Below are 57,671 nucleotides of genomic sequence, written 5' to 3'. Positions count from 1 at the left end.
TAGGGAACACGCCAGCAGGGGTTACCGAAGCTTCCGGTAAGATAACCGTAATCTTGTCTCCTACTCTGGCGCGCATATAGCTAGCCAAAATGTCGCCAAGAACAATACCAAACTCTCCAGGTTTCAAATCATCCAGACTGCCTGAGATGATGTGATTCTGAACGATGGAAACACCTTTCTCCACCTCTGGATCAATACCGTTGATCATGATTCCATGCACGTTCCCCGCCGCTGTGGCCATGCCTTGCGCATAAACGAATGGCGCAACGCCCTCCACCTGGGGATGTTGCAGGGCAAACTCTTTGACCTCCTCCCAACTACTCATAGGGTTATGGCTCTTAATCACCGCGTGCGGAACCATACCCAATATCCGTTGACGCAACTCCCGGTCAAAGCCATTCATAACGGACATGACGGTAATCAGCACCAGCACTCCAAGAATCAACCCAATCATGGACGTCAGGGAGATAAAAGAAATAAAGTGGTTATCCCGCTTCGCCGAGGTATAGCGCAAGCCTATAAATAGAGATAAGGGTTTATACATCCACAGAGCACCTGGTATTAATGGTTGGCTTGTTGGCGGGCTTAAATCGCCGCCTGAAAGTGTGATCGGATGGGAGCGTCCGACTGGCCGCTTAAGTTGATAAGTTAATTAGCCCAAATTAAGCGGCGTAAAACTATAATCTATTAATAAGTGTTTCACTACTACGGTTTATTAATATGTCCGATTCAGACGCAACATCAGATAACCGGAGGGATTATTATCGAATTCATGACCAGGCTTTGGTTGAGTATCAGGAACGTACTGCAAGCAATCACGCAATGGCGGAATTCTATCGACACCCTGTCTATTTCGAGATGCTGAGCGAGCTGCAAAGCCTGGATCTGGAGACCTCCAAGCTGATGGGACATGTCGCGGAAAAGGACCGTTCCCTTGCTGCACTGCTGAAAGCACTCAATAAAAAAGTCGATTTGATCGCCCGCACACTCGCCCTGGTGGAGACGGACATCAATGAGGATAGACTGCAGTTCATCGACCTGAGCGAAGGCGGCATGGCCTTTGTCAGCCCCCGCCAGGAGCGTGCGGGACAGCAGCTGATTCTTAAGGCGACGCTGGCGCCCAGCTATATATCCATTCTGACCGAAGCGGAAGTCGTCAGCTCCGAGTCCGTCAAAGAGCATCCAGAGCACGTTCTAAGCCATGAACAAGAAAACGGCGACGGATTTATCACGCGAGTCAATTTCATTAATTTCAGCGAATCACAGCGACAAATCGTTGCAAGACACATTCTGAGAACCCAGCAACAGCAACGCAGGCGCCAACTGGAATAAGATGTCGCCATGACGCAAATCCAAGAGCATTACTCAATTAATGACAAAGACTTGCGTATGAAATTTTAAGTGTCTAACCAGCTAAATACAGCTAGACTAGTATGTTAAAGAAACGAATTTAGGAATAAGTCGATGCTAAATTCTTGGAATAAGTTATTCGCTGTCGCTTTAATCAGTCTGGCGCCATTGGCCAACGCCGATGAGCTAGTCACTCCCATCATGCAACAAGGCTCATCAAACGCCAGCATGGAAACGCCACGCACAGGCCAAACCATGAGCGCGGTGGAAAAACGCTACGGCAGCCCTTCTCATGTTAAAGGCCCGGTAGGCGACCCGCCTATCACCATATGGGAGTACGGAAACTATTCCGTATATTTTGAGGGCGATCGTGTAATTCATACTGTACTTAAGCCTGTCAAACCGTAAACTACTCGCCCCTTAAACTGTTTACGATGGATTAACCAGTGAGCACTATTGTCCTGCCTCCTGAATGGGCGCCGCAGTGCGCCGTTCTGCTGACTTGGCCTCATGAGCAAACCGACTGGGCTGACCGCCTGGAAGAGGTTGACAGAACTTTTTTGGATATCGCTATTGCGGTATGCAAATACCAGAATCTGGTCATTAATTGTCAGTCATTTCCACGCCTGGAGGCGATCGCCGACGCATTGCACGAAAACGGCGTGCCTCCTGAAAAAGTGGCGCTGTTCTGCGCCCCGTCGAACGACACCTGGAGCCGGGACCACGGGCCTATCACTATTTATGACAATGACGAGCCGGTGCTGCTGGATTTCCACTTTAACGCCTGGGGCGGCAAGTTTGACTCCGAAAAAGACGACCAGATAACCGCTACGCTTTATGAGCTGGGCGCGTTTGACGGCGCCGCCTTACGCCATATTCCTTACATTTTGGAAGGCGGTTCCATCGAAACAGATGGTCGCGGCACATTGCTAACCACCTCTGCGTGCCTGTTGACCCCGACGCGCAACCCTGACGCCTCCAAAGAAAAAGTGGAAGCCGTCATGGCGGAGCATCTGGGCATCCAACGTACTTTGTGGCTGGATCACGGCTACTTGGCCGGGGACGACACCGACAGCCACATTGATACGCTCGCCCGCTTCTGCGACGAACGCACCATCTGCTACGTACAGTGCCTGGATACAGAAGATGAGCACTATGCGGAATTATCAGCGATGGAAAAGCAACTGCAGTCATTCGTCGATGCGGACGGGGCGCCTTATAAGCTGGTTCCACTTCCCATGGCGCGCGCCTGCTATGACGAAGACGGACATCGTCTACCAGCGACATACGCCAACTTCCTGATTATTAATGAGGCGGTCCTGGTCCCAGTCTACGATCTCCCTGAGGACGAGGCGGCGTTGAGCGCCATTCAATCATGCTTCCCTGACCGCACTATTGAAGCCATTGACTGTCGCAGTCTGATTGAACAGCATGGAAGTCTCCACTGCGTCACCATGCAATTACCGGATGGAGTGATCTGATGAAAAAAACCACCTTGCAGGTGGCGGCCCTTCAGCAGCAAAGCTTCCCTGAGAAAGAAAAAAGTCTGGCGCTGACGGCGGAGCTGATTGCTCAAGCTGCAGCGCAAGGCGCTGAGTTGATTGTGTTGCAGGAACTGCACGCCACCCTGTACTTCTGTCAGACAGAAGATGTGGACGTATTCAACTTGGCGGAGCCGATTCCCGGACCGACCACAGAGTTTCTGTCCGAATGCGCACGTAAACACAACGTGGTGATTGTCGGTTCCCTGTTTGAGAAACGTGCGCCTGGCCTATATCACAACACGGCTGTCGTGCTGGAGAAAGACGGCTCGCTGGTCGGCAAATACCGCAAAATGCACATTCCTGACGACCCCGGCTTTTATGAGAAGTTTTACTTCACGCCTGGTGATGCCGGCGCTGAGGCGGGCTTCAAACCAATCCAGACCTCTGTCGGCAAACTGGGCGTACTGGTGTGCTGGGATCAGTGGTATCCAGAAGCAGCACGCTTAATGGCCCTGGCTGGCGCGGATATGCTGATCTACCCAACCGCTATTGGCTGGGACGTGCGTGACGATCAAGCCGAACACAAACGTCAACTGGACGCCTGGATCACCATTCAGCGCGCTCACGCAGTGGCCAACGGATTGCCGGTAATCGTCGCCAACCGAGTTGGCCAGGAGGCTGATCCTTCACAACAGTCTCCCGGCAGCCTGTTTTGGGGCAATAGCTTTATCGCTGGCCAACAGGGCGAAATCCTGCGTCAGGCCGATGATTCCAGCGTGCAGATTATTGCTGCTGAGCTTGATCTGCAGCGCACAGATGATGTCCGCCGCATCTGGCCTTATCTGCGCGACCGCAGAGTAGACGCCTATCAAGACCTGACACGTCGCTACATCGACTAGTTAGAGCCAGAAGCGGACTATACGTCCGCTTCTCTATTTAGCGCCCAAATTATCCTGGCGCGACTATAATTCTCAAACAGTCAGCACGGCGCGCAGCCGACTGATGATCGTTAATCACTGATTGGACGCACCATGACAGAAACCGTCAGACAGGCCGTCGCACAGATTGGCAAAGTCGTTTTAGGTAAAGAACACCAGATCCGACTCGCACTCACCTCCCTCCTTTGCCAGGGGCACCTGCTGATAGAAGACCTGCCCGGCATGGGCAAAACCACGCTTTCCCACGCCATGGCGCAAACGCTGGGTCTGAGTTACAACCGGGTACAGTTCACCAGCGACCTGCTGCCTTCGGACCTGATTGGGATCAACCTGTTCGACAAAAACAAAAGTGAATTCACTTTTCACAAAGGCCCATTGTTCGCGCAACTAGTACTGGCCGACGAAATCAACCGCGCCACGCCAAAAGCACAGAGCGCCTTGCTGGAAGCTATGGAAGAACGCCAGATCAGCGTTGAAGGAACCACCTATACGCTTCCTAAGCCGTTCTTCGTTATTGCGACCCAGAATCCATCCGACCAGTCAGGCACCTTTTTGCTGCCGGAGTCGCAAATGGACCGTTTCTTCATGCGCATTCATCTCGGCTACCCACCTCCGGAAGCAGAACGTGAGCTACTGAAAGGCAGTGACCGCCGCTCACTGCTAAGCAAGCTACAGCCAGTCATGCCGCCGGACGTGTTAGCGGATCTGCAGGCAAAAGTATTAGAAGTGCGAGCCACTGATCCACTCATAGACTATATTCAGCGCATCATCGCCTATACACGCAGCCACAGCGGCTTTAAAGACGGCATATCACCCCGTGGAGCCATCGCCCTCCTGCGCGCCGCCAAAGGCTGGGCATTGCTGGAGGGGCGCCAGCACGTGCTTCCTGACGATGTTCAGACCGTCCTGCCAGCCGTCGTCGAGCACCGGCTCGGTGGCTCAAGCCGTGCCGAGCACTATCCATTGTCGACGCAAATTCTGAGAGAAGTGACAGTGGTCTAAAAACCGCTTCACCCATAATTACGTGGCTCTATATGCCCCATAACCAAATATAATCAATCCAGTTAAACAAATATGGTACTTTAGGCGCATTATTTTTGATGCCTTCCAGCCACAGGGATCATTGGATACAGCGGCAAGGGGTCCGTACCAGGCATTGTTTTATTTCAGCATTAAGGAACGTCAATGAGTAAAGAAACCAGGCACATCAAACTACTTATTCTCGGCTCCGGCCCCGCCGGCTACACCGCTGCGGTTTACGCAGCCCGCGCAAACCTGAATCCGGTCATTATCACCGGCATGCAAATGGGCGGACAATTGACCACCACCACCGATGTAGATAACTGGCCCGGCGACGATGCTGGCGTACAAGGCCCCGAGCTGATGCAGCGCATGCAGAAGCACGCAGAGCGTTTCGACACCGAAATCATTTTTGATCACATCAACGAAACAGACCTGAGCCAACGCCCATTCCGCCTGAAAGGCGATAACGGCGAATACACCTGTGACGCACTGATCATCGCCACCGGCGCCTCCGCGCAATACCTGGGCCTGGATTCAGAAGAAGCATTCAAAGGCAAAGGCGTCAGCGCCTGCGCCACCTGCGATGGATTCTTTTACCGCAAGCAGAAAGTCGCTGTTATCGGCGGCGGCAACACTGCCGTCGAGGAAGCGCTTTATTTATCCAACATTGCAGCGGAAGTCACCCTGGTGCACCGCCGCGACAAGTTGCGGGCGGAAAAAATCCTGCAGGACAAACTGTTCGAAAAAGAGCAAAACGGCAATATCAAAATTGTCTGGGATCACACACTGGACGAAGTCCTGGGCGACGACTCCGGCGTAACCGGTCTGCGCCTGCGTAGCACCAAAGACGACAGCACTCAGGAACTGGAAGTGACTGGCGCATTTATCGCTATTGGCCACAAGCCCAATACCGATATTTTCGCTGGCCAACTGGACATGAAAGACGGCTACATCAAAATTCGCTCCGGCTCTGAAGGCAATGCGACCCAAACCAGCGTGCCCGGCGTATTCGCCGCAGGCGACGTTGCCGACCATATCTACCGCCAGGCGGTAACTTCGGCGGGCTTTGGCTGCATGGCCGCTCTTGACGCCGAGAAGTTCCTGGACCAATAATCCCACCAGGAATGCGCCTGAACGCCCATTAATCCTAATGGGCGTTTTTGTTTTCGCTTCCTGCGATATTGTGTATTAAAACAAGCCCAGCAAGACTCATCTCTATGCCCGCCCTACCCTGGTTAGATGAAAACCTATGGTTTCCTCATCCTGACAGCGCCTTGAAGGACCCAAATGGCCTGCTCTGCGTCGGCGGCGACCTCCATCCCGCGCGCTTACGTCTGGCGTATGAAAACGGCATTTTTCCCTGGTTCAGCGACGACCAGCCGATACTTTGGTGGTCTCCCGATCCACGCTGCATCATTCGATACGAAGACCTGCACATATCCCGCAGCATGCGCCGCTTTCTGCGCAACAGCGGACTTACTTACAGCTTCGACCAGAATTTCAGCCAGGTAGTGCGATCCTGCGCCGCGCCGCGGTCCTACTCAAACGAAACCTGGATTACCCCGGACATGCTTCAGGCGTATAGCTATCTCCATCAGATTGGCGTCGCTCACAGTATTGAAGTATGGCGGGAGTCTGAACTGGTTGGCGGATTGTATGGCCTCGCCATCGGACGCTGCTTTTTTGGCGAGTCCATGTTCTCCAGAGAAACCAACGCCTCCAAAGCTGCATTCATCACTCTGGTTCGCCAATTACACGCCTGGGGCTATCGATTGATTGACTGCCAGGTACCCAATCCACACCTTCTCTCTTTGGGGGCTTGCCAGATTTCAAGAAAAGAGTTTTTATCTATACTAGAAATAGAGGTGCGAGCTGATTTCTCTCACCCCTGGAAGATGACGATAGACCCCACAGGCTGCTGACGATGTCGAACTTAAGGACTCTGGTTTTTTACGCCACGCCGGAACACCCGTGCAGTTACCTTGACGATCGCCTGGCCACCACCATGTTCGTGGACCCTAAAGCGGACATCAACCTGGACCTGTACACTCGGTTGTCGCAACTGGGTTTCCGTCGCAGCGGCAACCACTACTACAAGCCTCGCTGCAATGGTTGCAACGCCTGCATCGCCGTACGCATCCCCACGGAGGAATTCAACCGTACACGCAGCCAGGAACGCACCTGGAAGCGCAACTCAGACCTGACGGTACGTCTGCGTTCCGCCCAGTTCGAACAAGAGCACTTTGCACTCTACCAACGCTACATCAGCGCCCGACACCAGGACGGGGATATGTATCCCCCTACGCTGGATCAGTATGAGTCGTTCTTGCTGGAGGCGCGGTCAGAAACCCTGTTTATCGAGTTCCGTCTGGATAACAAACTACTCGCCATCGCTGTGACAGACAGAACTACCGACGGTCTCTCCGCAATCTATACGTTCTTTGACCCGAACGAAGATAAACGCGCCCTTGGCGTCTACGCCATCTTGTGGCAACTCCAGTTCGCTCGCGAACAACGCCTCCCCTATTTATATCTGGGATACTGGATACGAGGCTGTCGGAAAATGTCCTACAAAACAAATTACCGCCCCATTCAAGTGTTAGTCAGAGATTCCTGGATTACTATTTAACGCGCAACTTTCATACACCTCTTGACTACATAACACCCTTATCCCCGCGTCAACCCGAAAATTTTGCGAAATACGGGCTGATTATCCAGATAATAAAGAATTGGCTTTTGCACTTTGGTTATAATTAAGGCAAAATTCGGTCTCTTAAAAAAGCGCTTACTATTTTTTAACTTTTTGCGCTTAACACGAATTTCATGAGGACAAAGCTGAATGGCGAAAGAAGGTAATATTGAAATGGAAGGGACCATCGTTGACACCCTTCCCAATACAATGTTCAGGGTTCAACTCGAAAATGGTCATATCGTTATTGCCCATATCTCCGGAAAAATGCGTAAAAACTACATCCGTATTCTGACTGGAGACAAAGTCAAAGTAGAAATGACCCCCTACGACCTGAGCAAAGGTCGCATCGTATACCGCGCCCGCTAATACCTCGCATTAATTTCCCAAATCGCCTCCTGAACTGTTTAACACGTTCTGTAGTTGGGAAGATTCGTAAATCACCGGCAACTATCCGGCGATTTAAGCAGGCGAAATAAAAAAGGGGCTTACCGCCCCTTTTTTAGTTTCCAACACCCTTTCGATTAAGGCGTAGACTCATCCAATAGCTCACGCTCCGGTACATATTTGAAGTCCAACTTGTCGTCCTTCACACTGATAAATACAGTGCCGCCGCATTCCGCCAAATCTCCGAACAGGATCTGTTCAGCGAGAGGCTTCTTGATGCTCTCCTGAATAAGACGAGCCATAGGTCTCGCCCCCATCTTCTCGTCATATCCATGCACCGCCAGCCATGCTTTGGCTTCGGTATCGAACTCAAGAAGGATACGCTTGTCATCCAGTTGCGCCTGCATCTCGGTCAGGAACTTGTCCACCACATGAGTGATCGTCGTGGCGTCCAATGGGCCAAACTGAATGATTCCATCCAGACGGTTTCTGAACTCAGGCGTGAAGGTCTTGGTAATGATCTCCATGCCGTCAGTACTGTGATCCTGAGAGCGGAAGCCAATGGAGCGACGACTCATTTCCTCAGCGCCAGCGTTGGTAGTCATTACCAGTATCACATGACGGAAATCCGCCTTGCGGCCGTTGTTGTCAGTCAAGGTACCGTGGTCCATCACCTGCAGAAGCAGGTTAAAGACTTCAGGATGCGCCTTTTCTATCTCGTCCAGCAGCAATACGCAATGAGGATTCTTATTAACCGCTTCGGTCAACAGACCACCCTGATCAAAACCAACATAGCCGGGAGGCGCGCCAATCAAGCGGGAAACCGTATGCCTTTCCATGTACTCAGACATGTCAAATCGCACCAGCTCCACACCCAGAATTTTGGCCAACTGACGAGTCACCTCGGTCTTACCAACCCCTGTAGGGCCGGCAAACAGGAATGAGCCCTCAGGCTTACCGTCTGACTTCAACCCCGCCCTGGAGAGCTTGATAGCAGTCACCAAGGCTTCAATTGCAGGGTCTTGACCAAACACCACCATCTTCAAGTTACGCTGCAGGTTGCGCAACTTGTCTTTGTCGGAAGAAGAAACCGTTTTTGGAGGAATCCTGGCGATAGACGCCACGACACTCTCAACGATGTGAATATCAATAATCTTGGCGCGATCAGCCTCGGGCTTCAGCCTCTGACTGGCGCCGGCCTCATCAATGACGTCAATCGCCTTATCCGGCATATGACGATCGTTGATATAACGATCCGCCAAGTCCGCCGCGGAACGAAGCGCCGCGTCGGTGTATTCAACCTCATGATGCTTCTCGAACTGTCTTTTGAGCCCCTTCAGAATCAGATAGGTATCATTAACAGAGGGCTCTACCACGTCAATCTTCTGGAAACGACGCGCCAAGGCGCTGTCTTTCTCAAATATGCCGCGGAATTCAGTGAAGGTGGTTGAACCAATACAGCGAATCTCACCCGAACTCAACAACGGCTTCAATAGATTTGATGCATCCATAACGCCACCGGAAGCTGAGCCAGCGCCAATGATGGTATGAATCTCATCAATAAATAAAATGGACTTGGTTTGACGCTTCAATTCTTTCAATAACGCTTTGAAGCGTTTTTCGAAGTCGCCACGGTACTTAGTGCCCGCCAGCAGCGCCCCCAGATCCAGAGAATAGACCACTGCGTCTTTGATGATGTCCGGCACGTTGCCTTCAACGATCTGTTTCGCCAGTCCTTCAGCAATGGCGGTTTTACCAACGCCAGCCTCACCCACCAACAGCGGGTTGTTTTTGCGACGGCGTGAAAGAATCTGCATGACTCTTTCCAGCTCTTTGTCACGACCGATTAAAGGATCAATCCGCCCCAGTCTGGCCTGCTCATTCAGATTGGTTGCGTACGATTCCAAAGGTTTTGAACCGCCGCCCTCTTCCAAGCCTTCCTCCTGGTGTTCGTGTTCCTCATCCTGTTCACGGTCGCCGGAAACTTTGGAAATGCCATGACTGATATAGTTAACCACGTCAATACGAGCGACGTTCTGTTTCTTCAGGACGTACACCGCCTGACTTTCCTGCTCACTAAAAATAGCAACCAGAACATTAGCGCCAGTCACTTCTTTCTTGCCTGAGGACTGGACATGAAATACGGCTCTTTGAAGCACCCGTTGAAACCCAAGAGTTGGCTGAGTTTCCCGCTCCGGATCATTGTTCGGAATCAACGGCGTAGTCGAATCAACAAACTCCGAAAGCTCGTTACGCAGCTGACCCAGATCCGCACCGCATGCTGTTAACACTTTCAGCGCAGAATCATTGTCGAGCAGGGCAAGCAAAAGGTGCTCGACCGTCATGAACTCATGACGTTTCTCGCGCGCGCTTTTGAAAGCTGCATTAAGAGTTAATTCGAGGTCTTTACTTAGCATTTGGCACCTCAGGAATGACTAATCCGCTCTTTCTATCTCACATAGCAGAGGGTGTTCACACTCGGATGAGTACTGGTTTACCTGAGCCGCCTTCGACTCAGCGATATCCCTGGTGAACACTCCACATACTGCACGCCCTTGGGTATGCACCGCCAGCATAACTTGCGTAGCCTTAGGTTCCGACATGTTGAAAAACCTTATCAACACCTCAACAACGAAGTCCATCGGTGTATAGTCGTCATTCAACATAACAACCTGATACATCGAAGGCCGCTTCAGCGCCGGTTTCTCAGGCGCTAGCGCTAGACTCCCGGGGTGGTCCCCATCTTGGTTCCCTTCATCCTCCAGGCCATCGTTGTCCTGATTTAATATTAGTAGACTATTTTCAACTTTACCCATAGCCGGATTGAATAATTTAGTTAAATTTTTACAGTAGTTCGTAACTTTCCGGCAACCAGCTCTGAGCTCTTTTTTGCAACACAATAACTGCCCGCCAACTACACTATACGCCAATTATAAAAGTGGAGTCGCCCCATCCAAACTTCAATGGGCCCAGCCTTTTGGCCGGTTACTTTCAATATGCGCTGCTTTATAATACTATCTGCTTTGGTAGCAAACTAGGCCGAGATACTCGAATTGTTGTACTGCTGCTACCGGTGCTTCAGTAGTAAAGCGAAAGTAGTAAAATTAGAGTGGACTGGCCAATAGACAAAAATAACTAGGGTAAAAGCCCATCTCTATGGAGACAAGGGAGTCGATCATGCCTCAAGGTAAAGTAAAATGGTTCAATAATGCCAAGGGCTACGGCTTTATCATCGCTGATGAAGGAAACGGCGATCTCTGCAAAGAAGATCTGTTCGTCCACTTCTCGTCAATCCAAATGGAAGGATACAAGACGCTGAAAGCGGGACAAGCTGTTAATTTTGACGCACAGCCCAGCGGCAAAGGATTCCACGCGGTCAATATTGTTCCGCTAGAATCCGAACCAGAAAAATCCTCGAACGATCCTGAAACGGAAACTGCGGAAGGCCCTGAAAGCGCCGCAAAAACCGAATCAGTCGAGAATAAATCAAAAGAGAATTCAAGGACGCCAATGGCCGCAAGCGCCTAGCTTAGCAACCATCCGGATACTTGAAATTCCAAACATGCTCCGGCTTGTACGGGGCGTGTTTTGCCCTGTTTGTGACATCAATCGGCCAAATCACCGCCTTTGCGCCATCATCTTTTATGTACGCCAGACCATGGCGATAAACATAAACGAGATGGCGAAAAAAAGCCCCGCTACCTGCGGGGCTTTTAGTTTCCGCTGTACGCAGAATCCTACTTCATGTGCCTGATTACCGCATCGCCAAACTCAGAGGTTTTCAGCAATGTCGCGTCCGGCATCAAGCGTTCGAAGTCGTAAGTTACCGTTTTCGCCTCAATAGCGCCCGCCATGCCGTTCAAGATCAGATCAGCCGCCTCTTCCCAACCCATATGACGCAGCATCATCTCAGCAGAAAGAATTAACGACCCCGGATTCACTTTGTCCTGGCCCGCGTACTTGGGCGCCGTGCCGTGCGTCGCTTCAAACAACGCCACACTGCCGCCGATGTTCGCGCCCGGCGCAATGCCGATCCCCCCTACTTCCGCCGCCAGGGCGTCAGAAATATAGTCGCCGTTCAGGTTCAGTGTCGCGATGACACTGTAATCTTCCGGGCGCATCAAGATTTGCTGCAGAAATGCATCGGCGATAACGTCTTTAATCACAATCTGACGGCCGGTTTTCGGGTTCTTGAATGTATGCCATGGCCCACCATCCAATGGCTCAGCCCCGAAGCGCTCCACCGCCAATTCATACCCCCAATCCTTAAACGCTCCTTCCGTGAACTTCATAATGTTGCCTTTGTGAACCAGAGTCACTGACGGCTTGTCATTATCAATCGCGTATTGAATCGCCTTTCTCACCAAACGCTTGGTGCCCTCTTCCGACACGGGCTTGATGCCGATACCGCAATTGTCAGGAAAACGAATCTTGGTGACGCCCATTTCTTCTCGCAGAAAACGAATGATTTTTTGCGCTTCAGGGCTATTCGCCTTCCACTCAATCCCGGCGTAGATATCCTCGGAGTTTTCACGAAAGATCACCATGTCGGTCTTCTGCGGCGCCACCACTGGACTGGGCACGCCCTTGAACCAGCGCACCGGGCGCATACAGACATAAAGATCAAGTTCCTGCCGCAATGCGACGTTCAGAGAGCGAATGCCTCCGCCGACAGGCGTGGTCAGCGGCCCTTTGATACCAATAGAGAATTCCCGCAACGCCTCCAAGGTTTCCTCAGGCAGCCAGTCATTGGGTCCATACACCTTGGTCGCCTTCTCGCCTGAATAGATTTCCATCCAGGCGATGGCGCGTTTGGAGCCATAGGCTTTTTCAACGGCCGCATTGACAACGTTAATCATTGGAGGGGTAATGTCGACGCCAATCCCATCGCCTTCGATGAAAGGTATAATTGGATGATTGGGGACATTCATGGACAGGTCCGCGTTTACTGTGATTTTGTCACCGTCAGCAGGAACTCTGATCTTTTGGTATCCCATTCTCTACTCCGTAGGTTTAAGGTTTGTGTTATTCCATAATATCGAACAGAAAGAAGCTTCCACCGAACGGCGTGAAGCGGGAGCGCTTTGTAGTTTTATTACCGCGCCCATAGTATAGCACTGCAAAAACCGTAATTTTATTACAGAAGTTGGTAACTCCAAGCAATGGCTACTTTAGTCGTATTCAACAAGCCCATGAACGTTCTGACTCAGTTTAACGACTCTCAGGGACGCGACACCCTTTCCAACTATATCGACAAACCCGGCGTGTACGCCGCAGGCAGACTGGATTACGACTCCGAGGGGTTACTACTGCTGACGGATGACGGCGCGATTCAAGCGCGCATCAGCCAACCGAAATTTAAACTCCCGAAAACTTACTGGGTGCAAGTCGAGGGCGTCATTGGCGAAGCCGCATTACGAAGACTGGAGAAAGGAGTAATGCTCAATGACGGCCCCACCCGCCCCGCTCACGCCAGCTTGATAAGTCCGCCCGAAGTCTGGGAGCGCGACCCGCCCATCCGGCAACGTAAAAACATCCCCACCAGCTGGATTGCCCTGACCCTCTTTGAAGGTAGAAACAGACAAGTGCGGCGTATGACCGCCGCCGTAGGATTTCCAACCTTGCGTTTAATCCGATACAGTATCGGCCCCTGGAGCATCAACGGTTTACAGCCTGGAGAGTGGCGGGAAGAACATGTTCACGCGCCGCAGAAAACGCAAACATCCAGTCGCAGACGCCCTCAGAAAGTCGTTCGTTTCAAAAAACGCTAACTCAAATATTTGGAGCATTTTTATGGTATGGCGTCCCAGAGCCGTCGTGGCTGCGATCATTCCCCAAGACGATAAATTCCTGTTCGTAGAGGAAGAGATTGATGAGCGCGCCGTTCTGAATCAGCCCGCCGGCCATATTGAAAAAGGCGAAAGCATATTTGACGCCGTTCTCCGTGAAACGCTGGAGGAGACCGGCTGGGAAATAGAGCTGGAAAGCTTTATCGGAATATATGTTCTGAACACGCCTGATCCAGAGACCGTTTATCACCGCTACTGCTTCAGTGCGCGCGCCTTACGCCAAACCGGGCGCACGCTGGACCCGGACATCACCGCCACCCACTGGCTATCGCCCGCGCAACTCATCAATGGCGATATCCCTTTGCGCAGCGAACTGGTCAGGTTTTGTCTGGAAGATTATATTGCAGGTCGCCGCCTTCCCCTGGATACGATTCGCCACCATAGAATCTAAGGCTTGCGCCTAAAATCCGGCGCCAGTTAATGAAACTTTAGAAATCTTGCCGGCGGACGCCTATAATAGGGCGTTTTTTCACACTGAAGCCTTGGCGCCCCTTAGCCAATCCAAGCCCTGAAAGTTTAAGCCATGTCCACACATCGTAATCAACGCGTCATCGTTGGCATTTCCGGAGGAGTCGATTCCTCTGTATCCGCCTACCTCCTGAAAGCTCTCGGCTATGAAGTCGAAGGCCTGTTCATGAAAAACTGGGATGAGGATGACGGCACCGAATACTGCACCGCGCTTTCCGACCTGGAAGATGCGCAGAAAGTCTGCGACAAGTTGGGCATCAAGCTGCACACTGCTAGCTTTTCCGCCGAGTACTGGGACCGCGTTTTCGAACATTTTCTGGATGAATATCGCGCAGGACGCACGCCCAACCCGGATATTCTGTGCAACAAGGAAATCAAGTTCAAAGCTTTCCTGGACTACGCCCAGGCTCTTGGCGGCAGCCTGATCGCCACCGGCCATTACGCACAATTCTCCCGTTTTGGCGAGCACACCTTCCTGATGAAAGGCGCAGACCCAAGCAAAGAGCAGAGCTACTTTCTGCATGCCGTCCCTGGTCAGGCGCTGGCGCGAACCTTATTCCCGGTCGGCGGTTTATTGAAGAAAGAAGTCCGTCGCATCGCTCGCGAGCAAGACTTGATCACTCACGACAAAAAGGACAGCACCGGCATCTGTTTCATCGGCGAGCGTAAGTTTTCCGACTTTCTGAAAACCTACCTGCCCGCCCAGCCCGGGAAAATTGTGACGGATAAAGGCGAAGAGATTGGCCGCCATCAAGGTTTGATGTACCACACGATTGGCCAGCGCCAGGGTCTCGGCATAGGCGGCCTGAAAGGTTATGACGACGCACCCTGGTACGTGGTGGAGAAAGATCTCGACAACAATGAACTGGTCGTCGCCCAAGGCGGCGATCATCCTCGACTGTTCAGCGCCGGTCTTACGGCCAGCAAGCTGGATTGGATTAACGGCCTTCCCGCCAAATCCTCCTTTTCCTGCTACGCCAAAACCCGTTATCGACAACCCGATCAGCTATGCCGGGTTGATGTGCGGGATGGCGACGTAAAGGTGACATTCGATAAGCCCCAGCGGGCGGTCACCCCCGGCCAGTCAGTTGTATTTTATGATGGCGCGCGCTGCCTGGGCGGCGGCGTTATCGAATCCGTATTCAAATAGGAGTCTGTCGACATTGTCCTATAACCTTGAGAATCAAGTGATAGCGCTGGCGGGCGTATTTCAGTCCGCCGCGTTGGTGGATCAGTTGGCCAAGCAAGGTACTGTCGCTCCAACCAGCTACGAATGCAGTCTGAAAAGCCTGCTCAAGGTCGATGCGACCTCAACTCTGGATGTGTATGGCGATATTTATGGCTTGCAACTGGGCTTGAAAGAGTTGATCGCCGTACTGGAGAGAAAGCAGGACCGCAAAAAAGTGGATGTCGTGCGTTACGCCCTGACGCTCCTGTATTTGGAAGGCAAGGTCAACAAGCGCGGCGATATGCTGGACGTAATGAGCCAGCGCATCGCGCAGATCCAAACCCAGACTTTGCACTTCGATCCTACGCACACCAACATCATCAGCGCTTTCGCCTCGCTATACAGCGACACCATCAGCACCTTCCCTCAGCGTATACAGGTGACTGGCGACCCCAGATTCCTGAGAGTGGATGAAAACGCGGATAAAATTCGCGCCCTGCTGCTGGCTGGCATCCGCGCCGCCGTGTTATGGAGGCAGGTTGGCGGTCGCCGCTGGAAACTGTTCTTCATGCGCAAAAAGATTCTGCAGATCGCCAATGGTATGTTGCGCTGATCGCACGCCCCTTTAATGTTAGAATTCAACGTTTGTTCAACCGCTGCAAGAGATAGAAACATGATACTTAACGAGCTGACAGCACTCTCCCCCGTCGACGGCCGTTACGCCGGTAAGGTCGCCGATTTGCGGCCGATCTTCAGTGAGTTTGGTCTGATCAAAGCGCGGATTGAAGTGGAAATCAAATGGCTGCTGCAACTGGCCGCCAATCCCGGTATCCCAGAAGTTCCCGTTTTTGATGAAGCCACTGCGGCTTTCCTGACCGCCATTTATGAAAACCTGTCGCTGGAAGACGCCTCCCGGGTCAAGGAAATCGAGCGCACCACCAATCACGATGTGAAAGCGGTGGAGTATTTCATCAAAGAACAGTTCAAACGCGAAGGCGCGCCAAAAATCCTTACGGATATCAATGAGTTCGTCCACTTCGCCTGCACCTCGGAAGACATCAACAACCTGTCTTACTCCCTGATGCTGAAGCGCGGCGTACAAGACGTAGTGTTACCGGTGATGCAGCAAGTCGTCGCCAGACTGGAAGAACTGGCCCAGAACTTCGCCGCACAGCCCATGCTGTCCCGCACGCACGGTCAAACTGCATCCCCCACGACGGTGGGCAAAGAGCTCGCCAACGTCGTCGCCCGTCTGAAAAGACAAATGACGCAGATTCGCCAGGTCAAAATGCTAGGCAAGATCAACGGCGCCGTTGGTAACTATAATGCGCACTTGAGCGCCTATCCCGATGTAGACTGGGAAGCCCACGCGCAAGCTTTGATCAAAGAGCTGGGCCTGGAATGGAACCCGTACACCACTCAGATCGAACCCCACGATTTCATCGCCGAAGCCTTCGACGCCGTATGCCGCTTCAACACCATCCTGATCGACCTGAACCGCGATGTATGGGGCTACATTTCCCTGGGTTACTTCAAGCAGAAAGCAGTAGCCGGTGAAGTGGGCTCTTCCACCATGCCCCACAAAGTTAACCCGATTGATTTCGAAAACTCCGAAGGCAACCTGGGCATCGCCAATGCAGTAATGGAGCACTTGAGCCGCAAACTGCCGGTTTCCCGCTGGCAGCGCGACCTGACTGACTCCACCGTATTGCGAAATCTGGGCGTTGGTCTGGCGCAGTCATTGATCGCTTATCACTCCACTCTGAAAGGCCTGGGCAAGCTGGAGCTGAACCCTATGCGCCTGGACGAAGACCTGAACCAAAGCTGGGAAGTACTGGCGGAACCGATTCAGACCGTTATGCGTCGCTATCGCATCGAAGGCGCTTACGAGAAGCTGAAAGAGCTGACCCGCGGCAAAGCGATTACCCAGGAAGCGATGAAGCCTTTCATTGAATCCCTGGAAATTCCTGAAGAGGCCAAGCAGCGTCTGCTTGCCATGACGCCTGCGACTTACATCGGCAATGCCGCAGAGCAAGCTGCGCGCATCAAAGACTATAGCGGCGAGTAACGGCGATATGTTGACCCACTTAGGCGACATCAGCGTCGCCGACTTCTTGGCGCATTACTGGCAAAAGAAGCCGCTGATTATTCGCGGCTTGTTTCCCGGTTACGAATGCCCGCTGGACGAGAATGATCTGGCGGGACTCGCCACGGAAGAAGAAGTCGAGTCCCGCCTGGTCTATGAAGAACTCAACGGTCAGCCCTGGCAACTTGAGCATGGCCCGTTTTCCATTGAGAAGCTGGAGAGCATGCCTCTTCAGGGCTGGACCCTCTTGGTGCAAGGATTGGATACCTGGGTTCCCGAAGTCGCCGACTTGCTCGACCGCTTCCGCTTCCTGCCCAACTGGCGCGTGGACGATGTCATGGCCAGTTTCGCGCCGCCGGGCGGCAGCGTGGGGCCCCATTTTGACCATTACGATGTGTTCCTGATCCAGGCCACGGGCGCTCGCCGCTGGCGCATCGGCCCGCCCTGCGATGACCAATCGCCCCGTGTAGACGGCACGCCATTACGCATTCTGCAGAATTTCGAGCAGACGGAAGAATGGGTGCTGGAGCCAGGCGACGCGCTGTATTTGCCGCCACGTTACGCCCACTACGGCGTCGCAGAAACGTCCTGCATCACCCTTTCAGTGGGCTTTCGCTCCCCTACTTATGCGGAATTGATGTCCGCACTGGCGGACGATTGGTTTGAGAATCCAGCATTATCCACTCATCTGCATGACGCCACCGAAGAGCCATTGAGCAATCCCGGCCTGATAAGCGATGACGTTTTTGCGGACATTAAATCTCGCTTACAAGCCCTGCTGGATGACGAAGCAGGGCTGCGTCGCAGCTTCGGTCGCTTTATCAGCGCGCCCAAGTTTGACGCCGCCGTGCCGCCCCTGGAGGCGGATATGCGCCTTTCGCCGGAAGACGCAGGCGAGTCGCTGCAGGACCAGGAAATCCAGTGGCGCTGGAATGAAGGCTCCCGCTACACCTACAGTCTGTATGAGGAGGCTGGCGCGCGCCGTGTCATGTTCGCCGTTGACGGCGAGGCTTATGACGCCGATGAGCGCTTTGCGCCGCTAGTGGAAATCCTGTGCCGCAGCAACAACATAGATCGTGAGCGGCTGCTGCCGTGGAGCGCCGATAAGGACGCATTGAAGTTGTTGAGTTCCTTGTTAAATAGAGGCAGTCTGGTGCTAGAAGGCTTCGACGATGACGAGGAAGATTGGGACGATGACGACGCTTAAGTACACCCGCATTACGACCTGGTTGGAAAACGAGAGCGAACTGCGCGCGATCCGCCAACAAGTGTTTGTGGAAGAACAAGGCGTTGCCCCGGAACTGGAATGGGACGACCAGGACGAGAACGCCGTACACTTCCTGGTGAAAGACGTGGAGGACCACAATCTGGCGGTCGCCCGTCTGGTGCGCCTGTCGCCGGAGAAGGTGAAGTTCAGCCGCCTGGCTGTGCTACCGGAGTTTCGCCGCCAGGGCATCGCCAGAAGTTTGCTCAAGTTCGTTATCGGCTATGCCCGCTCAGAGGGATTTAACCACATGACGCTTAGCGCCAGCGTCGATGCAACCTCCCTCTACGCCAATGAAGGTTTCCAGGCCCTGGGCGCCCCCCACGAGGAAGCCGGTTCACTGCATCAGCGCATGGAGCTGACGCTGGGAACGGCAAAGGTCGAAGCCGCCAATGCACTGGGCCAGGACGAACGGGTTTACCGCACCCACTCCGAGCCCGACTATCTGGAGCACCTGAAGTCTCTTATCTCCCAGGCGAGACAAAGCGCCTTAATCCTGACCTGGGATCTGGAAAAAAACGTACTGGACAACCCCGATGTGCTGGATGCCTTAAGTCGTCTCGCCCGGGGCGGTCGCGCCACGCAGATTAAAATCTTACTGGGCGCGCCGAAGACGCCGGTGGCGCAGAGCAACCAACTGCTCTCTCTCGCCCGCCGGCTCACTTCCAACATTGAAATCAAGATGCTCAATCCGGAGCTGAGTTTTCCTGAGCAGGTTTATGTGTTGATCGACGATGACGGCGTCTTGCTGCGCCATCATTACGAAAAATGGGAAGGCTTTTGTTGCTATCAGGACCCCGGCACGGTGAAACGTCTGAAAGATGAGTTCATGCGCTTACTGCAGCACAGCCAGGTTTCGCAGGAATTGCGTCAGTTCTCCCTGTAGTCCGGCGCTCAGCTCTCAAATTCAGTTATTCCGCACGCCGTTATTTGGAGGTGTGGCGATAAACGCCATCCCAGTCCTCCGGCAACGTTTGCTCTCTTAACCCATTGATCCGCTCCCTGTAGAGATCGTACAAGCGACAGCCTGGTTCTTCGATCTGAAGTTGCTGGAATATGGCGTCCGCCTGCTCCCATTGGCGCGCTCGATAACTCTCGATCGCTCTTTGGTAACGGGTCAGACGATTCATGGCTACTGCGTCGAGCCGCCCCTTTTCTCCAAGTGGTTCGTAAGCGTCCACCGGAATATCTTTACCTTTCACCTGTATGCGGTCACAGAAACGAAAGACGTAGCCATCAGCCGCCTTGACTGTCGTCTCTCCCACCAGGACGTCCACGCCATAGAACTTGGTCAGCCCTTCCAAACGGGAACCCAGATTCACTGCGTCACCCAACACCGTATAGGCCTTGCGATACTGCGATCCCATGTCGCCCACATTCATCAAGCCGGTATTGATCCCCACGCCAATCTGAATAGCGGGAAAGCCTTTTGCTGTGAGTTCGGAAGACAAACGCCGGGTGATCGCCTGCATCTCCAAGGCGGTTTTAACCGCTTTTTCCGCATGTTCCGGATCGTCCACCGGCGCGCCCCAGAATGCCATGACCATATCGCCGACATACTTATCGATGGTGCCGTCATTACGAAAAATGGACTCGGTGATTGGCGTAAAGTAAAGATTCAGAAGTTCTTTCAGCTGCGCAGCGGACAGCTGCTCAGAAATCGTGGTGAAGCTGCGGATATCGGAGAACAACACCGTCAGCTCCTTGCTCTCCCCCGCCATGGAATATTGCTCTGGGTTATCCAGCATACGGTCGATATGGGCGGGCGGCACATATTGCGCAAACATACCCCGAACACGCCGCTCGACGGCATATTCGTGGATGAACTCCGTCACCAGATACCAGCCAAAAACGCCCTGCTCCAGCAGCAACGTACTGATCATGGGAAAATCCATGCGCCAGCGCGTCCATATCAGCGTGTTCAATGCGACCAATAAAAGACTGATCATGATCGCCGCCAGCACCATCGTCAAAGGACGACGCCCTGGCAATACCCACACCAGCAACAACAGCAAAGCCAGCTGAAACACCAGCACCGCGCCCGGCTCCCACACCGGACGATAGGGAAACCCTCCTTGCAAAAGCCCTTGCGCCACCAGCGCCTGCACCTCCACCCCGGGAAAAACCGTGGCGAATGGCGTACTGACCAGATCCGCGAGACCAATGGCGGACGTTCCCACAAACACAAGCTTGCCTTCCAGCTCCTGCGACGCCAAACCGCCGGCCAGTGTGATCCAGGCGGGAATATAGCGAAACTGTCCACGACCCTGCCGATAGGGAACCAATACCTGTCCAACGGCGTCGGTCTGCACCAGCGCATCAGTCAAACGCATGCCGCTCGCAGCCTGCACCGCACCCAAAGGAGCAAACTCCAACTCCACCTCATCCGCCAGCAAATAGGTCATCGCCGACGCCAGCGCCAAGGAGGGATAGACAGAGCCATCGTGAGACATGAACAACGGGGTGCGTCGAATCACGCCGTCCGCATCCGGAAAAGTGGTGACAAACCCGCTTCCCGTCGCCACATCCTGCAATTCCAATAGTGGCGCGGCGTAGCCAGACGCATTGATCAGCACATTGCCCGCCGGCGCTGCAGCGAGTGGATCGGGTAATCTGCCGATTTGCATCGACGTGTCCAGATGCATGAAAAAACCCAACACCGTGTCAATCTCCGACAGGCGTTCCGCCAGTTGTTCATCCGGCCGCCAGGACATAGCGATGCGATTAAGCACCGCGCGTTCTTCGTCACTCAGATCCGGACCGGCGGACGCCGCTACGGATTCAATGAAGTTATTGCTCTCAGATTCGGAGAACACCACATCAAACGCCACTACCGCCGCGCCGGACTCTTGCAGGGCCTCCACCAGGGCCGCCACACGGGCGCGACTCCAGGGCCAGCGTCCTTCACGCTGGATGGACTCTTCGTCGATATCGACAATCACCACATCCGTATACAGTTCCGTTCTGGTGAAATGCGCCGCCGTCTGCGCCCGCCAGTCGTAAAACACATAATCAAGACGATTCAATAAAGAGCGGTCGCCTGACGGTGTGATCAACTGCCAGCCGATCATGGCCACAGCGATCAGCAGCGCAGGCAGATGTTTAAGGAACCCAGAAATCGTTCGCATGTGAACTTGTTGCAATTCATCAATTTATTGCCGACTCCGAAAAAACTGCGGCTGGCAAAATCACCCTCTCTTTCTAGACTTAAAGCACTGGATGTTTCCGCAACCATCGGCAAAAGGAATTATCGCTTTGTTGATAACCAAAATAACTCGCCGCCTGTTACTGGTTTTGCTGATGATCTGGGGCTTATCCGCCCACGCCCAGGATTCTGTTAAGAGTAGCTCAATCACTGCGACCTTGAAGTCACTGAACGCCGCAGCGGAGTACGAGCAGGCTTATCGATTGGGGTCCGGGCAAGTGGAGAACATGGAAGGCGATCCGGAATTCGATTTCTATTTCGGCATGTCCGCACTGCAAAGCGGCCACTACCCGGAAGCGCAGTTTATGTTCGAAAGGCTCACGGCGATGTACCCAGACAATGATCGTTTCCGCCTGGAGTACGCGAGAACGCTGTTTAATCTGCAGCAGTATGACGCTGCGCGGGAACAGTTTCTCATCGTTCTGGCCAGAGAGCCGCCGCCCGCCGTCAAAGACAATATCGCCCGTTTTCTCGCCGCGTTGGACGAACGCGAGTACGAAAGCCAGCGGCGCTGGCGCGGCTACATCGGACTGGGCGGCGGTTACGACAGCAACATCAACAACGCCACCGACGAACGCTTCGTCGGCCTGTTTGAGCTGCCTGATTCCGCTCAGGAAGCGGAAAGCGCCTACGCCGCGCTGCGCACCAATTTCGCTTACGAACACCCGGTTTCACAATTAAACGCCGCCAAACTGGAGTTCGACAGCCAGCACAAACACAACTTTGAAAACAGCGATTTTGACCTCGACTCCGCCCGTCTCAGCGCTTCCTGGAAATACAGCCGCACCCGCCGGGAATTAGAGGCCGGGGCTTCTTATCAACATGTGCTGCTGGACGCCGAAGATTACCAGCGCAATACCGGCGCATTCATGCAGTGGCGAGAACAATGGAATGCGCATTTGCTGACGTTTTTTTACACTGGCGTATTCGTCAAAGACTCTTTCGCCAACCCGCTGCTGAATAACTATCAACCGCTGACAGGTCTGTCTTTCCTTATTCCTCGCGCCAAACTCCTGCACACCCTCAGTGTATTCGCCGGCACGGAAAACCCACGGGAACAGGACGCAGCTTCTCTCGCCAAAGACTTCTACAGTCTGAGCTATCGGCTTAGCTACAAGCTTTCCCCGACTCTGACGCCGTACGTGGGATACTCAGGCTTTTTCGCTGATTACAAAGCGGAAAACCCGGTCTTCAGGGAAGTGCGCGACGATAAATCTTCCCAGTTCAACGCCGGCGGCGAATGGAAGCTCAATCATGAGCTAAGCGCGCTCGCCGAGCTGTCCTACACGGACAACCAAAGCAATCTGGACTTATATGACTACACCCGATGGCGCGGAGAATTCCGCGTTCGTTGGCGGTTTTAAGGAGGCCTTACTATGCGAAAACGTACGCACCGCATGTTTGCCGCAGTAATAATAGTGTGCGGCTGGTTTGTGGCAATGGCCGACGCCGCGCCGTTAGAGGCAGGGAAAGTGATTATGTCCCGCGGCGTCGCCACAGCGACGGGAGATAACGGCGAAGAACGCCCCCTGAACCGCCGCGCCGCTATTTATGTAGGAGATACGCTCACCACCGGGGCCGACTCCATGCTGCAATTAAGATTTACTGACAAAGCCCTGATGACGCTACGGGAAAACACCCGCTTCACCATTGAAGAGTATTCACCTGGAGACGAGGGTAAAGGCGGAGCCGCCATCATGCAGCTGCTGGAAGGCGGGTTTCGCACTATCACAGGCTCCATCGGCAAAGGCGACAGCGACGCCTACAAAGTCTCTACCCACGCGGCCAGCATCGGTATCCGCGGCACGCACTACGAGGCCCTGGAAAGCAGCGGACAAAAACTGCTGCTGGCGGTCTGGCAAGGCGGCGTGCGGGTAGAGAATACCGCCGGAGCCCTGGATCTGGGCGAAGATGTCGCCTTCCGTTTCTCCGCCATTACGCCCGGCCAGGCTCCTGAAGGGCTCTTGCAAGCGCCGCCGGAAATGCAGCAAGGCCTGCCTATCCCGAAGGCGGAAGCGCGGCGCGCACGCCCACAAGGGGCGACTGCAGACAACGCCAATGAAGAAAGTGAAGAGACATCGACTTCCTCGGGCCAAACAGCGGAAGCTGACGCCGCCAAAACTTCATCCGGCGGTTTCACCAACGACACGTCCACCAACTCCAACAACGCCGCAGAAATCATCTCCGCGACAACCATCGCCGAGTCCAATCCGGTCAACGTGATCAGTGACGTGGAAACCACCAACTTCACCGATACCAATCCTGACTTGAGCGGCGGACTGACGCCAGCCCCCTCTGGTGACAACTCCGGCCCCTCCATCCAGGACCCGCGCCTGACCGTCGCCGAGTATGAGCAGTTCATCAATGACCGCATATTCGGCGCGGCCGTGGTGACCGGGGCTGGCGCCGAGATACTCGCCACCATCATCGCGCCACAGACGATTACGCCTTTCGATTACGCCAGCGCGGGGCCGGTGACGTTCAATCTCGAATATTCCTTCAGCAGCTCCGGCAGTACGCCGCCGATTAATACCGTCACCATCATGCTGCAAGACAACATTACCGATCTGGCCGGCCTCGTTGCCGATATTGAGGATGACCTGTCCCTTTCCGGCGCGCCTGTCGGCGTGCGCGAATCCATGCAGAACCCCGGCAAGCTGGAGTTTTACACCACTACCGGAGACGTCACCTTACTGTTTGGTCTGGTGACCTATGACCCCATCTCCTCCTCCGCCTCCAGCACAGATATCGCCGGCACGCTGGGCGGCATCATGGAAGGGACTTATGGCTACGGCAGTATCGACGGCTCCCAGTCCGCCAACCTGAAAATGGTGTTCGACGCTAACGGTGAGCCGGTTTTCCTTCTGCCGGATGTCGACGATCCCGGCTCCGGCAGTCCGCCCTCGCCAGTGATGTTTTTCGACCCGGATAACTTTCCTGAGCCTTACACTGTAGTGCGGCGTGGCGACGCCGTGCTGGAAAAGTTCGATCCCAGCGTGGGAGGTCGCAGCAACATCAGCTGGGGACTGTGGAAGGCGTCCGCCAGCGCCGGCGTGCAGGTTTATGACGACGTAGCCAACCCTGACGCTTTCAGATCCGAGGAGCACCCCATCTATTGGCTGTCAGCGGAAGCCGCCAACACCGCCGATCTGACAGGAACAGCAAACTTCGCCACAACCGGCGACTTTATCGGCAGCGGTTCAGACGGAGCGGTCACCGCAGTCAATGGCTCATTTCAAGTGGATTTCGATAGCGGCGTCATCAGCAATGGCCTGCTGGACGTCAGCACCGCCAGCCAGAACTGGAGCAGCCAGCTCTCAGGCTCTTATCAGGACGCCCAGGCCTATTTGAACGTGTTGAACGGAAATATCAGCGGATCAGTCAATTGCAGCGATTGCGTCACCGGCAATCTCAACGGCATTTTCGCAGCGCCAGGAGACGCCTTCGCCGGCTCCTTCGACTTGCAGCAATTCGACGACTCAAACGTGCATGTAGAAGGCCTTTTGCTTATGGAACAACAATAGTCCGTCTCTGTGGGGGAACTAACATCATGCGTTTCATCAATAGCACAACGGACAGGCTGCAGGCCCTGGGCGCAAACGTCACCCAGAGCAGCGCCAAGCTGTACGACGCTATCAAGATGCTGTGCGATAGCGTCAAATTCGCCTACATCGACGACTTGTATCGGGAATTCGACGGCGACTTTCTGTATTTCGTCGAGTCAGGCGAGCTGGAGGCAGTCACGGATGACCGCCCGATTTATCATTTTGAGACAGGCGACCTGATCGGTATTCAGGTGCTATCAGGCTTCCCTGAGCCGGTTATCCGCTCCGACGGCCCCGCTACCCTGGCCCAGATCAGCAAGAAGCGTTTTCGCGACGCCGCAGCAGGCTCGGCGCACTTCAAAGAATATCTCATGCAGATCTCGGCTTTTTTTGCTGAAGCCTGCTGCCACGGTCTCGACACTCAGAATGAAACCCACACGTCCTTCAAGTCGTTCAAACAGGGAGAAGTGATCATACGAGAGGGTGATACCGCTGATGAAGTGTTCGACCTGATCAGCGGCGAGGCGTCGGTATACGTAAAGGATCAATTGGTCGGTAAAGTCGGCCCCAATGAGATCTTCGGCGCGATGGCGGCGTTGACCAAAACGCCCCGCACAGCCACCGTCATCGCCGACCGACCTTGCACGGTCATGTCCGCGCCCATGGACGAGTTTATCTTTCTGATTCGCAACCAGCCGCGCACCTGTCTGGCGCTAATGGAAAATATGGCCAAACAGATATTGGAGCTGAACAATAAGCTGGTGGATGTCATGCAAAAATCCTGAGTCGTCAACGGCAAGAGCGCATGGCATGTTATCAGTCCTTGGCTCGAGTCTCCCTCTCTTCAGGCTCGTTGGCGGCTTCAGTAATCAGTTGACGCAGCCAGCGGTGGTCTGAGTTGTTCTGCAACAGCGGACTCCAAGCCATTTTCAGCTCAATCGGCGGAATGGGAAAAGGCGGCTCTTTGACCACCACTCCTGGGCTATCCAGGGTCAACAGCGCGGCGCGACTCGGCAGGGTGGCGATCAGATCATGCTGCTGCGCAAGCAGCATCGCCACCTGATAATGGCGGGTAAACACGCTGATCTTCCGCTTTCGCCCCAAACGGGTCAGCGCCTCATCCACCCATCCCAAACGCTGCACGTCCTTGGGATTAACGCCCACCCCCACGCCAAAGCCAGTTTTACTGACCCAGATATGATTGGCGTTGAGATAGTTCTCCAGCGTGAAGTCGAACACTAAGGGGTTATGCACGCTCAGCAGACAGGAAAAGCTGTCCTCCCAAATGGTTTTCTGGTGAAAAGACTGAGGCATTTTGTCAAAGCGGTTGATCGCCATATCCACTCTGCCCTGCTCCACATCAAGAAAGGTGACGTCACTGGGGGTCAGCACATCGAGGATAATATTCGGCGCCACTCTGCGCAGGCGCCGCAGCAAAGCGGGGATCAGGGTGCTTTCCGCATAGTCGCTGGCCATAATGCGAAAGACGCGGCGACTGGTCGATGGCGAAAACACTTCCTTCGGCTGCACCACCATATCTATATCAGACAAAATCGACCGCACCATTGGCTGCAACTCCAGCGCGCGGGCCGTCGCTGTCATGCCCTCGCTGGTGCGCACCAGCAATGGATCGCCAAACATATCCCGTAGTCGACGCAGACCATTACTCATAGCCGGCTGTGTAATTCCCAGATGATTCGCCGCCTTGGTGACGCTTTTTTCGCGTAGCAAAACATCAAGAAAAACCAATAAATTCAGATCGATACGGCTTACATTCATTTCGCGAATACCGAAAATAAAAACTATAAATTTAAGAAATTATGACTAAAGTCGTACACTTTGTCTCGTACAAAAATTCGACTAAACCAAAAGAGGGTCGTTGAGCGATGACAACTGGAAATTACAATCGCGCTGAAGAAATAGCAGCCATCGAGAAGGACTGGGCGGAAAACCCACGTTGGAAAGGCGTAAGACGCACCTACTCTGCTGAAGACGTAGTGCGCCTGCGTGGTTCCCTGAAACTCGAAAACACTATCGCCAAGCGCGGCGCTGAGAAGCTGTGGAAGCTGATCAATGAAGGCGCCAAACCCGCTTTTCGTCCTGAGAAGGACTTCGTCAACGCCATGGGCGCTCTGACCGGCGGTCAGGCTGTACAACAGGTTAAAGCCGGCATCCAGGCTATCTACCTGTCAGGCTGGCAGGTTGCTGCGGACAACAACTCTTACATGTCCATGTTCCCGGATCAGTCTCTGTACCCGGTGGACTCTGTTCCAGCCGTGGTTAAGCGCATCAACAACTCTTTCCGTCGCGCTGACCAGATTCAGTGGAAAAAAGGCATGAACCCAGGCGACGAAGGCTACATTGATTACTTCGCTCCGATCGTCGCAGACGCGGAAGCCGGTTTCGGCGGCGTATTGAACGCTTACGAACTGATGCGCGCCATGATCGAAGCCGGCGCTTCCGGCGTTCACTTCGAAGACCAGTTGGCTTCCGTTAAGAAGTGCGGCCACATGGGCGGAAAAGTTCTGGTTCCGACTCAAGAAGCTGTACAGAAACTGATCGCAGCCCGTCTGGCCGCTGACGTTTCCGGCACATCCACCATCGTTCTGGCGCGCACCGACGCCAACGCGGCGGATCTGCTGACTTCCGACTGCGACGACTACGACAAGCCGTTCGTCACTGGCGACCGCACTTCTGAAGGTTTCTACCGCGTTAAAGCCGGTATCGACCAAGCCATCGCTCGCGGCCTGGCTTACGCGCCATACGCCGACCTGCTGTGGTGTGAAACGGCTACCCCGGATCTGGCTGAAGCCAGGAAATTCGCGGAAGCGATCAAGAAGGAATACCCAGACCAACTGTTGTCCTACAACTGCTCTCCTTCCTTCAACTGGAAGAAGAACCTGGACGACGCCACCATCGCCAAGTTCCAGCGCGAACTGTCAGCCATGGGCTACAAGTTCCAGTTCATCACTTTGGCGGGTATCCACAACATGTGGTACAACATGTTCGACTTGGCATACAAGTACGCTCGCAACGACATGTCCGCATATGTGGAACTGCAGGAAACCGAATTTGCTGCTGCGGAACGGGGTTACACCTTCGTTGCTCACCAGCAAGAAGTCGGCACCGGCTACTTCGACGACATGACCACCGTTATCCAAGGCGGTCAGTCTTCAGTAACCGCTCTGACCGGCTCAACTGAAGAAGATCAGTTCCACTAAGAACCGATTTTCACGCTAAGTCCCCGAAAAAAGGCGGCCGCAAGGTCGCCTTTTTTTGTTTATGATTGAGCGCCAATTACGCCAATCGAGTTGTCTTACTTATTGATGAAAAGCAAGCTTCGTAAAATTTCGGTGAGTGGACTCACTTTCAACTACGTCATTTCTCATGAGACACGCTTAAAAGAAGATATCGGATATCTTCGGATCACAGTCTGGCCATTCGATAATAAAAGTCAGAAGCTGATCGTCACCACACGCTTTGATGACCCCTGGCTCAACTTTGGTCCCCTGATCTCATGCCCACCAGAAAAAGCGCATGAAATATTTGAACTGAGACCGATTACTCCCGCCGAAGTCAGAAAAGTCATCGAATCAGCGCAGGAAAACGGATGGCCAGCATCCGCCAAATCACGCGAAACGCTATTCGAGTGGGACAGAGATGGGCAAAAACTGTTCCCCTGCACTGCCAGTTAACCATCTGTTTTTCGAAGCGACTAAAACTGGCAACGCCTGACGCCCCTGACTGCTCAATAAACGGTCTATACTAACCCTCAATAGAAGACAAAAAATTGGCTTTCGGACGCTGTTCGGAAGCAAGTGGTTAGTGGATCAAAGCCCAAGGAGCCCTCTATGGACGGGGTAGATAATTTGTCTCAGTCAAACGCAACCCCATTCTACTTCCCCATCATCGAATGCGTTTCTATCGGACTCACTGACTGCATTCCCAGCGAAGAATCCAGACGAAGTGGGGCCTCATTTCCGCGACAGACAGTTGAAGTTTCACTTCGCCAGTACAGTTTATCCGCCCAAGGCGAATAGGGAGGTTTTATGGAAGAGCGCATCTTTGATCATGTCCTGATCATCATGTTTGAGAACGAGTACCGGGGTTACGTGCAGGAAAACGAATACATGCGTAATCTGGCCGCTCAGGGAATTGAGCTGACCAACAGCTTCGGCGTCATGCATCCCTCTCAGACCAACTACATTACCTCCATTGCGGGAGAACTCTGCAATGTCAGCGATGACGACCAGCCCCAGCCGCTCCCGCAAAAGACGATTGTGGATCTTATCGAGGCCTCTCCTCTGAATTTGCGCTGGAAAGCCTATATGGACAGCTACGTCCCTGACGATACGCCCTGGGTTCCTGAAAATTTCAAGCCTCGCGACCACTATCCCTATGTGATCAAACACAATCCGTTTTCGTCCTTCCAGAACATCCTGGACAATCAGGAACGCTGGAAAAAAATAGACAATGAAGCCGGGTTCTGGCGCGACTTGCTCAATAATGACTTTCCTGAGTATGCGTGGTTCACGCCCAATATGTGGAACGACGGCCATTACCTGGTGGGAACCCTCAATGACAGCCTGAATGGCGAGCGCGCCCCGGTATTGGTCGACCAGCAAGCGAGATGGCTGCAATCATTTTTCGCCGGCCTGAACTTTCCCGGCCCCAACAGTAAACTACCGCCAAAGACCTTAGTGGTCGTCACCTACGACGAAGCTGACTTCGAAGCTTTTTACGACAAAGGCAAAAAATACACCTACGATGGCCCCAACCAAATCTATACCGTTCTTCTCGGGGACATGATCAAGCCCGGCAAACAGGCGGAGGGCTATAACCATTACAGCCTGCTCAGAACCATCGAAAAGAACTTCAACCTCGGCGACCTGCAGAAAAACGACAGGGACGCCAATTGGTTTCAGTTCCTGTGGGGCAAGTCTTTCCGGTGGCTGCCTCCGAGAGAAACACCCCTTGGCGGCAAGCAGAACCTGAGCGCCGCAGCCTACCAGGATGAACTCTATGTGGTCAGCGCGGACATAGATGGAACGCTGAAATGCAGTGTGTTTGACGGCCATAGATGGTCACCGGAAGTCACCGTCGCCGAGGATGGCGATGGCTACCTGCATTTGGCCTCCAACGCAGACGGGCTCGCGCTGGCCTACCGGGACTCGAATAAGCGACTGATCATCAAGCACTATGATCTTGAAAACGGCTGGCGGCTGGCGGAAACGCCCGATACCGGAGAAGTCGAAGAAATCGCCCTGACCAGCATCCCGCATCAGTCAGGATTTATGCTGATCTACCGTGATAATGCGACTCAGCAACTGCACAGCCTGACCTTCAACAATGGAGCCTGGCAGGGGCCCTCCTCCGCTATTTGCACCCACAGCGAAGGTCCTTTCACGCTCACGGCCCTGGGGCCTACTATTTTGTTGATCTATAAGATTGTGAAAACCGGACAGTTAGCCTGTATGAGCTATAACACCGGAGAATTCAATAAGGTGACTGTGGAAAACAGCAAATACGCCGGCCCTTATGACGACACCACGGTGAATCAGTGGTCGGCCAGCGCCTTCTCCCTGAACCACTTCAGCGAAGCGCCCAATCCGATGACGCCGAATGAAGATGAACCGGTCGCGGACGGCGTCGGCGCCTCAGGAGAATTAGCCGCCGCAACCCTGAATGGCGTCGTCTATCTGGCGCACAACCGATGCTCCGATGGACCGGCTAACGGACAACTGCTATTCGAAACTTTCTCCATCAGCGGCACGCTGACGCCCGCCAACCCGGTTTCCTATAATCCGGCCGAAAACGACACCACCAGCAATGGATACGGCACCCTGGCTGAGGCGGGCTGGAGCGGCTCCAGCGCGGTCTCCGGCGTATCCGCAACTCCGACACCCCTCTCGCCCTGGCGACGCTTAAAGACAGGCTCTGGGTCTTCTATCAGCCTCTGTCCGATGCGCATATCTGGGCATGTCCGGGCGCTTATTTGAAGAAGAAGGAATAATTACGCGCGTATTCGACGAACCCGAAAAGACAGAGACCGGGCCTGCCCTGCGCAGGCCCGGTCATTTTCAGGATTAATAAACGGATTTAGGCTCTCGAGATATCCAACTGGCGCCTCAATTTGACCTCCTGATGACTCTGCCGAAAAGCCAGCCAAGCCTTTACAAAAAAGCAAACTAAACACTTTATTTTCAATTAGTTAACCAAACAAAAAAACCAACAAAAAACCCTAAAAGCACGCAAAAAATGGTAGAATAAACGCCGTCATAAAATGCTTTCTTCGCCTAATAATCCAGCCCACAAATCCATATGAACATCGATCATAGCGCCCCATATATTTCCACCGTGGAAGAGATTATTACTGCGCAGGAATGCCATGAGTGGATTCAGTTCATTGATAATCAGAATCCTCAGATCGCCCCCCTTCACACGCATAAAGGCGAAGTCTATAAACCTGACTATCGAAATAATGAAAGGGTGATGAAAAGCGACCCTGACTATGCCGACTACCTGTACCAGAAACTAAAGAGCGAGCTACCTCAGACGGTATTTGGATGGTCTATTGCCGGATTGAATGAGCTGTTCCGATGCTACCGATACAAGCCTGGGATGAAGTTCGCCCCTCACTCCGACGGTTTTTATGGGCGTTCGCAAAATGAGCGTAGCTTTTACACCTTGCTGTTATATCTGAATGAAGTTGAAGCAGGGGGCGACACGGGATTTTTTGTTACGCCGGAAGTCAAAATTTCGCCCAAGGCGGGTCTGGCGCTGGCGTTTCAGCACGAGATATTTCATGAAGGCTGCGAGGTCAAAGCTGGGGTCAAATATGTGCTGCGAACAGACGTAATGTATCGCCGGACGGATTAGTTTTTTCTGAGTAGGAAATACTGGAGGAAGGGAAATCAGGCCTCCCCTTTCTCCAGTGATGCTTTACGCCAGGAGAGAGAGGAAGCTGAGGCGCTTTCAGTTCAGGAAAGCTTACTTACGGATAACTTCCGCTTTTTCGTGGTCCGCCGCTTTAACCGGGGAGTGTTTTTTCAGATAGCTCATCAACACTTCCGCATCGACAAATCCGCTGTTCACGTAGCCCGGATGGGTGTCGATTTTCGGATAGCCGTCACCGCCGGAAGCGATATAGCTATTGATCGCCATGCGGTAGGTTTGCTTCGGATTGATAGGCTTGCCGTTTACCTTGGCGGACTTCAGTTTGCCGCCTACTACTTCCAGCTGCACGCCGGCGAACTGGGCGAAAGCGCCGCTGTCCACGGGCTTCTCCGCCACAATGCGCAGATAGTCCAGCAGCTCTTTGCCGTTCAGGTCGACGGAGCTGACCATATTCGCGAAAGGCTGCACCATCAGCACTTCTTTGTAAGTAATCGGCCCTGCGTCAATGCTGTCGCGAACGCCGCCGGAGTTCATCACCGCCAGATCCGCTTTTACCTTTTCCATTTGCGCCGCCGCAATCAGGTGGCCCAGGTTGGTCGGTTTGAAACGCACCACTTTGCGGTCGCCTTCCAAACGCTTGTCCACATCGCCCACAACCTGATTCAGTTGCTCCTGACCTTTGTCCTGGTATGGCTGCAGGAAGGCCAGCACTTTCTGATCCGGCTTGATTTCATCAGTCACGAACACGCGCTCGTCTTCGCCCTGCGCGTTTTTGACCTTTTTCTTCAGGTTAACGGGGATCAACTGGTATTTAACCAGTTTCAGTTCGCCATTGCGGTATTCCAGATCCGCGCGCCCTACATATTTGCCCCACTCATGCGCCTGCATGATCAGCGCGCCATTCTGCACATCCGGCATACAGGGGTCGCCCGGCTTGTAGGACTCATTCCGCTGGTTCTCGCCAGTCATACAAACAGGGTCCTGGGAGTGGCCGCCAACGATCACATCGATGCCGGAAACGGTTCTGGCCAAGGTAACGTCGCCTGGAGCGTTGATGCCGTAATTAGCGTCAACGTAGTGGCCCATATGGGTCGCCACGATAACGACATCCGCCTTTTTCTTCAACTCCGGCAACACTTTCGCCGCTTCGTCGGCAGGTTTGGTGAACTGGACCGCGTCAATAAATTCAGGGTTGCCCAGTTTCTTGGTGTCTTCCGTCGTCAGACCCATTACGCCGATACGCAGGCCGTCAACGTTGAAAACTTTGTAGGGTTCGAACAGACGCTTGCCGTTGGAGTCGTAGATATTCGCCGCCAGGAAGGGGAAATTCGCCCACTGTTCCTGCATACGCAAAATGTCGATCGGGTTGTCAAACTCATGGTTGCCGATGGCCATGGCGTCATAACCGACCATGTTCATCCCTTTGAAATCCGGCTCAGCGTCCTGTAAATCAGACTCAGGAACGCCTGTGTTGATATCGCCGCCGGACAGCAGCAGCACATGACCGCCTTCCGCCGTCACCTCCTGACGAATCTCATCCACCAGAGCCTTACGCGCCGCCAGTCCGTATTCGCCGTACTTGTTGGGCCAGAAGCGGCCGTGATGGTCATTGGTGTGCAGGAGGGTGATATGGTACGTCTTGTCTTTCTGCGGACCCGTTTGCATCGGGGCGCAGGCGACGACCGTCAATGAACAGGCCGCCAGAATGGCCAGGCCCAGTTTGCGTTGCTTTGCTACCATGTGTTTTTCCTTTCTGTTTTTATATCCGGGCCCGTTGTCCTCTGGGAACAGCGCCGATTTTGAAACATTTTTCATTACTCATAGTGGAGGCCCCAACGAGCTGGCTGCGCCGCCGCATCGCGTCTCCGGCAATGAGAAAGGGAAAATAGCCAAAAAGGGGTGGCGAAAGCAATCGCCAACAGACCCAAGCCCTAAGCTGAGTTATTCTTAAACGCCCGTGGCCGCTCAGTAACGCTCACTTCGCAAAAGGCCCTTGGAGTACAAGGGCCTTTTATCATGAGAAGTTCGTTACCGTCATTATTCTATTTATCAGATCAGCGCACTTTGTGCTGGATGATCGTGTCCAGGAACAAAGAACGTACTTTCTCCACCTCCAGGTCCATACAGACTTTGGCGGCGGGACGGTCTTCCCAATGCTTGAGCAGATAGGTGTAGCCTTTGCGATTAATCGTCAACTGCCCTGCTCCAATGCCTTCACTAATGACCCGCACGGGTCCGCTGATGCAGGTGAACAGCTCCGGAGCCACCACATAAGCCACCGCGGCGGCGTCGTGCATACAACAGCCCGCTTCGTCATGGTCGGACGCCGCGCCGGTATTGGAATAGTAATTCACATAAAAACGGCTGGTTTCCCACAGCAATTTACCGGTTTCACCGGCGTTGTCGCGCAGTTGCGCCAGATTGCTGTCCGTAAGAATGATTTTATGCGTGACATCCAGGCCAACGATAACCGCTGGCCAGTCTGCGCCCAACACCACGTCCGCGGCATGAGGATCAGACAGGAAATTCGCCTCGGCGATAGGCGACACGTTGCCAGGCTCGTCAACTGCGCCGCCCATGATCACCAGAGAACGCAACTTACTGGGCAGGTCCGGGTCCAGCTTGAGCGCCAGCGCCAGGTTGGTCAATGGACCAATCGCCACGACAGTCAGTTCGCCATTCAGGCGATTCGCCTGCTCAACGATAAACTCCGCTGCGCTTTGCGCCACGGCTTGCCCTTGAGGAGCGTCATAATCCATGTTGCCCAGGCCGTCCGCGCCGTGAACGAAATCAGGATGCGGCAGCGGCGACTGTACTAAAGGGTATTTGGCGCCTTGCGCCACCGGCAGGTTTGGAACGCCAAAATGCTCCGCGAGAGCCAGCGCGTTGCGAGTAGCGCGAGCTACAGGCACATTGCCGAAAACAGTGGTCAGGCCCACCAGTTCAATCTCAGGATGCGCCAGAGCAAAAGCGATCGCCATCGCATCATCTACACCGGGATCCGTATCGATAATAATTGGGTACATAAATCAATCCACCTCCTGGGCGGTTGGAATACTGGGAGAAGCGCCGGGACGGGTGACCGCAATGCCGGCCGCTTTGACCGCTCTGGCCAGAGCGGCGGAATGTTCATAACCGGAAATAAGCGAAGCCAGGAAATAGCCGACAAAGGTGTCGCCAGCGCCCGTGGTGTCGACGGGGGTCACTTTGTCCGCCGGACGGGTGACGGTCTCGCCGACGCTCATGACTAAAGCGCCTTCGCCGCCCAATGTCACCACAACCGTAGTGTTTGGGTATTTGCTCGCCAGAGCCTGCAATGCAGCGTCAGCATCCGCGGTTTCCGCCAGATCACAGGCTTCCATGGCGTTCAGAATCAACAGATCAACCTGCTCCAAAGGCAGCGTCTTGACGTCTTGCGTCATCGGCGCAGGATTGAACGCAATTTTCACCTTGCGCTCCGCTGCGGCGGCGATCGCCCATTCCACGCCATTACATTCGTTTTGCATAAGCAGCCAGTCGCCTTCGTCCAGAGCGGAAACAGCAGAAACCACTTCTTGTTGGGAAAAGCTGCGGTTGGCGCCGCCAAACAACACGATGGCGTTTTCACCCGCGTCATCCACCTGAATGATGGCGTGACCGCTGGGCTCGGTGATTTGCGAGACCGTGGAAACATCTACGCCGCTCTCGCGCATCAGATCTACCGCCCAGGCGTCCGCCGCGGACACTCGTCCCAAATGAGCGGTTTTGACGCCGGCGCGCGCCAGTGCGATAGATTGATTAGCGCCTTTACCGCCTAAAACTGTCGTCAGCGAGTCGCTGGCCAGTGTTTCCCCCGGGCGCACGAAGTGAGGCACCCGGTAGACATAATCAATATTAATGGAACCGAAATTCAGAACTTTCATAGTCTTCCTTAGGTCGTCGCCAAGGCTAAATGGTCAAGCCCTGGCGACGCAGATATGTCTTTGTCAGTGTTTGACCTAACGTTCTTTCACATAGGGCAAGCCGATCGCCTTGGGCGCCACCGCTTTGCCAAAGAAGCCAGCCAACAAGACTACCGTCAGGATGTAAGGCAGCGCCTCAATCAGCTGAATCGGCGCCTTGCCCAATCCAGGAATTTCCACGCCCTGCAAGCGCACAGCGACAGCGTCGAGGAATCCGAACAGCAGACAGGCGCCCAGTACAGGCAAAGGACGCCACTTACCAAAAATCAACGCCGCCAGCGCGATAAAGCCCTGCCCTGCGGTCATGTCCCGTACGAACTGCGCATTCTGCGCGGAGGAGATATAGGCGCCGGCGAAGCCGCACAGAATGCCTGCGCACAGTAGTGCTGCGTAGCGCATGCGGTGCACGGAAATCCCTGCTGTGTCCACCGCTTTCGGGTTCTCGCCAACGGCTCTCAGACGCAAACCGAAGCGCGTACGGAACAACAACCACCAAGAGAACGGCACGACCAAAAAGGCCAGATAAACAAAGATATTGTGGCCGCTGAGCATTTCAGAATAGATGCCGCCAATCACCGGCACATCTCTCATCATTTCCGCGCCCGGGAACTCAATAATGGAAAAGCGGGCGGCGTCAGTCAGCTGCGGAGTTTGTCCGCCCTGCTTGAACCAGCTCAGGCCCAGCGTCATCGTCAGGCCTGCGGCCAGTATATTGATAGCCACGCCGCTGACGACCTGATTGCCACGGAAGGTGACGCAGGCGACGCCGTGCAACATCGCCAAAGACACGGAAACCATAATGGCTGCGCCCAGGCCCAACCATGCGGAATTGGTCAGGTAAGCGACCGCTGCAGCGGTGAACGCCGCCGCCAGCATCTTACCTTCCAGGCTGATGTCCACCACGCCGGAACGCTCAGAAAACATACCTGCGAAGGCGGCGAATATCAGAGGCGTGGACACTCGCATGGTGGCGTCCAAAGTGAGAATCAAGGTATCGATCATGCCGTTTTCTCCTTGAACATATTGGCGATCAAGGGCTTATACAAAAACTCCAAGGCGCCACAGAACAAAATAACCAGACCCTGCATGACCACGACGATGTCCCGGTTCACGTTGGACATTTCAAAAGCCAGCTCAGCGCCGCCCTGATACAACGCGCCGAACAACAACGCCGCCAGCACGATGCCAATGGGATGGTTACGTCCCATCAGCGCAACCGCAATACCTGCGAAGCCGTATCCATAATGGAAATCCAGCAACAGTCGATGCTGCACTCCATTGATTTCGTTAACGCCGACAAAGCCCGCCAAAGCGCCGGAGATGGCCATGGCCAGCAACATCACCCGTGCGGGTTTAATGCCTGCGTAGACCGCCGCCTGCTGGTTGCTGCCTACGGTGCGAATCTCATAACCCCACTTGGTTTTCCAGATAAATACCCAGGCCCCAAATGCGCACAGCAAAGCCAGGAACAGAGAAATGTTCAATGGAGAACGCTCAAATTCAATGCCAATCGCCGCGAACAAATCATGCATAAAAGGCAGCCAAGCGGTTTCCGCCAGGGCGCGACTTTGCGGCGCCATCTGTCCAGGTTCACGCAGCACGTTCACCATCAGATACACCATCAGCGATGACGCCAGGAAGTTGAACATGATCGTGGTGATAACGATGTGGCTGCCGCGATAGGCCTGCAACCAGCCTGGGATAAACGCCCAGGCTGCCCCAAATAGCGCAGCGGCCAGAGTGCTCAGCAACAGCAACACCGGACCGGGCACGGAGGCGTCCAACGCCAGACACAGTAAACCGACGCCCAGGCCGCCAATGTAGGCCTGACCTTCTCCGCCGATATTGAAAAGACCGACGTGGAAAGCAATCGCCACAGCCAGACCAGTAAAGATGAAGTTAGTGGTGTAATACAGCGTGAACCCAATGCCTTCCTGATAGCCAAAGGCGCCGTACAACAGAATTTCAGCCGCTTCCAACGGGTTAACGTCGATCAGCCAAAACACCAAGGCGGATACCAGCAATGCAGTAACGACGTTTAACAGCGGCAACAAGCCGACATTGACCCAAGTGGGCAAATTACGATCCAGACCTTTCATTATTCTTTCTCTTCGCTGGCGTTGATATCCCGGGACGACGACATCATCAGCCCCAGCGTACATTCATCCGCCTCCGAGGCGGCTAACTCTCCAGTCACGCGGCCGTCGCACATGACGATGATGCGGTCGCTCAGAGAAAGAATCTCATCCAGCTCTACGGATACCAACAGAATAGCGCCGCCGCGGTTACGCATATCCAGCAAACGCTGGTGAATAAACTCGATCGCCCCGATGTCCACGCCGCGAGTCGGCTGGCCTACCAGCAACACCTTCGGCGTCTGATCGAGTTCACGGGCGAGGATGAGTTTTTGCTGGTTGCCGCCGGAGAAGTTGGCGCATTTAAGGGTGGGGTCCTGGGGACGTACGTCGAAATCGGCCATCAATTCCGCGCAGTGCTTGCCAACAGTGGCGCCGCTTAGTATGCCCTTACTGTTCCAGGCGGAGCTGCGATGATAGCCCAGAATGGCGTTTTCACTGGCGCTGAAGGAAGTCACCAGACCGACCCGATGGCGGTCTTCCGGTACGTGAGCTACGCCGGCTTTGCGCATCTCTGCAGGGCAGACTTTATGATCAGCGGAAATCAACAGGTCGCCGTAGCGAATTTCCCCGGATTCCGGCGAGACCATGCCCGCCAGCGCTTCCATCAATTCCGTCTGTCCATTGCCGGACACTCCTGCGATACCGACTATTTCACCAGCCGCGACTTCAAAGGAGACCCCTTTCACCCGCTCAATACCCTGGGCGTCGCGCACTTTCAGGTTGGAGACGGTGAGCGCCTTGGAGCCGGCGTCAGTCGCAGGCTTCTCCAATTGCAGAACAACCTTGCGCCCGACCATCAGCTCAGCGAGTTCTTCAGGGTTGGTTTCAGCAGTGTGGCGATGGGCCACCATCTTGCCTTGGCGCATAACGGACACATTATCCGTCACGTGCATGATTTCTTTCAGTTTGTGTGTGATCAAAAGGACGGTCACGCCCTGTTCCTTCAGCGACAGCAGAATCTTGAACAGGTCGTCTGTTTCCTGTGGCGTCAGTACGCCGGTGGGCTCGTCCAGGATCAGAATTTTTGCGCCTTTGTACAGCGCTTTCAGGATTTCCACCCGCTGCTGTACGCCGACCGGCAGCTCGCCAACCAGGGCGTCAGGGTCAACTTTAAGGTTGTACTCCCTGGACAGTTTACTCAAAGCCTCGCGCGCCTGCGCCTGGCCCTTGCTCAGCAACATACTGCCTTCGCAACCCAGAGTAATGTTCTCCAGCACAGTGAAGGTATCCACCAGCATAAAGTGCTGATGCACCATGCCGATGCCGACGTCGATGGCGTCCTGAGAATCGTGGATTTTTGCTTCCTTGCCGAAAACTTTGATGGAACCGCTGTCCGCCTGGTAAAAGCCGTAGAGTATGCTCATCAGGGTCGACTTACCTGCGCCGTTTTCACCAATGACGCCGTGTATAGTTCCCTGTTCGACTGAAAGGCTAACGTCTGAATTAGCCAATACAGCGCCGAACCGCTTGCTGATACTCTCAAGCTGCAATGCGTTACTAGTCATGGAAATGGGAAATCCCGAATTGGTTTATCGGTTGTTAGTTTACTCGGAAATCCGCCGGGCTTAAGCACCCGCGCAGGGGTTTTTTCTCATTTTTCTGACCAAGTAGTCAAGATAAATGACAAACCCGGGCAAGAAAAAACTTGTCCCGGGACGATTAAAAACCCGGCTTCAGGCCCTTCACGCCCGGCGATATTTCTTTCGTGGCGGCGCTTACAACGCCGTCGTTAAATTCACAACCCGCTTAGTATTTGCAGCTGTTGTCAGACATGTAGTCGTGTACTTTGATCTTGCCGGAAATGATATCCGCCTTGATCTGATTGACTTTCTCTTCCATTTCCTTGGTCACCAGCGCGCGGTTGTGTTCGTCCAGCGCCCAATCAACGCCGTTCTCCGCCAACCCCAGCGCTTCAATACCTGGCTCCCACTTGCCGTCTTTGGCCGCCATCCAGTTGCTGTACGCCGCTACGTCAACACGCTTGACCATGGAAGTCAGCATGGTGCCTGGATGCAGGTGGTTCTGGTTGCTGTCTACGCCGATAGCGTACTTGCCCACGTCTTTGGCCGCCTGATATACGCCGCTGCCGCTGCTGCCAGCCGCTGCGAAGATAACGTCCGCGCCGCTGTCAAACTGGCTCTTGGCGAGTTCCGCCGCTTTGCCCGGGTTATTGAACGCCGCGCCGGTGGAGCCGATCATGTTGGTGAAAACTTCCGCTTTCGGATTTTCGTACTTGGCGCCTTGCTCAAAGCCGCAACCAAACTTACGAATCAAAGGAATGTCCATGCCGCCGATGAAACCGACTTTACCGGTTGCGGACTTCATCGCCGCCAATGCGCCGACCAGGAACGAGCCTTCATGCTCTTTGAACACGATGGAGTGAACGTTAGGGTTCTCCACCACCATGTCGATCAATGTGAACTGAACGTCCGGATATTTCGCGGAGACGGAAGCCACCGCATTCGCCTGACTGAAACCAACCGCCACAATCGGGCTGGAGCCGCGACGAGCCAATTTTTCAAGACCCTGTTCAACCTGAGCCTCATTAGTAGGCTCCACCTCTTTCACTTCAACGCCGGTGTCCTTTTTAAACTTTTCCGCTCCTCGAAAAACCGCTTCATTGAATGATTTGTCGAACTTGCCGGCTTTATCGTAAACAACGGCCGGTTTGAAGTCCGCGGCGATCGCCGGCTGAACCAAAGTTAACCCCATACAAGCAGCAATTATAGTTTTTTTCATATAATTATCCTTGGTAGATCTAGGACTGAACGATCTTTTTATCATTACAGTGCGGATGCTATTACAATTCTCCATCGACGCACAATGTTGACGCACGCCAGAATTATTGATGGCAGAATAATTTTCACGTTATAAATACGAGTTCGCGCAAATTCAGGCGGCCCCTCATGCATACCCTGACCCTGATCCGTCACGCAAAATCCTCCTGGGAGAATCCACAACTGCCTGATTTGGAAAGGCCGCTGGGGAAACGGGGATTGCGGGACGCGCCCAAGATTGGCGGTTTCCTGAAGAATATGAAATTCTCCACCGATGTATGCCTGCTGAGTCCTTCGCGCAGAACCCGGCAAACGCTGCAACTACTGGGCCAAGACAATCCTGCACTATTAAAAGTCGTGCAGGAGGACGCCAAAATTTACGAGGCGGATTACACCACACTCCTGGCTCTGATCAAACAGCAAACGCAAGCCAATCTCACAATTATTGGACACAATCCCGGTTTTACAGACTTGTTGAACGCCATTTCCGACAGCCGCATCGCTAACCTTCCCACCTGCGGCGTCGCTCAGATCCGCTTTGACATGGAACGCTGGTCGGACATATCGCAAACACGGGGAGTTTTGCAGCTTTTTGTAACGCCAAAGTCTCTATCGACGTAGTTTCGCCAGGCAGTCGCCCTCTTCGCACAGACAGACATTTTTTTGCAGAAATCCGTAGACTTTCCCAGTTTCATCTATACTTTCCGTAAGTTCTAAATTTATATAGAAAATATACGACCCAGATGTCTGCAACGAATATTACCGCCTTAATAGGCGGCGTCATTATTTTGGTGTTGCTTCTGATTTACTTGGGACAGTGGCGCGAAAAGGCGAAGGACGCCCGGCAACGTCAGCTCAATGCTTTGCTTGACCGCTTGCGGCTGTTTAAAGCGCTGGCCACAGGTTTGCCGCCACAATACGCCCCCAAAGACATTCGTCTGCTGGTGGTGACTCGCGCCCAGGAAACCATCAAAGAGCTCGCCAATCTCGGTCATCGGGGCGACCATGAAAGCCAGGCCGAAGAGTGGGAGGTAATAAAGGAGAATATAAAGAGCCAGGCCGACTTCCCTCAGCTCGACTTACAAAACCAGGCGGTGATGCAGGAAGTCCGCAAACTGCTTAAAGGGCTGTACAAGTTTATCGAAGTGCAGGTCCAAAAAGGCCGCATAGAAAAGAAAACCGGCGTCAAACACCTTCTCAACACCCAGTTCCTGATTGTACGCTCCCTGGCGGATTCCCACGTTAACAAGGCCAAACACGCCCAAGCCACCAACCGGCCGCGCGTCGCCATTCATCATTACCATGACGCTATCGAGGCTTTGGGTAAAATAGAGAAGAATCCCCTTGCGCAGAAAAGCATGCTTATTTATCGTCAACGCATCAAAGAGCTGGAAAAACTTGCCACCGAAGCGGCGCACAGCAAATCGGAAGCAGTTGCCGAGGGAAGCGACAGACTGAGCGCGCAGTTGGACAAGATGGTGACAGAAGAAGAAAAATGGAAGAAAAAGCAGTCTTATGATTAGAGCGGACGGCCTGGACAGCGCTTATGCTTTCCTGACCGGCGGAGCGCCGGACAGTTTCCTCTATCTCCGCCGCTCGCTTGGCGTTCATGGGAATAACCCTTGAAAATTAGCATCAACAACCGACTATCCTTCCGACTGGCGCGCAACACCGTCGCCGTAGCGTTGTTGCTGGGTATGGTGCTGAGCCTGATTCAGGTCATCATCGACTTTCTCAACGAAAAAAATTCTCTGGATGCGGAAATTCGCGCGGTCGTCGCCATCAGCCATGCGCCGGCCTCGCAGATCGCCTATAACATCGACGCCCGACTCGCCGCGGAGCTGTTGGACGGGCTACTTGAACATCCCTCGATCATCCATGCGGAGATTATCGACACGGACAATCGACTGCTGGCGAGCAAAGAGCGCGAGCCACAAACCTCCGCCTACCGCTGGCTCAGCGACCTGCTGTTCCAACCCAGCCGCACCTATACTGAAACGCTATTCGTACCGCAACTGAATGACTTTGTCCTGGGCGACCTGAATGTGGTCGTGGACACTTATCCCAGCGGCGCAGAGTTCCTTAAACGGGCGGCATTTACCCTGGTGTCCGGCTTTTTACGCAGCTTGATCCTTTCCGCGGTGCTGCTGATTCTGTTCTATATCATGCTGACCCAACCCCTGGTGAAAGTTATCTCTGCGGTCAGCGAAGTCGATCCGGAAACCCCTGAGAAAATCCGTCTACCCGTTCCCAAGGGCCATGAGATGGATGAAATCGGCGTCCTGGTCAACTCCACCAACAACCAGCTGCAGGCAATCGATGAGAACCTGAACAAGCTGAAGAAAGCCGAGTCCCGTCTGAAGACCTATTCAGAGCAGTTAGAGCAAATTGTCGACAGTCGCACCAAAGAGCTGTCCGAGAAGAACAAACAGCTCATCAAGAGCAACCACGACCTGCGTGTCGCTAAAGAGGAGGCAGTCAGCCGCGCCAAAGCCCGGGCGGACTTCCTCGCCAATATGAGCCACGAAATCCGCACCCCGTTCAACGGCGTGCTGGGCATGATCAGCCTGACGCTGGAAGAGCCGCTGTCTGAGAAGCAGAAAGAGCAGCTTAATGTCGCCTACAGCTCCGGCGTCGCCTTGCTGGAGTTGCTCAACGACATCCTGGACATATCCAAAGTGGAAGCTGGCAAGCTTACCCTGGAGAACATCGCCTTCGATCTTCGCAAGACCGTCGAAGACGTGTCACGCCTGTTGGCGCAAAACGCTCACGCCAAGAATGTGGCCCTGTACACCAATATCGACCCCACTTTCCCTGAACGAGTCTACGGCGACCCCACCCGTATTCGCCAGATCGTCAGCAACCTGACTGGTAACGCTATTAAATTCACGGAAACCGGCAGCGTCACCGTCAGCCTGAGCATTCTGAAAAATCAGAGCGTGGAAATCCGCGTATCCGACACCGGCATCGGCATCGAAGCGGATCGGCTGGAGTCTATATTTTCCCCCTTCTCTCAAGGCGACGCCGATATCACCCGCAAATACGGCGGCACCGGCCTTGGTCTGACATTGTGTCGCCAGCTGGTCACCCACATGGGCGGTAAGATCGAGGTGATTTCGGAACGAGGACGCGGCAGCAGTTTCATGGTCACCCTTCCCCTGCTGGCGGACCACAACACGCCCAGCCCGAAGGTGGACGAAAGCCTGTTCAAGCATCATTTCGTGCTGCTGCATCAGACAGAGAATCGCACCTTTGAATGCATCAGCGCCGAACTGCAAAACTGGAAGTTGCCCTGCGCCTCCTACCCCTATGAGCATCCGCAGGACGTTCAGCTGAAAGAACAGCGCTTTGAGGCCAACACCATCATCTTATTTGACTCCCGCTCCCTGTCTCCGTTGCTGGTAGAGCATCAGGACATCGATAACGTGCATATGATTCTGGTGGCGCGACAAAACATTCCGTCTGACACCGACGCCTTCAAAGCCATGCGTATCGAGCAAATGATCAGTGCGCCGGTTAGCCGCGACAGGCTTTACGACACCCTGTACAAGGCCGCCAACCCTGGCGGGGCTGCGGTGATTACGGAAGGAACGGATATGCCGGAGGCGCCGGTAGGCAAGAAACATGTGCTGTTGGTGGAAGATAATCAGGTTAACCAACTGGTGGCGAAAACCATCCTGCGCAAGCTGGGCTACGAAGTCAGCATCGCCAATAACGGACAGGACGCCATGGATCTGGTGGGTAACGACCACTACGACATCATTCTGATGGACTGCCATATGCCGGTCATGGATGGCTACGAGGCTACACGACTGATTCGTCAGAACGCCAAGTATGACGCCCTGCCTATCATCGCGGTCACCGCCAACGTCATGCAGGGCGACAAAGAGCGCTGCCTCAGCTGTGGCATGAATGATTACCTCACCAAGCCTTACGAGAAAAAAGCGCTCACCCAAATGCTGGCGAAATGGCTGGAAGACCCTGTCGCAGCGGCCGCCAGCAGCAAATTCGCCTAAACTGTCTCAGCTCAGTTGTTGAATGCGGTCCAGAAAGCCGCGTAAATCGCCTTTCAAGCGTTCAAGCTCCTCAATCGCCACGTTCGCCTTACACAGCAATTGCATCGGCACCTTCGCCGCCTGCGCCCTAAGCTCCCTTCCCGCGTCAGTCAGCCCCAGCAAAACGCTACGCTCGTCTTCCGCTGAACGCTGACGGGTGATCAGCCCCTGTTGCTGCAGTCGCTTCAGCAAGGGCGTCACCGTCCCGGTATCCAGTAACAGGCGCTCGCAAATGTGCTTGATGCTCATCGCCTCGCCGGACCTATCTCCCTCCCACAGCACCAGCATGGCCAGATACTGCGGATAGGTCAGCCCCAGCTCATTCAGCAGGGGGCGGTAGAGAGAGGTCATGCTGCGGGAACAGGAATACAACAGAAAACAAATCTGGTTATCCAACGCCAGCAACTGGTCTTCCCGTCCTTCCTGACAAGCAGGGATGGTCACGCCAGCAGTTCCTTGATCGGCTTTTCCAGCTTTTCTGGAGTAGCGGTAGGCGGAAAGCGCTCAAGAACTTCGCCGTTCTTGTCCACCAGAAACTTGGTGAAGTTCCACTTAATCGCTTCCGTCCCCAAAAGCCCTTTAGACTGACTCTTCAGAAACTTATAAAGGGGATGCGCACTGTCGCCGTTAACATCGATCTTGGCGAACATCGGGAAGCTGACGCCATAGTTAAGCTGGCAAAACTCCGCGATCTCCGCGTTCTTACCCGGATCTTGCTGCATGAACTGGTTGCAGGGAAATCCCAAGACTTCCAGGCCCTGATCTTTGTATTTCTCATACAAGGACTCCAGACCGGAAAACTGTGGCGTGAAGCCGCACTTGCTGGCGGTGTTGACGATCAACAGAACCTTGCCCTTGAATTCAGACATGTCCCGCTTCGCGCCTTTAATGTCCTCTACCTGATAGTCGTAAACGCTCATAGGTTCCTCCTTTGTATTTTAAAAAATAATATTGTGCACAATATATATTTTCAATCTCTCCTGAGATCTTTTGCGTCCAGGGTCACAAAACATCGCCGCCAGACAGGCTCCAGGCGGCGATCATTCTTTACTCGGCCCCTACCTGTTTTTCCCAGCGATTAGCCAACGCTGTAGGCAAGGATCTGACTCAGCTGACATAGCTGCAACGAATAGGTGTGCGCCAACTCATTGAAAAACGACTGGGTGTGCTGCAATTGCTTTTGCGAAGTCGGGATTTTCTCCACTACGCCCATCGCTTTCAGGGCGGCGACCACATCATCCGTCAGCAAAAAGGTGTCCTTGCCAACCATACGCAAGAAACGCGCCCCTGATTGCCCGCCCATTTGCTTGCCCTGTTTGGCGAGATAACGCCACAGTCCGACAATATCCGTCTCCGGCCACTCAGCAAGAAAACAACCGAAACCGCCATGGACGCGGGAGATTTCTCTCACCATCGCGGCGTTATAAGGAATCGAGCACATCTTGCCCCAATGCCGGATAAGCCGGGCGTCTTTCATACGCTCATCCAGGTCGGATTCCGACAACAGCTCCGCTTTCTCCGGCTCAAAGCCGAAAAACGCTTCTTCAAAAGCCGGCCAGCGAGAGTCGACAAAACTGTGTTTCAGCCCCGCGCGAAATATCCGCCGACTGATATTGGAAAGATAGTAAGCGTCGGACTGTTGCGTCAGTTGCTCCGCATCCGCCGCTACCGATAACGCAGCGCGCATGGCCTCGTCGGAGCCGAAGCGGTCCCGCACCGCCGCCAGCCGATCTGCAAATTTCACGATAATTCTCCTGAGACGCCGAGCGCCGGTTATTCGTCTTCCTGTTTGGCGTCGCCGTCAGCGGAATGAAAGCGCAGTGAAGCGGAGTTCACACAGTAGCGCTGCCCGGTGGGTTGCGGACCATCGTCAAAAACATGCCCCAGGTGCGCATCGCACTTACTGCACAGGATTTCCGTGCGCACCATCATATGGCTCATATCCATCTCTTCCGTGATTCTTTCTTTGTCCATCGGGGCCCAAAAACTGGGCCAGCCACAGCCGGAATCATATTTATTCTCCGAGGTGAACAGCGGCTCGCCGCAGCAGACGCAAACATACACGCCCGCGTCTTTCGTGTCGTAATACTCGCCAGTGAAAGGACGCTCCGTCCCCTTGCCTCTGGTCACCCGATATTGCTCATCCGTTAGTTGTTGACGCCACTCCTGGTCGCTTTTCTTTACTTTATCCATAAGACCTCCGACTCAATTACTCTCTGCTCGCTTGAACGATATTCCATTTACTTTGACGCAGGCGGCGCTGAATTGTTCCGCCCCTGGCGCCGACACAAGGCTGCGATATGCGACTTTCCGCATCCCGCTTGTAATTATGGGGACATCAATTGAATAATACGCAGCCCCCTTTTATGTTCTATATATATGTTTCTTATAGGCCAGTTCCCGGCAGCGGTTTAAGTATGCATGAAATCAAGAAATCAAATAAGTTGCTCCACGTCTGTTATGAAATTCGTGGACAAGTGCTCCAGGAAGCAAAACGCCTGGAAGAAGAAGGCCATCGAATCCTGAAACTCAATATCGGCAACCCCGCCCCATTCGGGTTTGACGTTCCGGAAGAGATCCAGCAGGACGTTATTTACAACCTCAGCCATGCGCAAGGTTATGCGGATTCTAAAGGTCTGTTCGCCGCGCGCAAGGCGGTGCAGCATTACACCCAGCAATGCGGCATCGCCAACGTGGATATCGAGGATATTTACCTGGGCAATGGCGTCAGCGAGCTGATCGTCATGGCGATGCAGGCGTTGCTGAACACCAATGACGAGGTATTGATCCCCGCGCCGGATTATCCCCTGTGGACCGCCGCCGTTACTTTGTCCAGCGGTCGCGCCGTCCACTATCGCTGCGATGAGCAGTCAGATTGGTTCCCGGACATTGCGGATATCGAAGGCAAGATTACCGAGCGCACCAAGGCGATCGTCATTATTAACCCCAACAACCCCACCGGCGCCGTCTATTCCCGGGAATTGTTGCAGCAAATCGTAGAGCTGGCGCGCCGCCATCGCCTGATCGTCCTTGCCGACGAGATTTACGACAAGATTCTCTACGATGAAGCAGAGCACACCTGTATCGCCTCATTGGCGGACGATCTGTTGTTCCTGACCTTCAACGGCCTGTCCAAGAACTATCGGGCGGCGGGCTATCGCGCCGGCTGGTTGATCGTCAGCGGAGCCAAATTGCGCGCCCATGACTACATTGAAGGCCTGACCATGCTCAGCTCCATGCGTCTGTGCTCCAACGTGCCAGCGCAACTTGGTATTCAAACCGCATTGGGCGGCTACCAGAGCATCAACGACCTGGTGGCCCCGGGCGGACGTCTGCTGGAGCAGCGTGACACCGCCTACAATCTGATTTCGCAGATCCCCGGCGTCAGTTGCGTCAAACCTCGCGGCGCCATGTACCTTTTCCCTAAAATAGACCCCAAGGTACTGACCATCCACAATGATGAAAAAATGGTGCTGGATCTGTTGCGGCAGGAGCGCATCCTGATCGTTCAGGGCTCCGCCTTCAATCAGCCGGACACGCAGCATTTTCGTCTGGTGTTCCTGCCGAGGGTGGATGAACTGGAGGGCGCGGTTGGCCGTATCAGCCACTTCCTGCAAGGCTACGAACAGTAATTCGTCGCCTTTGCGGCGGACGCGCTCCGGTAAGCGTCCGCCTGAATAGAGAAATAGCGAACTAACCGAGAATTGAATTGTGCCAGAAATACACATAGAAGAGTTCTACAAGGACGCAGCCAAGGTCCTGATTCAGCTCTATAACTCTTTTCCCCGCAAAAGCGCCGTCTTTGTGGAGGATATTTCCGGCGCGGACACGCCGGACGAGTTCGGGCTGCACAGTGTGCGACATCAGGCCTGTTTCGCCGCCATGATCTGGCTGTCGGAAGAGGGGCTGATTCGCTTTGTGGACACCATCAGGCAGGAAGCCATCGATCAGGCGGTGCTGACTCAGCCGGCCTTTTTGAAACTCAACAGTCTGGCTGTCAATCAGGTAGTCTCGCCGACCCTGCAACGCTTCATCACAGCTCTGGAAGAAAGCGGCGACGCCATGCCCAATACCGCCATGAGCAATATCCAGCTCATAAAGAAAGCACTGCATAAAGCGACCTCCACGCAATTGGCGGAACTCATGCAGTGCATCCTGTTTGCACCTGCGCAACCCTGATAGCACTTAGGCGCCATCTCCTTTGAGCTCGCCAGATACGCAAGGGTAAACCCGGTTTACCCTTGTTTTGAACATTCGCTTTAACGATCCCGACTTCAGGGCTGAAACGCCGCCCCTACTGCCCGACCGACATCGGCAATCGTCTTGTTGCGATCGTCAAAAGCCGCCTCCGTCTCTGTGATATACACGGCCACAATCAAAGGCTCGCGCCCCGTTGGCCAGATCACCGCCACGTCGTTGGTGGAGCCATAGGCTCCGCCGCCGGTGCGATCGCCGATGCGCCAGTCTTGCGGCAAACCTGCGCGCAGCTTGGCGTCGCCAGTTTCGTTGGCGAGAAACCAGTTGGTCAGTTGCTGACGGGACGCGGGCGACAGCGGAGAATCCAAGAACAGCTTCCTCAACGTAGACGCCATCGCCGCTGGCGAGGTCGTATCACGCGGGTCGCCCGGCGTTGCCTCGTTCAGTTCAGTTTCCCACCGATCCAGACGGGTGATTTCGTCCCCCAGACCACGCAGATACTCCGTCAATTTGGGCGGACCGCCGACCGCTTTCAGCACCAGATTGGCTGCGGTGTTATCGCTTTTGGTCATGGCCGCATGACACAACTCTCCCAGAGTCATTCCCTCTCCGCCGATACGGTCTTTGGTGACAGGAGAATAGGTCACGATGTCCCTGGCTTGAATCTGTACGCGGCGCGTCAGATTTTCCTCACCGGCGTCCACTTTCGCCAGCAACGCCGCACAGGCCAGCACTTTAAATGTACTGCACAAAGGAAAACGCTCCTGTCCGCGCTGCTCCCAGGTCCGACCGGTCTGCGTATCCAGCACCATCACCCCCATGCGCGCGCCCAACCGATCTTCCAGTTTCGCAAAAACCTTTTCCAACTGAACAGGCTTATCCGCCGCTGCGCTGACGCCGGAAAGCATCAATAGACCGCCTACGCACGCTGATCCCAGTAACGCCGCCAAACGACGACGCGTCACCAAAAAACTCATAAGTATCTCCAAGATTACTCGCCATGTTGAATGAAGTGACTAAGCGTTGATCTATCAACCGTAGAAAAAGGGTTTGGCTTGCAAGCACAAATTATATTTATACCAAACCAGCGACGAAGCCCTTAACGCTTAGGGATCGATAGCTTATGATTCAGAGGAATTGAGAACAAACGACCAATTTTTGCATTAGCTATAAATAAAATTTGGGCATACATGGCCAGACCACACCTTCCTCTTAACGCCATCCGAGCTTTTGAAGCAGCCGCGCGACACCTGAGCTTCACCCAGGCCGCCATTGAACTTTGCGTCACTCAGGCCGCCGTCAGCCACCAGGTCAAAGTGCTGGAAGAACGACTCAACGTGAAGTTGTTCAAACGCCTGCCCCGCGGACTCATGATCACACCAGAAGGCGAAGCGCTGCTACCCACCGTCAATCAGGCGTTCGACCGTATGTCAGAGGCGTTGTCCCGACTTGAAGGGGGCCAAGTTCGCGAAGTACTGTCGTTGGGTGTAGTGGGAACCTTCGCGGTGGGATGGTTGCTGCCGAGGCTGGCGGACTTCCAGCAGCAACATCCCTTTGTGGAAATACGCCTGTCGACTAATAACAACCGTGTGGATATCGCTGCGGAAGGCCTGGATTACGCCATCCGGTTTGGGGACGGCGCCTGGCATGGCGTCGACGCCGCACCGCTTTTCGAAGCGCCATTAACGCCTTTATGCATCCCCGCCCTGGCGGAAACGTTGCGTACGCCGGAGAATTTGAGCGGACACACACTACTGCGATCCTATCGCGCCAACGAATGGAGCAACTGGTTCGCCGCCGCCGGCATGGCGCAACCGGCTAACCTGATAAAGGGCATTGTTTTCGATTCTTCCATCGCCATGATGGAAGCCGCCCTGCAGGGGGTGGGCGTGGCGCTGGCGCCACCACTGATGTTCGCCCGCCACCTCGCCTCTGGCGCTATTCAACAGCCATTTTCTTGCTTCATTTCAGAAGGCGGGTACTGGTTGACGCGACTGAAGTCCCGAGCGCCAACGCCAGCAATGGATGCGTTTCAAGGTTGGATAACGCAGCGTGTGGAAACGGAGAATCTGTCCCGCAAGGAGCAAGGGTCAGCCTGAGCCAACCGGACTGGCCATGAATATCGCCACTCGCGCCAGTCCCGCATCGCGATGCTTCTGGCTCTCACCAAACGCATCGCCTTCTATCGTAGTCAGTAGATTCCTTCTCTGCGGATAACGAACAAAAATAAATTTATCCCAGCTATCCTGCAGCATGCAGTCCGGCTCTCCCGCCAACAAACAGATCGGCGTTCCGCCATATACAGGAAACGCGCCTCGCCGCATGAGTTCAAATCCAGCCAATTTGGCGTAGCGATCATAGGCCTCCTTGCCGCTAACGGAAGGCTCGGGCTCTGCTCCCTCCTGATACTCCGCTATCGCTTTGTATTTATTCAGGTTGTAGACAAACAAGGGCGCATCCAGGTTTTGACTTCGAGCAACCTCCATCTGAGCCTTATCAGGCCAAATCGCCGCGTTTTCAGCCGCCCAACCGGCAGCGGGCGTCCCCGTATCACGAACGCCTTTAAACACCTGAATCAGCCCGGACATCCATCTCACCATCCGAAACAGCCAAGGCGACTCAGGAACCACCGCCAGTACCGCCCACGACTCACAATGCCTCCGTAAAGCTTCGCCATGAGTCGCCATAAAATTCAACGCAGCCTTGGGCGAAGGAAACTCATCAATCAGAATTTCATCCAGCCACATCCCTTCCCTTGCGACCGGGTCCGCCTGCACACGGAACAACCGCTCGCCTCCGCACCGATTCACACTCTCTCGCAGCCAACTCAGATACGCCTCGCCGCGCTTTATTTTCAAATGAAACACCAGAGCGACCTTTTCCCCCTCCGCCCGCTTCTCCAGCTCTTCACATGCATCATCCAGAAAAATCGAAACCGTCACGCTCCTTCCACTCCCTAATCAAACCTCAATCCACTTTTTTGCGCCACGAACAATGGCGAAAACCTCGTTGAAAAACGCCCCTCTCTTACACTTGCCCATCTTTAGAGCTTTACGTTTTAAAAAGCGTATTCCGCACCCTGATCGGTTAATAATCTTTAATCCCTGGTTTATTGATTTTCCCCCACCCGAAACATATTTTCCCAGTAGGCTTATCCCTTTAGTTTGAGGCGACTATGTTCAGGATTCTACTGTTTCTGGCAACCAACATTGCTGTAGTGCTTGTTGCGAGCGTGACGTTGCGGCTTTTGGGGGTTGAACCCTATTTGCAGGGCAGCGGACTGAATCTCACCTCGCTTCTTATCTTCTGCGCCGTATTCGGCATGAGCGGCGCGATGATATCGCTCTTCCTGTCCAAGTGGATGGCGAAGATGTCCACCCGCACCCAAGTGATCGGGCAGCCCCGTGACGCGGTGGAGCGCTGGCTGCTGGACACAGTGAGAGAGCTTTCCAGCGAAGCGGGCATCAAGATGCCGGAGGTGGGGATTTTCCCCGCCCAACAGTCCAACGCCTTCGCGACAGGCTGGAACAAAAATGACGCTCTGGTGGCGGTCAGCGAAGGGCTATTGCGCCGCTTCAGCAAAGATGAAATTCGCGCCGTACTGGCCCATGAGATCGGGCATGTCGCCAATGGCGACATGGTCACCCTGGCGCTGATACAGGGCGTTATCAACACCTTCGTGATGTTCTTCGCTCGAATAATTGGCAACATTGTCGACAAGGCGGTCTTCAAAAATGAAAACGGTCACGGCATCGGCTTTTTCATCACCACTATTTTTGCTGAAATAGTGCTGGGCATTCTCGCATCCATTATTGTCATGTGGTTTTCCCGTAAACGGGAGTTCCGCGCCGACGCCATGGGCGCCAAACTGGCGGGTTCTGGAGCCATGATAGCGGCGCTGCAACGCTTGAAAGCCGAGACGCAGTCGCCGAATGAAATGCCTGACACGCTGACCGCTTTTGGCATAACCGAGGGAGTCAAACAGGGTTTTAAAGCCCTGTTCTCCAGCCACCCTCCCCTGGATGAGCGTATCGCCGCTCTTGCCGCCAATCGTTAAGAACCGTTAAAGCTCAGCTCAACCAAAAAAGCCCGGTTTAGACACCGGGCTTTGTCGTTTCGCTCTATGCATCCAAGCGACATCAGATTGATTACTTGGACAATTGCAGCTCATGCACAAAGCCGCTGATGACGATTTTCGCCGCATCAGACAACCCGGTGAACTGCACGCCATATAGATACCTGAAAGGCGCATCATCCTGATCCATGATGGTGCGATTGCGAATAATGCCGGTGACGTTGAACGTTTTGGTGATATCCGCCACCGTCAAAGCGAAACGCAGAATCACTTCTTCTCCGGCGTCCCCCAGCTTTACGATGGATTTCACCCCGGCGCCGGTCTTACTGATATCGATAATCACAGCCTCTTTCGGCCAGTCGCCCAAGCCAGTATCGAAGTCGCTGTTGACCTGAGTGTGAATTTCGACCTTGAGTCGTTCAGCATTGCGTACTTGCAGCGCCAAAAGCTCTTTGGGGTATTCCAGATGGACATGGGCGAACGGCTGAAGCGCCATGTGCTTGACCTGACTGGTGAAAGCGCACACTTTATTCTTCGCTACAGAGCGCACGGTGAACGGGCGATCCTTTTTCAAAATCAACTGTTTGCCATCCACGACAGGCGTTGTGACCATTACGCTTTGTCCAGGCACAAACCCGATTAACCGCACATGATAGCGCGCACTCTGGTCCATGCTCTCCAGATGCAAAGGATCGCCAACTTGCAGTCCCAGCTTTTCAAATGGTATTTCCACATCCTTGGGAGAATACACCGCTGCTTTATCACCCACTCAGCCATTTCTCCAAGACTAGTATCCAGCGACGTCTACATTGTAACGCCTTTATTCATGCCGGAATGGATTGATCGCCTCTTTCCGTGACGATAATTTCGACAGTTTAGTATCGACCGTCTGTCGCTGCTTGTGAGCCCGAATAGTCATTTTTTTGCAATGATTCACAAATAAGCGCCAATTCAGGTTGGTTTGCCTTTCAATATATTATCGTCCACTTTTCGAGCTTTTTCGCATTTTCTATCGATAATGCCTTGGGAGAGCCTTCCTGAGCCTGATGGCTCAAGCTGACGCCATGGGCTAATTTTAGATATAAGGACGTCTGCCGAGAGCAAAAACGCCGAAAACAGATGTCCATCTCGTGTCACGGGATCGTCATGAGACAAGTTTAGGCTGGTGCAAACTCTGGAGGTCCGGGCAAATGCAAGCGAACAACTGGCGTAAATCGGCAAGCGAGACTGGCGACGACGAACGCATGAACGGCGCCGCCATCATTACGGAAAACGGCGAAGAGATCCCCATCACTGAGGCAATGATTCAGCAGGCGCTGAAAGCAATGGAGGATAATTGGAATCCGTGGAGCCGCCAGCACATGAATATGCGCCAGCGGCAGAAGGGCTGAGCTATTTCGAGCTGAGGTTAAACCCAACCGCGCTCAGGGTGGCCAGAAGATCCGCTTTGCCGCCCTTGAGTTCAATCTTGATGCGATCAAACCCTCTGCGCACGCGATACTCTCTGCGTAAACGATCAAACTCTTGCGCCCGTATGGGCGCATCCAGACGCAAGGTGCGCTTCAGCTGACTATCATCGTGGCGCACGTCATAACTTGCTCTGATCGCCGTGTGCAACGCCCAGTCTGGATCTACTCCAGAGGAAAACGCCATTCTGCGCAGCGGCGGCTCGGGCAAAAACTGCCCCAGTTTGTGCCTTACCGGCAAGCCGAGATAGCGGCTCAGGTGTTGATATATGATCTCTGTTCCCGCCGTGCGCCCATCCAGTGTGTAGCCCGCAATATGCGGCGTAGCGAAGTGGCAAAGCATCGCCAGCTCCACATCAATAGCGGGCTCGTTGTTCCAAACGTCAAGCGCAACGGTCAGGCCATCCCCTCTCTGCAGTCGACCCTTAAGCGCAGCTTCGTCGATCACTTCGCCGCGACAGGTGTTGATCAGGATCTGGTCCGAACGCAGATTCTCGATCATCGCCGCGTTCAGCAAACCCTGCGTTGGGTAGGGACCTGAATCCGTCAACGGCGTGTGCAGCGTGATAATGTCGCACTGCAATACCTCTTCCAAGGGAAACAGATTCTGCTCTCCAGCAGCTTCTCTGGGAGGATCGTTGGATTTCACCTCAAGCCCCAGCAAGGTCAGCGCGCGTTCAAGACGCCCGCCGATTTCACCGCGCCCGATAATGCCCACGGTCTTGTCTTCCAGCTCGAAACCCAACTGTTCGCTAAGGACGGACAGACAGCTCACCACATACTCGACCACTGCGCTGGCGTTGCAGCCTGGCGCATTACTGAACCCCACCCCCCGAGAAGTGAGGTAGTCCATGTCGACGTGGTTGCAACCAATAGTGGCGGAGCCGACAAACTTCACGCCGGTATTTTCCAGCAGGCGTTCGTCCACCCTGGTCACGGAGCGCACCAGCAGCACATCTGCGTCACGCAGGTGCTCGTTGCTGATTTCACGTCCCGGAAGAGTATGAATTTCTCCCATTGATCCGAAAAACGGCTGCAGTAGCGGAATATTCTCATCTGCAACTATTTTCATCTTCCCTTTCCTCTTGGTCGGTATGCTCGGCTACTGCAGTAAATCATCATCCGGGTGAATCAGAGCCAGCTCATGACCCAGGTATTTCTCCAGTTCCGGAATCAGGAAGGAATCATCCTCACAGGCGAAGCTGATGGAGACGCCCGTCGCGCCTGCGCGCCCGGTGCGTCCGATACGGTGAACGTAATCTTCCGGGTCGTCGGGAAGATTGTAATTGACTACGTGAGTCACGCCATCGATATGCAGACCACGGCCCGCGACATCAGTGGCGACCAACACACGGAAGTCGCCTTTACGAAAGCGTTCCAGCGTCTTCACACGTTTCTGCTGGGGTAGCTCGCCGGATATCAGCTCATTTTTGATGGAATGGCGATTCAAGGCTTCCGACAGACTGCGGGTTTCGTCGCGGCGGTTACAAAATACGATCACGCGACGGGTTTCACTGTCCTTCAGCAGGTTCACCAACAGCTTGCGCTTGGCGCTGCTTTCCACCATGTAAACGCGCTGATCCACGGTTTTGGCGGGAAGGTGATCCACCGCCAGCATGACTTCCACCGGTTCTTCAGTCCAGCGCCGCGCCAGATTTTTGATGTCTTCGCTGAAGGTCGCGCTGAACAGCAGAGTCTGCCGCTCTCTCGGCGTCGCCCGGACAATGCGTTTGACGTCGGGAATGAAACCCATGTCCAGCATGCGATCCGCTTCGTCCAGCACCAGCACCTCCACCTGATCCAGATAAATGTCGGCGCTGGTGAGATGATCAAGCAGACGGCCCGGCGTGGCGATCAGCAGATCCACGGCTTCGTCCCGCAGCTTTCTGCGCTGGCGATCCAACTGCGTGCCGCCAATGACGGAAATGATGTTCAGTTTCAGGTGTTTCGCGAGCGCACAGGCGTCTTTCTCGATCTGTAGCGCCAGTTCCCGTGTCGGCGCCACCACCAATGCTCTCGGCTCACTGGAGAAACGCTCTTCCGTTGGGATCGGGTTGGAAACCAGTCGCTGTAGAATGGTGATCAGGAACGCGGCGGTCTTGCCGGTGCCTGTCTGCGCCTGACCGATCAGGTCCACTCCCTGCAGCGTGTGCGGCAGCGTCTGCCCCTGAATCGGAGTGCAGCGCTCAAAATTCAGATCGCGAATAGCCTGCTCAAGTTTTGGATGTAAATTCAGAGAAGAAAAGAGGACGGCGTTATCCGTCGTTTGATCACTAACTGTCATGATTTTTGAAGATATTCCCGGCAAACCGACGTAGTCCAAACCACATACTTTATGCGATGGGCGACTGGACCTGCAATGTTTGCAATAAGTTGTTTAAAACAAGCCCGCCAACGCCTCATTCGCCAACCGCCCGCTCTTCGCGAAAAGCTCAGTGAATGGGATATTGAGAAGCTTATCCGCGGACGCTCCATCGCGCACCGCTTATTTGGGTTATTCCGGGATCTCCGCAAACATTCATATCTTATCCAGTGCAAACAGAGACAGTCCGAAATTTTCCCGCCCTATGTATGTGTCCAAAAAACAGTCCAGAAGTTGCTGGGCGCGCGGCGGCAATCCTTCTTGCAGATAGCGTCGCGCCTGTTCATGAACGGCGGCCTTGAAGGCC

At 54.1% G+C, this 57,671-nt stretch carries 55 protein-coding genes (2 of these 55 running past the window's edge); 32 read left to right on the top strand and 23 right to left on the bottom strand.

Annotation, left to right across the window (positions count from 1 at the left end):
* Positions 1–544: the 5' end (the start) of a lipoprotein-releasing ABC transporter permease subunit gene (locus EUZ85_RS13235; protein WP_127969734.1), read on the bottom strand. The gene continues 698 nt to the left of window position 1, outside the view; the window shows 544 of its 1,242 coding nt (coding positions 1–544); the start codon lies at positions 542–544; its stop codon lies off the left edge, out of view.
* Positions 545–720: 176 nt separating this feature from the next.
* Between EUZ85_RS13235 and EUZ85_RS13230 the strand changes: the two genes are divergently transcribed.
* The 9 genes from EUZ85_RS13230 to infA all read left to right on the top strand — a co-directional run bounded on the left by EUZ85_RS13230 (position 721) and on the right by infA (position 7,853).
* Entirely contained in the window at positions 721–1,332 is a 612-nt protein-coding gene (locus EUZ85_RS13230) for a PilZ domain-containing protein (protein WP_127969733.1), read from the top strand.
* Positions 1,333–1,464: 132 nt separating this feature from the next.
* The gene (locus tag EUZ85_RS13225) at positions 1,465–1,758 is read left to right on the top strand and encodes a hypothetical protein (RefSeq protein WP_127969732.1); all 294 of its coding nucleotides are present in this window, start codon (positions 1,465–1,467) and stop codon (positions 1,756–1,758) included.
* A gap of 38 nt (positions 1,759–1,796) precedes the next feature.
* On the top strand, positions 1,797–2,831 hold the full coding sequence (locus tag EUZ85_RS13220) for an agmatine/peptidylarginine deiminase (RefSeq protein WP_127969731.1): 1,035 nt from the start codon (positions 1,797–1,799) through the stop codon (positions 2,829–2,831).
* Complete coding sequence (locus EUZ85_RS13215; protein WP_127969730.1) at positions 2,831–3,733, top strand: carbon-nitrogen hydrolase; 903 nt, start codon at positions 2,831–2,833, stop codon at positions 3,731–3,733. The genes EUZ85_RS13220 and EUZ85_RS13215 overlap by 1 nt, the downstream gene beginning before the upstream one ends.
* 132 nt (positions 3,734–3,865) lie before the next feature.
* The gene (locus EUZ85_RS13210) at positions 3,866–4,774 is read left to right on the top strand and encodes a MoxR family ATPase (RefSeq protein WP_127969729.1); all 909 of its coding nucleotides are present in this window, start codon (positions 3,866–3,868) and stop codon (positions 4,772–4,774) included.
* A 183-nt stretch (positions 4,775–4,957) separates the two neighbouring features.
* On the top strand, positions 4,958–5,908 hold the full coding sequence (trxB, locus tag EUZ85_RS13205) for a thioredoxin-disulfide reductase (protein ID WP_127969728.1): 951 nt from the start codon (positions 4,958–4,960) through the stop codon (positions 5,906–5,908).
* Between the two features lie 104 nt (positions 5,909–6,012).
* A complete protein-coding gene (aat, locus tag EUZ85_RS13200; protein WP_127969727.1) occupies positions 6,013–6,717 on the top strand; it encodes a leucyl/phenylalanyl-tRNA--protein transferase in 705 nt (234 codons plus the stop codon).
* 2 nt (positions 6,718–6,719) lie between these two features.
* Positions 6,720–7,424 (top strand): arginyltransferase, encoded by a 705-nt coding sequence (locus tag EUZ85_RS13195; RefSeq protein ID WP_127969726.1) that lies wholly within the window; start codon positions 6,720–6,722, stop codon positions 7,422–7,424.
* A gap of 210 nt (positions 7,425–7,634) precedes the next feature.
* Entirely contained in the window at positions 7,635–7,853 is a 219-nt protein-coding gene (gene infA, locus EUZ85_RS13190; RefSeq protein WP_127969725.1) for a translation initiation factor IF-1, read from the top strand.
* Positions 7,854–8,008: 155 nt separating this feature from the next.
* Here infA and clpA read toward each other — a convergent pair whose 3' ends face one another.
* Entirely contained in the window at positions 8,009–10,288 is a 2,280-nt protein-coding gene (gene clpA, locus EUZ85_RS13185; RefSeq protein ID WP_127969724.1) for an ATP-dependent Clp protease ATP-binding subunit ClpA, read from the bottom strand.
* A gap of 18 nt (positions 10,289–10,306) precedes the next feature.
* Positions 10,307–10,687 (bottom strand): ATP-dependent Clp protease adapter ClpS, encoded by a 381-nt coding sequence (gene clpS, locus EUZ85_RS13180; protein WP_011396230.1) that lies wholly within the window; start codon positions 10,685–10,687, stop codon positions 10,307–10,309.
* A gap of 361 nt (positions 10,688–11,048) precedes the next feature.
* Between clpS and EUZ85_RS31910 the strand changes: the two genes are divergently transcribed.
* Complete coding sequence (locus tag EUZ85_RS31910; RefSeq protein WP_127969723.1) at positions 11,049–11,399, top strand: cold-shock protein; 351 nt, start codon at positions 11,049–11,051, stop codon at positions 11,397–11,399.
* Between the two features lie 209 nt (positions 11,400–11,608).
* Here the strand turns inward: EUZ85_RS31910 and icd are convergent, their stop codons facing one another.
* Positions 11,609–12,868 (bottom strand): NADP-dependent isocitrate dehydrogenase, encoded by a 1,260-nt coding sequence (gene icd, locus EUZ85_RS13170; RefSeq protein ID WP_127969722.1) that lies wholly within the window; start codon positions 12,866–12,868, stop codon positions 11,609–11,611.
* Positions 12,869–13,033: 165 nt separating this feature from the next.
* On the opposite strand from icd, the gene EUZ85_RS13165 reads away from it, so the two are divergent.
* The 7 genes from EUZ85_RS13165 to EUZ85_RS13135 all read left to right on the top strand — a co-directional run bounded on the left by EUZ85_RS13165 (position 13,034) and on the right by EUZ85_RS13135 (position 19,592).
* A complete protein-coding gene (locus EUZ85_RS13165; protein ID WP_127969721.1) occupies positions 13,034–13,642 on the top strand; it encodes a pseudouridine synthase in 609 nt (202 codons plus the stop codon).
* 22 nt (positions 13,643–13,664) lie between these two features.
* The gene (locus EUZ85_RS13160) at positions 13,665–14,111 is read left to right on the top strand and encodes an NUDIX hydrolase (RefSeq protein ID WP_127969720.1); all 447 of its coding nucleotides are present in this window, start codon (positions 13,665–13,667) and stop codon (positions 14,109–14,111) included.
* A gap of 132 nt (positions 14,112–14,243) precedes the next feature.
* The gene (mnmA, locus tag EUZ85_RS13155) at positions 14,244–15,338 is read left to right on the top strand and encodes a tRNA 2-thiouridine(34) synthase MnmA (RefSeq protein WP_127969719.1); all 1,095 of its coding nucleotides are present in this window, start codon (positions 14,244–14,246) and stop codon (positions 15,336–15,338) included.
* Between the two features lie 13 nt (positions 15,339–15,351).
* On the top strand, positions 15,352–15,969 hold the full coding sequence (hflD, locus tag EUZ85_RS13150; protein WP_127969718.1) for a high frequency lysogenization protein HflD: 618 nt from the start codon (positions 15,352–15,354) through the stop codon (positions 15,967–15,969).
* A gap of 60 nt (positions 15,970–16,029) precedes the next feature.
* Positions 16,030–17,424, top strand: a complete 1,395-nt coding sequence (purB, locus tag EUZ85_RS13145) for an adenylosuccinate lyase (protein WP_127969717.1) — start codon at positions 16,030–16,032, stop codon at positions 17,422–17,424.
* Between the two features lie 7 nt (positions 17,425–17,431).
* A complete protein-coding gene (locus EUZ85_RS13140) occupies positions 17,432–18,649 on the top strand; it encodes a cupin domain-containing protein (RefSeq protein ID WP_127969716.1) in 1,218 nt (405 codons plus the stop codon).
* Positions 18,636–19,592, top strand: a complete 957-nt coding sequence (locus EUZ85_RS13135) for a GNAT family N-acetyltransferase (protein WP_127969715.1) — start codon at positions 18,636–18,638, stop codon at positions 19,590–19,592. The genes EUZ85_RS13140 and EUZ85_RS13135 overlap by 14 nt, the downstream gene beginning before the upstream one ends.
* Positions 19,593–19,632: 40 nt before the next feature.
* Here the strand turns inward: EUZ85_RS13135 and EUZ85_RS13130 are convergent, their stop codons facing one another.
* Positions 19,633–21,834: a CHASE2 domain-containing protein gene (locus EUZ85_RS13130; RefSeq protein WP_127969714.1), complete on the bottom strand. Its 2,202-nt coding sequence runs from the start codon at positions 21,832–21,834 to the stop codon at positions 19,633–19,635.
* A 127-nt stretch (positions 21,835–21,961) separates the two neighbouring features.
* On the opposite strand from EUZ85_RS13130, the gene EUZ85_RS13125 reads away from it, so the two are divergent.
* From EUZ85_RS13125 to EUZ85_RS13115, 3 genes are read left to right on the top strand one after another with little or no spacing between them, the layout of a single operon-like run.
* Positions 21,962–23,275: a tetratricopeptide repeat protein gene (locus tag EUZ85_RS13125; protein WP_241567025.1), complete on the top strand. Its 1,314-nt coding sequence runs from the start codon at positions 21,962–21,964 to the stop codon at positions 23,273–23,275.
* A gap of 12 nt (positions 23,276–23,287) precedes the next feature.
* Positions 23,288–25,435 carry a FecR domain-containing protein gene (locus EUZ85_RS13120; RefSeq protein WP_127969713.1) on the top strand — a complete coding sequence of 716 codons (2,148 nt, stop codon included), beginning with the start codon at positions 23,288–23,290 and terminating at the stop codon, positions 25,433–25,435.
* A gap of 26 nt (positions 25,436–25,461) precedes the next feature.
* Positions 25,462–26,241 (top strand): cyclic nucleotide-binding domain-containing protein, encoded by a 780-nt coding sequence (locus tag EUZ85_RS13115; RefSeq protein ID WP_127969712.1) that lies wholly within the window; start codon positions 25,462–25,464, stop codon positions 26,239–26,241.
* A gap of 31 nt (positions 26,242–26,272) precedes the next feature.
* Here the strand turns inward: EUZ85_RS13115 and EUZ85_RS13110 are convergent, their stop codons facing one another.
* Positions 26,273–27,235: a LysR family transcriptional regulator gene (locus EUZ85_RS13110; RefSeq protein ID WP_127969711.1), complete on the bottom strand. Its 963-nt coding sequence runs from the start codon at positions 27,233–27,235 to the stop codon at positions 26,273–26,275.
* Between the two features lie 107 nt (positions 27,236–27,342).
* Between EUZ85_RS13110 and aceA the strand changes: the two genes are divergently transcribed.
* The 4 genes from aceA (at position 27,343) to EUZ85_RS13090 (ending at position 32,335) form a co-directional block, all read left to right on the top strand.
* Positions 27,343–28,677 carry an isocitrate lyase gene (gene aceA / locus EUZ85_RS13105; RefSeq protein ID WP_127969710.1) on the top strand — a complete coding sequence of 445 codons (1,335 nt, stop codon included), beginning with the start codon at positions 27,343–27,345 and terminating at the stop codon, positions 28,675–28,677.
* 105 nt (positions 28,678–28,782) lie between these two features.
* On the top strand, positions 28,783–29,151 hold the full coding sequence (locus EUZ85_RS13100; protein ID WP_127969709.1) for a hypothetical protein: 369 nt from the start codon (positions 28,783–28,785) through the stop codon (positions 29,149–29,151).
* A 354-nt stretch (positions 29,152–29,505) separates the two neighbouring features.
* On the top strand, positions 29,506–31,455 hold the full coding sequence (locus tag EUZ85_RS13095; protein ID WP_241567024.1) for an alkaline phosphatase family protein: 1,950 nt from the start codon (positions 29,506–29,508) through the stop codon (positions 31,453–31,455).
* Between the two features lie 322 nt (positions 31,456–31,777).
* A complete protein-coding gene (locus tag EUZ85_RS13090) occupies positions 31,778–32,335 on the top strand; it encodes a 2OG-Fe(II) oxygenase (RefSeq protein ID WP_127969708.1) in 558 nt (185 codons plus the stop codon).
* Positions 32,336–32,446: 111 nt separating this feature from the next.
* On the opposite strand, the gene ushA is transcribed toward EUZ85_RS13090, so the two are convergent.
* The 7 genes from ushA to EUZ85_RS13055 all read right to left on the bottom strand — a co-directional run bounded on the left by ushA (position 32,447) and on the right by EUZ85_RS13055 (position 41,171).
* Positions 32,447–34,093 carry a bifunctional UDP-sugar hydrolase/5'-nucleotidase UshA gene (gene ushA, locus EUZ85_RS13085; protein WP_127969707.1) on the bottom strand — a complete coding sequence of 549 codons (1,647 nt, stop codon included), beginning with the start codon at positions 34,091–34,093 and terminating at the stop codon, positions 32,447–32,449.
* Positions 34,094–34,407: 314 nt separating this feature from the next.
* Positions 34,408–35,379 carry a nucleoside hydrolase gene (locus EUZ85_RS13080; RefSeq protein ID WP_127969706.1) on the bottom strand — a complete coding sequence of 324 codons (972 nt, stop codon included), beginning with the start codon at positions 35,377–35,379 and terminating at the stop codon, positions 34,408–34,410.
* 3 nt (positions 35,380–35,382) lie between these two features.
* Positions 35,383–36,255 carry a ribokinase gene (locus EUZ85_RS13075; protein ID WP_127969705.1) on the bottom strand — a complete coding sequence of 291 codons (873 nt, stop codon included), beginning with the start codon at positions 36,253–36,255 and terminating at the stop codon, positions 35,383–35,385.
* Positions 36,256–36,330: 75 nt separating this feature from the next.
* The gene (locus tag EUZ85_RS13070; protein ID WP_127969704.1) at positions 36,331–37,296 is read right to left on the bottom strand and encodes an ABC transporter permease; all 966 of its coding nucleotides are present in this window, start codon (positions 37,294–37,296) and stop codon (positions 36,331–36,333) included.
* Entirely contained in the window at positions 37,293–38,393 is a 1,101-nt protein-coding gene (locus EUZ85_RS13065; protein WP_127969703.1) for an ABC transporter permease, read from the bottom strand. Before EUZ85_RS13065 ends, EUZ85_RS13070 begins: the two co-directional genes overlap by 4 nt.
* Complete coding sequence (locus tag EUZ85_RS13060; protein ID WP_127969702.1) at positions 38,393–39,937, bottom strand: ABC transporter ATP-binding protein; 1,545 nt, start codon at positions 39,935–39,937, stop codon at positions 38,393–38,395. The genes EUZ85_RS13065 and EUZ85_RS13060 overlap by 1 nt, the downstream gene beginning before the upstream one ends.
* A gap of 241 nt (positions 39,938–40,178) precedes the next feature.
* Positions 40,179–41,171, bottom strand: coding sequence for a BMP family protein (locus EUZ85_RS13055; RefSeq protein ID WP_127969701.1), 993 nt, complete (start codon positions 41,169–41,171; stop codon positions 40,179–40,181).
* 167 nt (positions 41,172–41,338) lie between these two features.
* Here EUZ85_RS13055 and EUZ85_RS13050 point away from each other — a divergent pair, with 167 nt between their 5' ends.
* The 3 genes from EUZ85_RS13050 to EUZ85_RS13040 all read left to right on the top strand — a co-directional run bounded on the left by EUZ85_RS13050 (position 41,339) and on the right by EUZ85_RS13040 (position 45,225).
* Positions 41,339–41,830 (top strand): histidine phosphatase family protein, encoded by a 492-nt coding sequence (locus tag EUZ85_RS13050; protein ID WP_127969700.1) that lies wholly within the window; start codon positions 41,339–41,341, stop codon positions 41,828–41,830.
* Between the two features lie 122 nt (positions 41,831–41,952).
* Positions 41,953–42,732, top strand: a complete 780-nt coding sequence (locus EUZ85_RS13045; protein WP_127969699.1) for a hypothetical protein — start codon at positions 41,953–41,955, stop codon at positions 42,730–42,732.
* 99 nt (positions 42,733–42,831) lie between these two features.
* Entirely contained in the window at positions 42,832–45,225 is a 2,394-nt protein-coding gene (locus EUZ85_RS13040; protein ID WP_127969698.1) for an ATP-binding protein, read from the top strand.
* Between the two features lie 6 nt (positions 45,226–45,231).
* Here EUZ85_RS13040 and EUZ85_RS13035 read toward each other — a convergent pair whose 3' ends face one another.
* The 4 genes from EUZ85_RS13035 to msrB form a co-directional block, all read right to left on the bottom strand.
* The gene (locus EUZ85_RS13035; RefSeq protein ID WP_127969697.1) at positions 45,232–45,708 is read right to left on the bottom strand and encodes a MarR family winged helix-turn-helix transcriptional regulator; all 477 of its coding nucleotides are present in this window, start codon (positions 45,706–45,708) and stop codon (positions 45,232–45,234) included.
* Positions 45,705–46,184: a glutathione peroxidase gene (locus EUZ85_RS13030; protein WP_127969696.1), complete on the bottom strand. Its 480-nt coding sequence runs from the start codon at positions 46,182–46,184 to the stop codon at positions 45,705–45,707. The genes EUZ85_RS13035 and EUZ85_RS13030 overlap by 4 nt, the downstream gene beginning before the upstream one ends.
* A gap of 158 nt (positions 46,185–46,342) precedes the next feature.
* Complete coding sequence (locus EUZ85_RS13025) at positions 46,343–47,008, bottom strand: DNA-3-methyladenine glycosylase I (protein WP_127969695.1); 666 nt, start codon at positions 47,006–47,008, stop codon at positions 46,343–46,345.
* Between the two features lie 29 nt (positions 47,009–47,037).
* Positions 47,038–47,457, bottom strand: coding sequence for a peptide-methionine (R)-S-oxide reductase MsrB (gene msrB, locus EUZ85_RS13020; protein ID WP_127969694.1), 420 nt, complete (start codon positions 47,455–47,457; stop codon positions 47,038–47,040).
* 224 nt (positions 47,458–47,681) lie between these two features.
* Here msrB and EUZ85_RS13015 point away from each other — a divergent pair, with 224 nt between their 5' ends.
* Both EUZ85_RS13015 and EUZ85_RS13010 read left to right on the top strand, forming a co-directional pair.
* Positions 47,682–48,896 (top strand): pyridoxal phosphate-dependent aminotransferase, encoded by a 1,215-nt coding sequence (locus EUZ85_RS13015; protein WP_127969693.1) that lies wholly within the window; start codon positions 47,682–47,684, stop codon positions 48,894–48,896.
* Positions 48,897–48,975: 79 nt separating this feature from the next.
* Positions 48,976–49,443 carry a hypothetical protein gene (locus tag EUZ85_RS13010; protein ID WP_127969692.1) on the top strand — a complete coding sequence of 156 codons (468 nt, stop codon included), beginning with the start codon at positions 48,976–48,978 and terminating at the stop codon, positions 49,441–49,443.
* A gap of 95 nt (positions 49,444–49,538) precedes the next feature.
* On the opposite strand, the gene bla is transcribed toward EUZ85_RS13010, so the two are convergent.
* Positions 49,539–50,426 carry a class A beta-lactamase gene (bla, locus tag EUZ85_RS13005; RefSeq protein WP_370454962.1) on the bottom strand — a complete coding sequence of 296 codons (888 nt, stop codon included), beginning with the start codon at positions 50,424–50,426 and terminating at the stop codon, positions 49,539–49,541.
* Positions 50,427–50,651: 225 nt separating this feature from the next.
* Between bla and EUZ85_RS13000 the strand changes: the two genes are divergently transcribed.
* A complete protein-coding gene (locus EUZ85_RS13000; RefSeq protein WP_127969690.1) occupies positions 50,652–51,560 on the top strand; it encodes a LysR family transcriptional regulator in 909 nt (302 codons plus the stop codon).
* On the opposite strand, the gene EUZ85_RS12995 is transcribed toward EUZ85_RS13000, so the two are convergent.
* Complete coding sequence (locus tag EUZ85_RS12995; protein WP_127969689.1) at positions 51,552–52,403, bottom strand: Dimeric alpha-beta barrel; 852 nt, start codon at positions 52,401–52,403, stop codon at positions 51,552–51,554. The genes EUZ85_RS13000 and EUZ85_RS12995 overlap by 9 nt on opposite strands.
* Positions 52,404–52,636: 233 nt before the next feature.
* Between EUZ85_RS12995 and htpX the strand changes: the two genes are divergently transcribed.
* Positions 52,637–53,518 carry a protease HtpX gene (htpX, locus tag EUZ85_RS12990; RefSeq protein ID WP_127969688.1) on the top strand — a complete coding sequence of 294 codons (882 nt, stop codon included), beginning with the start codon at positions 52,637–52,639 and terminating at the stop codon, positions 53,516–53,518.
* Positions 53,519–53,609: 91 nt separating this feature from the next.
* On the opposite strand, the gene EUZ85_RS12985 is transcribed toward htpX, so the two are convergent.
* A complete protein-coding gene (locus EUZ85_RS12985) occupies positions 53,610–54,305 on the bottom strand; it encodes a flagellar brake protein (protein WP_127969687.1) in 696 nt (231 codons plus the stop codon).
* 421 nt (positions 54,306–54,726) lie between these two features.
* Here EUZ85_RS12985 and EUZ85_RS12980 point away from each other — a divergent pair, with 421 nt between their 5' ends.
* The gene (locus tag EUZ85_RS12980; RefSeq protein ID WP_127969686.1) at positions 54,727–54,927 is read left to right on the top strand and encodes a PA1571 family protein; all 201 of its coding nucleotides are present in this window, start codon (positions 54,727–54,729) and stop codon (positions 54,925–54,927) included.
* 1 nt (position 54,928) lies between these two features.
* Here the strand turns inward: EUZ85_RS12980 and pdxB are convergent, their stop codons facing one another.
* The 3 genes from pdxB to EUZ85_RS12965 all read right to left on the bottom strand — a co-directional run.
* On the bottom strand, positions 54,929–56,074 hold the full coding sequence (gene pdxB, locus EUZ85_RS12975; protein ID WP_127969685.1) for a 4-phosphoerythronate dehydrogenase PdxB: 1,146 nt from the start codon (positions 56,072–56,074) through the stop codon (positions 54,929–54,931).
* A gap of 30 nt (positions 56,075–56,104) precedes the next feature.
* Positions 56,105–57,286 carry a DEAD/DEAH box helicase gene (locus EUZ85_RS12970; protein ID WP_127969684.1) on the bottom strand — a complete coding sequence of 394 codons (1,182 nt, stop codon included), beginning with the start codon at positions 57,284–57,286 and terminating at the stop codon, positions 56,105–56,107.
* Positions 57,287–57,520: 234 nt separating this feature from the next.
* Positions 57,521–57,671: the 3' portion of an elongation factor P hydroxylase gene (locus tag EUZ85_RS12965; RefSeq protein ID WP_127969683.1), read on the bottom strand. Its footprint extends 392 nt past the window's final position; only the last 151 of its 543 coding nucleotides appear in the window; its start codon lies off the right edge, out of view; the stop codon is at positions 57,521–57,523.

The sequence above is a fragment of the Hahella sp. KA22 genome, assembly GCF_004135205.1.
In the GTDB taxonomy this organism is placed as follows: Bacteria; Pseudomonadota; Gammaproteobacteria; order Pseudomonadales; family Oleiphilaceae; genus Hahella.
This window is presented reverse-complemented; position numbering and strand designations above follow the sequence as displayed.

Coding starts and splice junctions, on each gene's coding strand:
- ushA (WP_127969707.1), bottom strand. CDS start 34,093: ATGGTAGCAAAGCAACGCAAACTGGGCCTGGCCATTCTGGCGGCCTGT.
- purB (WP_127969717.1), top strand. CDS start 16,030: ATGATACTTAACGAGCTGACAGCACTCTCCCCCGTCGACGGCCGTTAC.
- aceA (WP_127969710.1), top strand. CDS start 27,343: ATGACAACTGGAAATTACAATCGCGCTGAAGAAATAGCAGCCATCGAG.
- EUZ85_RS13060 (WP_127969702.1), bottom strand. CDS start 39,937: ATGACTAGTAACGCATTGCAGCTTGAGAGTATCAGCAAGCGGTTCGGC.
- EUZ85_RS13070 (WP_127969704.1), bottom strand. CDS start 37,296: ATGATCGATACCTTGATTCTCACTTTGGACGCCACCATGCGAGTGTCC.
- aat (WP_127969727.1), top strand. CDS start 6,013: ATGCCCGCCCTACCCTGGTTAGATGAAAACCTATGGTTTCCTCATCCT.
- EUZ85_RS13120 (WP_127969713.1), top strand. CDS start 23,288: ATGCGAAAACGTACGCACCGCATGTTTGCCGCAGTAATAATAGTGTGC.
- trxB (WP_127969728.1), top strand. CDS start 4,958: ATGAGTAAAGAAACCAGGCACATCAAACTACTTATTCTCGGCTCCGGC.
- EUZ85_RS13000 (WP_127969690.1), top strand. CDS start 50,652: ATGGCCAGACCACACCTTCCTCTTAACGCCATCCGAGCTTTTGAAGCA.
- htpX (WP_127969688.1), top strand. CDS start 52,637: ATGTTCAGGATTCTACTGTTTCTGGCAACCAACATTGCTGTAGTGCTT.
- EUZ85_RS13195 (WP_127969726.1), top strand. CDS start 6,720: ATGTCGAACTTAAGGACTCTGGTTTTTTACGCCACGCCGGAACACCCG.
- clpA (WP_127969724.1), bottom strand. CDS start 10,288: ATGCTAAGTAAAGACCTCGAATTAACTCTTAATGCAGCTTTCAAAAGC.
- icd (WP_127969722.1), bottom strand. CDS start 12,868: ATGGGATACCAAAAGATCAGAGTTCCTGCTGACGGTGACAAAATCACA.
- EUZ85_RS13015 (WP_127969693.1), top strand. CDS start 47,682: ATGCATGAAATCAAGAAATCAAATAAGTTGCTCCACGTCTGTTATGAA.
- mnmA (WP_127969719.1), top strand. CDS start 14,244: ATGTCCACACATCGTAATCAACGCGTCATCGTTGGCATTTCCGGAGGA.
- EUZ85_RS13110 (WP_127969711.1), bottom strand. CDS start 27,235: ATGAATGTAAGCCGTATCGATCTGAATTTATTGGTTTTTCTTGATGTT.
- EUZ85_RS31910 (WP_127969723.1), top strand. CDS start 11,049: ATGCCTCAAGGTAAAGTAAAATGGTTCAATAATGCCAAGGGCTACGGC.
- EUZ85_RS13215 (WP_127969730.1), top strand. CDS start 2,831: ATGAAAAAAACCACCTTGCAGGTGGCGGCCCTTCAGCAGCAAAGCTTC.
- clpS (WP_011396230.1), bottom strand. CDS start 10,687: ATGGGTAAAGTTGAAAATAGTCTACTAATATTAAATCAGGACAACGAT.
- EUZ85_RS12970 (WP_127969684.1), bottom strand. CDS start 57,286: ATGACAGTTAGTGATCAAACGACGGATAACGCCGTCCTCTTTTCTTCT.
- EUZ85_RS13055 (WP_127969701.1), bottom strand. CDS start 41,171: ATGAAAAAAACTATAATTGCTGCTTGTATGGGGTTAACTTTGGTTCAG.
- EUZ85_RS13210 (WP_127969729.1), top strand. CDS start 3,866: ATGACAGAAACCGTCAGACAGGCCGTCGCACAGATTGGCAAAGTCGTT.
- msrB (WP_127969694.1), bottom strand. CDS start 47,457: ATGGATAAAGTAAAGAAAAGCGACCAGGAGTGGCGTCAACAACTAACG.
- pdxB (WP_127969685.1), bottom strand. CDS start 56,074: ATGAAAATAGTTGCAGATGAGAATATTCCGCTACTGCAGCCGTTTTTC.
- EUZ85_RS13230 (WP_127969733.1), top strand. CDS start 721: ATGTCCGATTCAGACGCAACATCAGATAACCGGAGGGATTATTATCGA.
- infA (WP_127969725.1), top strand. CDS start 7,635: ATGGCGAAAGAAGGTAATATTGAAATGGAAGGGACCATCGTTGACACC.
- EUZ85_RS13165 (WP_127969721.1), top strand. CDS start 13,034: ATGGCTACTTTAGTCGTATTCAACAAGCCCATGAACGTTCTGACTCAG.
- EUZ85_RS13050 (WP_127969700.1), top strand. CDS start 41,339: ATGCATACCCTGACCCTGATCCGTCACGCAAAATCCTCCTGGGAGAAT.
- EUZ85_RS13115 (WP_127969712.1), top strand. CDS start 25,462: ATGCGTTTCATCAATAGCACAACGGACAGGCTGCAGGCCCTGGGCGCA.
- EUZ85_RS13080 (WP_127969706.1), bottom strand. CDS start 35,379: ATGTACCCAATTATTATCGATACGGATCCCGGTGTAGATGATGCGATG.
- EUZ85_RS13160 (WP_127969720.1), top strand. CDS start 13,665: ATGGTATGGCGTCCCAGAGCCGTCGTGGCTGCGATCATTCCCCAAGAC.
- EUZ85_RS13030 (WP_127969696.1), bottom strand. CDS start 46,184: ATGAGCGTTTACGACTATCAGGTAGAGGACATTAAAGGCGCGAAGCGG.
- EUZ85_RS13135 (WP_127969715.1), top strand. CDS start 18,636: ATGACGACGCTTAAGTACACCCGCATTACGACCTGGTTGGAAAACGAG.
- EUZ85_RS13100 (WP_127969709.1), top strand. CDS start 28,783: ATGAAAAGCAAGCTTCGTAAAATTTCGGTGAGTGGACTCACTTTCAAC.
- EUZ85_RS13140 (WP_127969716.1), top strand. CDS start 17,432: ATGTTGACCCACTTAGGCGACATCAGCGTCGCCGACTTCTTGGCGCAT.
- EUZ85_RS13045 (WP_127969699.1), top strand. CDS start 41,953: ATGTCTGCAACGAATATTACCGCCTTAATAGGCGGCGTCATTATTTTG.
- EUZ85_RS13130 (WP_127969714.1), bottom strand. CDS start 21,834: ATGCGAACGATTTCTGGGTTCCTTAAACATCTGCCTGCGCTGCTGATC.
- EUZ85_RS13095 (WP_241567024.1), top strand. CDS start 29,506: ATGGAAGAGCGCATCTTTGATCATGTCCTGATCATCATGTTTGAGAAC.
- EUZ85_RS12980 (WP_127969686.1), top strand. CDS start 54,727: ATGCAAGCGAACAACTGGCGTAAATCGGCAAGCGAGACTGGCGACGAC.
- EUZ85_RS13090 (WP_127969708.1), top strand. CDS start 31,778: ATGAACATCGATCATAGCGCCCCATATATTTCCACCGTGGAAGAGATT.
- EUZ85_RS13075 (WP_127969705.1), bottom strand. CDS start 36,255: ATGAAAGTTCTGAATTTCGGTTCCATTAATATTGATTATGTCTACCGG.
- EUZ85_RS13065 (WP_127969703.1), bottom strand. CDS start 38,393: ATGAAAGGTCTGGATCGTAATTTGCCCACTTGGGTCAATGTCGGCTTG.
- EUZ85_RS13225 (WP_127969732.1), top strand. CDS start 1,465: ATGCTAAATTCTTGGAATAAGTTATTCGCTGTCGCTTTAATCAGTCTG.